The organism is uncultured Modestobacter sp., from assembly GCF_947486615.1.
Classification (GTDB): domain Bacteria; phylum Actinomycetota; class Actinomycetes; order Mycobacteriales; family Geodermatophilaceae; genus Modestobacter.
Map to the genome: position 1 here is coordinate 1 of NZ_CANKUD010000002.1, position 57,671 is coordinate 57,671.

45 protein-coding genes (1 of these 45 running past the window's edge) are annotated in these 57,671 nt (G+C 74.4%); 19 read left to right on the forward strand and 26 right to left on the reverse strand.

The genetic code is table 11. From position 1 onward, the window contains the following. The 11 genes from Q1A09_RS03370 to Q1A09_RS03420 all read right to left on the reverse strand — a co-directional run. A partial coding sequence (locus Q1A09_RS03370; protein ID WP_299952070.1) for a DUF222 domain-containing protein occupies positions 1-413 on the reverse strand: 413 nt, incomplete at its 3' end. Between the two features lie 244 nt (positions 414-657). Continuing rightward, the gene (locus Q1A09_RS03375) at positions 658-1,713 is read right to left on the reverse strand and encodes a methionine synthase (protein ID WP_299952071.1); all 1,056 of its coding nucleotides are present in this window, start codon (positions 1,711-1,713) and stop codon (positions 658-660) included. A gap of 59 nt (positions 1,714-1,772) precedes the next feature. Next, positions 1,773-4,058 carry a bifunctional UDP-sugar hydrolase/5'-nucleotidase gene (locus Q1A09_RS03380; RefSeq protein ID WP_299952072.1) on the reverse strand — a complete coding sequence of 762 codons (2,286 nt, stop codon included), beginning with the start codon at positions 4,056-4,058 and terminating at the stop codon, positions 1,773-1,775. 174 nt (positions 4,059-4,232) lie between these two features. Then, on the reverse strand, positions 4,233-5,306 hold the full coding sequence (mnmA, locus tag Q1A09_RS03385; RefSeq protein WP_299952073.1) for a tRNA 2-thiouridine(34) synthase MnmA: 1,074 nt from the start codon (positions 5,304-5,306) through the stop codon (positions 4,233-4,235). Next, positions 5,303-6,487 (reverse strand): cysteine desulfurase family protein, encoded by a 1,185-nt coding sequence (locus Q1A09_RS03390; RefSeq protein ID WP_299952074.1) that lies wholly within the window; start codon positions 6,485-6,487, stop codon positions 5,303-5,305. Before Q1A09_RS03390 ends, mnmA begins: the two co-directional genes overlap by 4 nt. Positions 6,488-6,660: 173 nt before the next feature. Beyond that, entirely contained in the window at positions 6,661-7,623 is a 963-nt protein-coding gene (locus tag Q1A09_RS03395) for an electron transfer flavoprotein subunit alpha/FixB family protein (RefSeq protein ID WP_299952075.1), read from the reverse strand. 32 nt (positions 7,624-7,655) lie between these two features. After that, positions 7,656-8,435 carry an electron transfer flavoprotein subunit beta/FixA family protein gene (locus Q1A09_RS03400; protein ID WP_299952076.1) on the reverse strand — a complete coding sequence of 260 codons (780 nt, stop codon included), beginning with the start codon at positions 8,433-8,435 and terminating at the stop codon, positions 7,656-7,658. Between the two features lie 115 nt (positions 8,436-8,550). Beyond that, positions 8,551-9,660: a PLP-dependent cysteine synthase family protein gene (locus Q1A09_RS03405; protein WP_299952077.1), complete on the reverse strand. Its 1,110-nt coding sequence runs from the start codon at positions 9,658-9,660 to the stop codon at positions 8,551-8,553. 32 nt (positions 9,661-9,692) lie between these two features. Beyond that, positions 9,693-10,106, reverse strand: a complete 414-nt coding sequence (locus Q1A09_RS03410; protein ID WP_299952078.1) for a VOC family protein — start codon at positions 10,104-10,106, stop codon at positions 9,693-9,695. Beyond that, complete coding sequence (locus Q1A09_RS03415; protein ID WP_299952079.1) at positions 10,103-10,888, reverse strand: enoyl-CoA hydratase/isomerase family protein; 786 nt, start codon at positions 10,886-10,888, stop codon at positions 10,103-10,105. The genes Q1A09_RS03410 and Q1A09_RS03415 overlap by 4 nt, the downstream gene beginning before the upstream one ends. An 82-nt stretch (positions 10,889-10,970) precedes the next feature. After that, positions 10,971-11,771: an ABC transporter ATP-binding protein gene (locus Q1A09_RS03420; RefSeq protein WP_299952080.1), complete on the reverse strand. Its 801-nt coding sequence runs from the start codon at positions 11,769-11,771 to the stop codon at positions 10,971-10,973. Positions 11,772-11,842: 71 nt separating this feature from the next. Between Q1A09_RS03420 and glgX the strand changes: the two genes are divergently transcribed. Then, positions 11,843-13,987 (forward strand): glycogen debranching protein GlgX, encoded by a 2,145-nt coding sequence (gene glgX, locus Q1A09_RS03425; RefSeq protein ID WP_299952593.1) that lies wholly within the window; start codon positions 11,843-11,845, stop codon positions 13,985-13,987. Between the two features lie 54 nt (positions 13,988-14,041). Here the strand turns inward: glgX and Q1A09_RS03430 are convergent, their stop codons facing one another. Beyond that, the gene (locus tag Q1A09_RS03430) at positions 14,042-15,007 is read right to left on the reverse strand and encodes an FHA domain-containing protein (RefSeq protein WP_299952081.1); all 966 of its coding nucleotides are present in this window, start codon (positions 15,005-15,007) and stop codon (positions 14,042-14,044) included. 202 nt (positions 15,008-15,209) lie between these two features. Further along, positions 15,210-17,759 carry an alpha-glucan family phosphorylase gene (gene glgP, locus Q1A09_RS03435; RefSeq protein WP_299952082.1) on the reverse strand — a complete coding sequence of 850 codons (2,550 nt, stop codon included), beginning with the start codon at positions 17,757-17,759 and terminating at the stop codon, positions 15,210-15,212. A 166-nt stretch (positions 17,760-17,925) separates the two neighbouring features. Here glgP and Q1A09_RS03440 point away from each other — a divergent pair, with 166 nt between their 5' ends. The 5 genes from Q1A09_RS03440 (at position 17,926) to Q1A09_RS03460 (ending at position 28,098) form a co-directional block, all read left to right on the forward strand. After that, positions 17,926-19,932: an alpha-1,4-glucan--maltose-1-phosphate maltosyltransferase gene (locus Q1A09_RS03440; RefSeq protein ID WP_299952083.1), complete on the forward strand. Its 2,007-nt coding sequence runs from the start codon at positions 17,926-17,928 to the stop codon at positions 19,930-19,932. 104 nt (positions 19,933-20,036) lie between these two features. Beyond that, the gene (gene treS, locus Q1A09_RS03445) at positions 20,037-21,908 is read left to right on the forward strand and encodes a maltose alpha-D-glucosyltransferase (protein WP_299952084.1); all 1,872 of its coding nucleotides are present in this window, start codon (positions 20,037-20,039) and stop codon (positions 21,906-21,908) included. After that, positions 21,908-23,275 carry a maltokinase N-terminal cap-like domain-containing protein gene (locus Q1A09_RS03450; RefSeq protein WP_299952085.1) on the forward strand — a complete coding sequence of 456 codons (1,368 nt, stop codon included), beginning with the start codon at positions 21,908-21,910 and terminating at the stop codon, positions 23,273-23,275. The genes treS and Q1A09_RS03450 overlap by 1 nt, the downstream gene beginning before the upstream one ends. Positions 23,276-23,371: 96 nt before the next feature. Further along, entirely contained in the window at positions 23,372-26,596 is a 3,225-nt protein-coding gene (gene glgB, locus Q1A09_RS03455) for a 1,4-alpha-glucan branching protein GlgB (protein ID WP_299952086.1), read from the forward strand. 86 nt (positions 26,597-26,682) lie between these two features. Beyond that, complete coding sequence (locus tag Q1A09_RS03460) at positions 26,683-28,098, forward strand: neutral zinc metallopeptidase (protein ID WP_299952087.1); 1,416 nt, start codon at positions 26,683-26,685, stop codon at positions 28,096-28,098. Positions 28,099-28,237: 139 nt separating this feature from the next. On the opposite strand, the gene Q1A09_RS03465 is transcribed toward Q1A09_RS03460, so the two are convergent. The 7 genes from Q1A09_RS03465 to Q1A09_RS03495 form a co-directional block, all read right to left on the reverse strand. Next, complete coding sequence (locus Q1A09_RS03465; protein WP_299952088.1) at positions 28,238-29,212, reverse strand: tetratricopeptide repeat protein; 975 nt, start codon at positions 29,210-29,212, stop codon at positions 28,238-28,240. A 144-nt stretch (positions 29,213-29,356) separates the two neighbouring features. After that, the gene (locus Q1A09_RS03470) at positions 29,357-29,575 is read right to left on the reverse strand and encodes a hypothetical protein (RefSeq protein ID WP_299952089.1); all 219 of its coding nucleotides are present in this window, start codon (positions 29,573-29,575) and stop codon (positions 29,357-29,359) included. Positions 29,576-29,679: 104 nt separating this feature from the next. After that, positions 29,680-31,371, reverse strand: a complete 1,692-nt coding sequence (locus tag Q1A09_RS03475; protein WP_299952090.1) for a methylmalonyl-CoA mutase — start codon at positions 31,369-31,371, stop codon at positions 29,680-29,682. A 47-nt stretch (positions 31,372-31,418) separates the two neighbouring features. Beyond that, a complete protein-coding gene (locus tag Q1A09_RS03480) occupies positions 31,419-31,928 on the reverse strand; it encodes a MarR family winged helix-turn-helix transcriptional regulator (RefSeq protein WP_299952091.1) in 510 nt (169 codons plus the stop codon). A gap of 249 nt (positions 31,929-32,177) precedes the next feature. Next, positions 32,178-33,650, reverse strand: coding sequence for an NAD(P)/FAD-dependent oxidoreductase (locus Q1A09_RS03485; protein WP_299952092.1), 1,473 nt, complete (start codon positions 33,648-33,650; stop codon positions 32,178-32,180). Positions 33,651-33,673: 23 nt separating this feature from the next. Next, positions 33,674-34,678, reverse strand: a complete 1,005-nt coding sequence (gene meaB / locus Q1A09_RS03490) for a methylmalonyl Co-A mutase-associated GTPase MeaB (protein WP_299952093.1) — start codon at positions 34,676-34,678, stop codon at positions 33,674-33,676. Continuing rightward, positions 34,675-35,895: an acetyl-CoA C-acetyltransferase gene (locus tag Q1A09_RS03495; protein ID WP_299952094.1), complete on the reverse strand. Its 1,221-nt coding sequence runs from the start codon at positions 35,893-35,895 to the stop codon at positions 34,675-34,677. The genes meaB and Q1A09_RS03495 overlap by 4 nt, the downstream gene beginning before the upstream one ends. 199 nt (positions 35,896-36,094) lie before the next feature. Between Q1A09_RS03495 and mce the strand changes: the two genes are divergently transcribed. The 6 genes from mce to Q1A09_RS03525 all read left to right on the forward strand — a co-directional run bounded on the left by mce (position 36,095) and on the right by Q1A09_RS03525 (position 43,978). Beyond that, positions 36,095-36,547, forward strand: a complete 453-nt coding sequence (mce, locus tag Q1A09_RS03500) for a methylmalonyl-CoA epimerase (RefSeq protein WP_299952095.1) — start codon at positions 36,095-36,097, stop codon at positions 36,545-36,547. 99 nt (positions 36,548-36,646) lie between these two features. Further along, positions 36,647-37,978, forward strand: coding sequence for a crotonyl-CoA carboxylase/reductase (gene ccrA / locus Q1A09_RS03505; protein ID WP_299952096.1), 1,332 nt, complete (start codon positions 36,647-36,649; stop codon positions 37,976-37,978). Positions 37,979-38,135: 157 nt separating this feature from the next. Next, positions 38,136-39,752 (forward strand): hypothetical protein, encoded by a 1,617-nt coding sequence (locus Q1A09_RS03510; RefSeq protein WP_299952097.1) that lies wholly within the window; start codon positions 38,136-38,138, stop codon positions 39,750-39,752. A gap of 370 nt (positions 39,753-40,122) precedes the next feature. Continuing rightward, positions 40,123-42,360 carry a hypothetical protein gene (locus Q1A09_RS03515; protein ID WP_299952098.1) on the forward strand — a complete coding sequence of 746 codons (2,238 nt, stop codon included), beginning with the start codon at positions 40,123-40,125 and terminating at the stop codon, positions 42,358-42,360. Between the two features lie 62 nt (positions 42,361-42,422). After that, positions 42,423-43,301, forward strand: a complete 879-nt coding sequence (locus Q1A09_RS03520) for a DUF4397 domain-containing protein (protein ID WP_299952099.1) — start codon at positions 42,423-42,425, stop codon at positions 43,299-43,301. Between the two features lie 17 nt (positions 43,302-43,318). Next, positions 43,319-43,978: a class F sortase gene (locus Q1A09_RS03525; protein ID WP_299952100.1), complete on the forward strand. Its 660-nt coding sequence runs from the start codon at positions 43,319-43,321 to the stop codon at positions 43,976-43,978. Positions 43,979-44,065: 87 nt separating this feature from the next. Here the strand turns inward: Q1A09_RS03525 and Q1A09_RS03530 are convergent, their stop codons facing one another. From Q1A09_RS03530 to nucS, 3 genes are all read right to left on the reverse strand, one after another. Further along, positions 44,066-44,371, reverse strand: coding sequence for a hypothetical protein (locus tag Q1A09_RS03530; RefSeq protein WP_299952101.1), 306 nt, complete (start codon positions 44,369-44,371; stop codon positions 44,066-44,068). Between the two features lie 5 nt (positions 44,372-44,376). Then, on the reverse strand, positions 44,377-46,161 hold the full coding sequence (locus Q1A09_RS03535) for a 3-hydroxyacyl-CoA dehydrogenase family protein (protein ID WP_299952102.1): 1,785 nt from the start codon (positions 46,159-46,161) through the stop codon (positions 44,377-44,379). Positions 46,162-46,296: 135 nt separating this feature from the next. Further along, positions 46,297-46,968 (reverse strand): endonuclease NucS, encoded by a 672-nt coding sequence (gene nucS / locus Q1A09_RS03540; protein ID WP_299952103.1) that lies wholly within the window; start codon positions 46,966-46,968, stop codon positions 46,297-46,299. Positions 46,969-47,095: 127 nt separating this feature from the next. Between nucS and Q1A09_RS03545 the strand changes: the two genes are divergently transcribed. Next, a complete protein-coding gene (locus tag Q1A09_RS03545) occupies positions 47,096-48,001 on the forward strand; it encodes a hypothetical protein (RefSeq protein WP_299952104.1) in 906 nt (301 codons plus the stop codon). Positions 48,002-48,044: 43 nt separating this feature from the next. On the opposite strand, the gene Q1A09_RS03550 is transcribed toward Q1A09_RS03545, so the two are convergent. Next, a complete protein-coding gene (locus Q1A09_RS03550) occupies positions 48,045-49,433 on the reverse strand; it encodes a dicarboxylate/amino acid:cation symporter (RefSeq protein WP_299952105.1) in 1,389 nt (462 codons plus the stop codon). A 365-nt stretch (positions 49,434-49,798) separates the two neighbouring features. Here Q1A09_RS03550 and Q1A09_RS03555 point away from each other — a divergent pair, with 365 nt between their 5' ends. The 4 genes from Q1A09_RS03555 (at position 49,799) to Q1A09_RS03570 (ending at position 53,539) form a co-directional block, all read left to right on the forward strand. Next, entirely contained in the window at positions 49,799-50,455 is a 657-nt protein-coding gene (locus Q1A09_RS03555) for a DedA family protein (RefSeq protein ID WP_299952106.1), read from the forward strand. A gap of 4 nt (positions 50,456-50,459) precedes the next feature. Continuing rightward, positions 50,460-51,191: a YqjF family protein gene (locus Q1A09_RS03560; protein ID WP_299952107.1), complete on the forward strand. Its 732-nt coding sequence runs from the start codon at positions 50,460-50,462 to the stop codon at positions 51,189-51,191. 69 nt (positions 51,192-51,260) lie between these two features. Further along, complete coding sequence (locus Q1A09_RS03565) at positions 51,261-52,442, forward strand: EAL domain-containing protein (protein ID WP_299952108.1); 1,182 nt, start codon at positions 51,261-51,263, stop codon at positions 52,440-52,442. Between the two features lie 68 nt (positions 52,443-52,510). Further along, positions 52,511-53,539: a Gfo/Idh/MocA family oxidoreductase gene (locus tag Q1A09_RS03570; protein WP_299952109.1), complete on the forward strand. Its 1,029-nt coding sequence runs from the start codon at positions 52,511-52,513 to the stop codon at positions 53,537-53,539. On the opposite strand, the gene Q1A09_RS03575 is transcribed toward Q1A09_RS03570, so the two are convergent. Then, on the reverse strand, positions 53,536-55,560 hold the full coding sequence (locus Q1A09_RS03575) for a methylmalonyl-CoA mutase family protein (RefSeq protein WP_299952110.1): 2,025 nt from the start codon (positions 55,558-55,560) through the stop codon (positions 53,536-53,538). The genes Q1A09_RS03570 and Q1A09_RS03575 overlap by 4 nt on opposite strands. Before the next feature lie 114 nt (positions 55,561-55,674). Here Q1A09_RS03575 and Q1A09_RS03580 point away from each other — a divergent pair, with 114 nt between their 5' ends. After that, the gene (locus Q1A09_RS03580) at positions 55,675-55,989 is read left to right on the forward strand and encodes a hypothetical protein (protein WP_299952111.1); all 315 of its coding nucleotides are present in this window, start codon (positions 55,675-55,677) and stop codon (positions 55,987-55,989) included. 52 nt (positions 55,990-56,041) lie between these two features. Here Q1A09_RS03580 and murA read toward each other — a convergent pair whose 3' ends face one another. Continuing rightward, positions 56,042-57,337, reverse strand: coding sequence for a UDP-N-acetylglucosamine 1-carboxyvinyltransferase (murA, locus tag Q1A09_RS03585; RefSeq protein WP_299952112.1), 1,296 nt, complete (start codon positions 57,335-57,337; stop codon positions 56,042-56,044). An 88-nt stretch (positions 57,338-57,425) separates the two neighbouring features. Here murA and Q1A09_RS03590 point away from each other — a divergent pair, with 88 nt between their 5' ends. Next, positions 57,426-57,671: the beginning of a cob(I)yrinic acid a,c-diamide adenosyltransferase gene (locus Q1A09_RS03590; protein WP_299952113.1), read on the forward strand. It continues 354 nt past the right edge of the window; the window shows 246 of its 600 coding nt (coding positions 1-246); it begins with the start codon at positions 57,426-57,428; its stop codon lies beyond the right edge, outside the window.

The window sequence follows — 57,671 nt, forward strand, 5'->3', positions numbered from 1 at the left end:
GCCCACACCTGATCGAAGGCACCCAGGTCCACGTCCTGCTCGGCCGCCCGCGCCCGCTCCGGCTCCCCCACCGCAACAGCCACCACGTCCATCTGCGCCGCGGTCACCGCGCCCTCGGCGAACCCGGCCGCCAACGCCGGGAAGTGCTCCACCACCCGACCCGACCGCACGATCCGCGACGCCTCGGCCGCCGACAACCGCACGTGCCCGATCAGCCACGAACGCATCGACTTCAACCCGTCGTGCTCCGGCGCCTGGGTCAGCTCCCCGTGCCGCACCGTGCGGGTCAACTCCGCCGCCACCCGGTTCTGCACCGCCACCAACAACGCCGTCCGGTCCAGCACCGCGCCATCGGACAAGCCGTGCAGGTCATCGGTGGCCAGGGCGTCCAGAGCCGACATCAGTTCGCTCACGACACCTCCCGACCGGTTCGAACGTGTGTACGAAGAATACCGGTCGCGCAACCTCCGGACAACCCGAATCCGCACGTCAGAACCTTGTCCGCAGACCTGCGAGGGCCGTTGACACGAGCCGATCAGCGCTCGAGGCGGGCACCGTGATCCGGTACAGGTGCGCCGCCACCGCGTGGCGGGGGGGGGGCAGTCGAGCCACGACGTCCCGGCCGGCGAGGTCAGCACCTCGGCTGAGCCGGCCGGGTCACTCGGGCAGGAGGTACTTCGCAGCTTCGCGGACGTGCGTCATCGCCGTCCTGGCGTAGCCGGGGCTCGCACCGGCCAGGCCGCAGGCCGGGGTGAGCGTCACGGCCGAGTGCAGCTCCTCGGCCGGGAAGCCCAGCTCACGCCACCAGGCCTGCACCCGGGTTGCGGTGGTCTTCGGCGACGGCAGGGTGGCGTCGGTGCCCGGCACGACCCCGATCAGGAGGTGGGTGCCGGCCTCGACGGCGGTGCCGACCGAGTCCAGGTCCTGCACCATCCCGAGGTCGAAGGACAGCCCCTGCGCACCGGCCGCCCGGAACAGGTCCAGCGGCGCCCGGTTCGCGCAGCAGTGCAGCACCACGGGCGCCGGCAGCCGGCCGACCAGGGCGGTCAGCTCCTCCTCGACGACGGTGCCCTCGACCGCGGCGAGCTTGCCGTACCCGCTCACGGTGGGCAGCCCGCCCTGCAGCACGGCCGGCACCGACGGCTCGTCCAGCTGGACGACGACCGTGGCCCCCGGCACGCGTGCGGAGACGGCCGCCACGTGGGCGGCGACCCCCTCGGCGAGTGACTGGGCCAGGTCACGGCGGGCCCCGGGGTCGACGACCGCCCGGTCGCCGCGCGAGCGTTCCAGCCCGGCGGCCAGCGTCCACGGTCCGGTCACCTGCACCTTGAACGCGCCGGTGTAGCGCTCGGCCACCTCGTGCAGGGCGTCCAGGTCGCGGGCCAGCATCTCCTTGGCCCGCCGCAGGTCGGCCCCCGGGCGCGGGACCAGTCGCCAGCCGGCCGGGGTGAGGTCGACGGCCAGGTCGACCAGCAGCGCCGCCGCGCGGCCGATCATGTCCGCGCCCGCGCCGCGGGCGGGCAGCTCGGGCAGGTGCGGGAGCTCGGGCAGCTCCCCGACGACCAGGCGCATCGCCTCCAGCGGGTCGGTGCCCGGCAGCGACCCGACGCCAGAGGCCGGCCCCCACGGTGTGGGGACCGGCCTCTGGTCGGTGCCGGCGGGGTCGCCGGCCGGGGTGGTGCCGTCGTCGGGGAGGTCGTTCGGCGTGGCCACGGTGTCGACCGTAGCCCGCCGTCCCGACCTCACCGGTGTCGGTCAGGCCCCGTCAGGGCTCACCGGCCGAAGAGCAGCTTCAGCCGCTTGACCAGCTCAAGCCAGTACGGGTCGAGGGTGAACGTGTCGCTCGCCGTCTCCCCCGATGCCCCGGTCAGGGTCACCGTGTGCTCGCCGGCCGGCAGCAGCAGCGGCACCCGCCCGGTGGCGGTGACGTTGCCGTTGCGGTCGGCCTTGACCGTGCCCAGCTTCGCGCCGTTGGACAGCGTGACCGTGACCTTCTCCCCCGGCGTGAACGCGGTGCCGGTGACGGTCACCCGGTCGCCGCGGAAGGGGGTGTCGTCGTTGATCGCCGCGGTGGCGTCGCAGCCCGGACCCACCTGCCCCGGCCCGTTGAGGCCGGAGGTGCCGTCGACGGTGGTCGCCGGGGTCGGCTCGACCGCGCTGCCGCCGAGGCCGGTGGCCGGCTCCGGCGTCGGGAAGGTGGCCGCCTGGCCGTGGTCGGCCGCCGGCGGGACCACCGGGGAGTTCGCCTCGAAGTAGGCGACCGCGGTGTCGACGTCGACCGGGCCGGTGGCCGGGTCGGTGCCGTTGGTGAACGCGGTGAAGGCGTCACCCCCACCGATCAGGAAGGAGTTGGCCACCACGCGGTAGGACGCCGCCGGGTCGACGACCGCGCCGTCCAGGGTGATCGACGCCGGGTCGACCCGCTGCCCGTAGGGCTGGCTCAGGTCGTACCGGTAGGAGAAGCCCTCCGAGGTGCCCAGCCGCAGGTTGTTGCCGCGCGGCCCGCCGTTGGCCTGGAACTGCTGCTCCAGCACCGCCCGGATGTCGGCGCCGGTGAGCGTCACGACGTTCACCGTGTTGCCGAACGGCTGCACGTTGAACAGCTCGGCGTAGGTGGTCTCGCCGGCCAGGATGTCGGTGCGCAGGCCGCCCGGGTTCATGAAGGCCACCACCGGGTCCCCGAAGGAGGGGTCGGCCTGGATCGCGGCCAGCTGCATCTCCGCGACCAGGTTGCCCAGGCTCGACTCGCCGTCCCGGACCGGGACGAAGACACCGTCGGGGCCGACGGTGCCGGCCCGGCGGATGTCGGCCGCGGCCTCGCCGACCACCCGGTCGCCGGCCTCGGCGGCCTGGGCGGTCCAGTAGTCGACGATCCGGTCGATCTCCGGGTCCTCGGCGTCGCGCACGTTCAGCACGTTGCCGGCCCGGTAGTCGGCGCAGAGCCGGTCGATGTCACCGGTCGTCCCGTCCAGGACCAGGCGGATGTCGGTGAACATCCGGCCGTAGTACTCGGCCTGGGTGACCAGCCGCGGCTGACCGTCGGGGTCGGTGAGCATGCAGCTGTAGCCCTGGTGGCTGTGTGCGCTGACGATCAGGTCGACGGCCGAGACGGTCTCGGCGTTGATGTCGACGATCGGGCCGGTGAGCTGGGCGCAGCCGTTGGGGTCGGTGGCGTCCGTGCCCGGGTTCTCCCCGCCCTCGTGCACCAGCGCGACGATGGCCTCGACGCCCTGGGCCTGCAGCTCGGGCACGTAGCGGTTGATCGCCTCCGCCTCGTCGACGAACTCCACGTCGGCGATGCCGGACGGCGAGACGATGGTCGGGGTGGTGTCGGTGACCACGCCGATGAAGCCCAGCTTCTTGCCGCCGCCGACCTCGACCACGGAGTACGCCGGCAGCATGGGCTCACCGGTCTCGCGGGAGACCACGTTCGCCGCCAGGTAGGGGAAGTCGGCGCCGGCGAACGGCTCACCGGTGCTGTCGGTGAAGCAGCCGGTCACCCCGGGCTCCACGCCCTCACAGGCGGTCACGTCGTCGGTCGCGGTGCCGTCGGTGGCGCCGGAGACCCGGCGCAGCTCGTCGGTCCCACGGTCGAACTCGTGGTTGCCGACGACGGAGACGGCCATGTCCAGGGCGTTGGCGACCTCGATGGTCGACTCGTCCCGGAAGACGCTCGACTCGAACGGCGAGGCACCGATGACGTCACCGAGGCCGATCAGCAGGGAGTCGTCCGCGGCGCCGCCGTCGGCCACGAAGTCCGCGGTGGCCTGGTCGATGGTCGCCGCCAGGCTGGCAGCGCCGCCGACCTCGACGACGACGTCGTCCGCGGTGCCGTAGAGGCCGTCGGCGCCGGGCGCGGTGCCCTCGCCGTCGTCGCCGGTCGGCTGGTTGATCCGGCCGTGGAAGTCGTTGACGGTGAGCAGCTGGACCGGGACGTCGGCCGCCGGGGCGGCCGGCTTCGACGGACCGTGCGGGGTGGCGGAGGCCACCGCGGGCAGGCCGACCACGGCGGCGGTCGCCACCGTGAGGGCCGCAACGGAGAGGCGCGTTCGGCGCAAGGAGGGTCCTCCTGGACAGGCGTCACCCGGCCGTCCGCAGAGGAGGCCACCGGCGACACGATCGATCCCGCCCGGGTGGGCGGGGGACGCGGACCGATGGGAACCGATCCGTCACGGCACGCTAGCTCCCCCGTTCGGGTGAGCCAAGAGGCAGCTGTGAAACGTCGGGTGCGGTTAACCCGCGCGACAGACAGCCGCCTGGCCGAGCACCCGGTCACCGCGGACGGCGTCGGGTGCGTACAGCACCGCGGACTGCCCCGGCGCGACCCCGCGCTGCCGCTCGAGCAGCTCGATGCGCAGGCCGCCGTCCTCGGTCGACGAGACCGCGCACGGCACCGGTGAGCCGTGCGCCCGCAGCTGCACCTGGGCGGTGCAGGGCAGGTCGGGCACCGGCCCGGTCCAGCTGGGGATGCCGGTGAGCACCTCGCCGACCTCGGCCTGCTCGGCGGTACCGATGGTCACCGTGCGGCTGACCGGCTCGATGCCCAGCACGTAGCGGGGCCGCTGGTCGCCGGCGCTGACCCCGAGACCGCGCCGCTGGCCGACGGTGAAGCCGTAGGCGCCGGCGTGCGTGCCGACGGTCGCCCCGGTGGCCGCGTCGACGACCGGGCCGGGCTGCTCGCCCAGCCGACGGGTCAGGAAGCCGCGGGTGTCGCCGTCGGAGATGAAGCAGATGTCGTGCGAGTCGGGCTTGGTCGCCACCGCGTAGCCCCGCTCGGCGGCGAGCTCGCGCACCCGCTCCTTGGTCATCGACCCGAGCGGGAAGAGCGCGCCGGCGAGCTGGTCGGCGCGGAGCACCCCCAGCACGTAGGACTGGTCCTTGGCCGCGTCCACCGACCGGCGCAGCTCGCCGTCGGCCAGCCGGGCGTGGTGGCCGGTGACCACGGCGTCGAAGCCCAGCGCCCGGGCCCGGTCCAGCACCGCGGAGAACTTGATCTTCTCGTTGCAGCGCAGGCAGGGGTTCGGCGTCCGGCCGGCGGCGTACTCGGCGACGAAGTCGTCGACGACGTCCTCCCGGAACCGGTCGGCGAGGTCCCAGACGTAGAACGGGATGCCCAGGGAGTCCGCGACCCGGCGGGCATCATGGGCGTCCTCGACGCTGCAGCAGCCCCGGGCGCCGCTGCGCAGCGTCTGCCGGTCGGGCGAGAGCGCCAGGTGCACGCCGGTGACGTCGTGGCCGGCCTCGACGGCCAGCGCGGCGGCGACCGCGGAGTCCACTCCCCCGCTCATCGCGGCGATGACCCTCATCGGGCACCCGCCCGGCGGGCCCGCTCGACGACCGGGCCGATCACCTCGAGCAGGGCGTCGACGTCGGCGTCGGTGGAGGTGTGCCCGAGGCTGAACCGCAGCGAGCTGCGGGCCCGGGCGGCGTCGGCCCCCGCGGCGAGCAGCACGTGGCTCGGCCGCGCCACCCCGGCGCTGCAGGCCGACCCGGTCGAGCACTCGATGCCGCGGGCGTCCAGCAGCATCAGCAGGGCGTCGCCCTCGGCGCCGGGGAAGGACAGGTGCGCGTTGCCCGGTAGTCGGCCGGGGCCACCGGCGACGACGTCATCCAGGGCCGGGCCGTTGAGCTGGGCGTCGGGCACCTGCGCGACCACCCCGGCGACCAGCCGGTCGCGCAGCACGGTCAGCCGGTCGGTGCGCTCGACGCGGTCGGCGACCGCGGTCTGCGCGGCGGTGGCCAGCCCGACGATCGCGGCGACGTCCAGCGTCCCCGAGCGCACGTCGCGCTCCTGACCGCCGCCGTGCAGCAAGGGGGTGCACTCGGCGTCCCGGCGCAGCAGCAGGGCGCCCGCGCCCATCGGCCCGCCCAGCTTGTGGCCGGTCATGGTGAGCGCGTCGACCCCGCTGACGGCGAAGTCCAGCGGCAGCTGACCGACCGCCTGCACCGCGTCGGTGTGCAGCGGCACCCCGACCCGGTGGGCGACCTCGGCCAGCGCGGCGAGGTCGCTGACCGCGCCGATCTCGTTGTTGGCCCACATCACGCTGGCCACGGCGACGTCCCGCCCGTCGCCCAGGGCGTCGGCCAGCGACTCCGGCGTCACCCGGCCGGTCGGCTCGACCCGCAGCCAGGTGACCTCGGCACCGTCGTGCTTCTCCAGCCACTCCACGCTGTCCAGGACGGCGTGGTGCTCGGCGGGGCTGGCCACGATCCGGCGGCGGCGCTGGTCGGAGGTGCGCCGGGCCCAGTAGAGGCCCTTGACCGCGAGGTTGTCGCCCTCGGTGCCACCGGCGGTGAACAGCACCTCCGACGGTCGGGCGCCCAGCGCCGCGGCCAGCTGCTCGCGGGACTGCTCGGCGACCCGGCGGGCCTCCCGGCCGCTGGCGTGCAGCGAGGACGCGTTGCCCACCCGGCCCAGCTGCTCGGCCATCGCCGCCAGCGCGGCCGGGAGCATCGGCGTGGTGGCCGCGTGGTCGAGGTAGGTCATGGCACGGCCAGCGTAGGCGTCGCCCACCGGGGCGTGCCCGGCTGCGTCCGGCTGGTGGAAGTGCGCACGGCCTGTCGTCTCCTCGACCCGGTCGGACGTGCGTCGGGCGCCGACCCGGAGGCCGGCGCCCGACGCGACGTGCTGGGACCACCCTCCCGGGGGAGGGCCTGCTGCTACTTGCGGGCGGTGATCTGCTCGGTGGCCGCCGGGACGACGGTGTTCAGGTCACCGACGACGCCGAAGTCGGCCAGCTCGAAGATCGGCGCCTCGGGGTCCTTGTTGACCGCGACGATCGTCTTCGAGGTCTGCATGCCGGCCCGGTGCTGGATAGCGCCGGAGATGCCGACGGCGATGTAGAGCTGCGGCGACACCGTCTTGCCGGTCTGCCCGACCTGGAAGGAGTGCGGGTAGAAGCCGGAGTCGACCGCGGCCCGGGAGGCGCCGACGGCGGCCCCCAGGGAGTCGGCGAGGCCCTCGATCACGGAGAAGTTCTCCGCGCTGGCCACACCGCGACCACCGGAGACGACGATCGAGGCCTCGGTCAGCTCGGGCCGGTTGGACTTCTGCTCCACCACCCGGTCGAGCACCCGGGTCTGCTTGGCGGCCTCGGAGATCACGACCGGCACGGCCTCCTCGGCCCCGGCGGCCGGCGCCGGCTCCGGGGTGACCGAGTTGCCGCGCAGGGTGTAGATCGGGGTGCCGACGGTGACCTGCGAGTGCACGATCGTCGCCCCGGCGAACGCCACCTGGGTGGCGGTGCCGTCGGCGGCGATCTCGGTGACGTCGGTCAGGAAGCCGCTGCCGGTCTTGATCGCCAGCCGGCCGGCGACCTCCTTGCCCTCCGGGGAGGACGGGATGACCACGGCGGCGGGCTGCTTGTCGGTGACCAGCTGGGCCAGCACCTCGGCCTTGGGCGCGACCAGGTAGGCGTCGACGTCCTCGGACTCGGCGACGTAGACCTTCGCCGCGCCGTACTCGGCCAGCACGTCCTTGATGCCGGCGGCGGTGCCGGGGGCACCGATGACGACGGCTGCGGGCTCACCGAGGGCACGGGCAGCGGTCAGCGCCTCCAGGGTGGTCTTGCGGGGCCCGCCGGCGGCGGGGTTGAGCTCGGCCAGGACCAGGACCTCTGCCATGTCTGTTCTCTCCTCAGCTCTGAGTCGGCCGGTCAGACGATCTTCTGGGCGGCCAGGTAGCCCACCAGCTTCTCGGCGCCGTCGCCCTCGTCGGCCACCTTCACGCCCTCGCCCTTGGGCGGGCGGCCGGCGAACTCCAGGACCTTGCTGGTCGCGGTGGCCAGGCCGACGGTGCCCGGGTCGATGCCCAGGTCGGCCAGCGTCTTGGTCTCCACCGGCTTCTTCTTGGCGGCCATGATCCCCTTGAAGGAGGGGTAGCGCGGCTCGTTGATCGTGTCCCAGGTGGAGACGATCGCCGGCAGCGGCGCCTCGACCTCCCAGTACCCGCCGTCGGTCTGCCGCTCGATCTTTGCCATCGAGCCCTCGATGGTGAGCTTGCGGGCACCGGACAGCTGCGGGATGCCCAGCCGCTCGGACAGCAGCGCCGGCATCACCGACACCTGCCCGTCGGTGGACTCGGCGCCGCAGAGCACCAGGTCGTAGTCCAGCTGCGACAGTGCAGCGGCGATGATCGCGCTGGTCTGCGGCGCGCAGGCGCCGTGGATCGCCGGGTCGGAGACGTGCACGGCCTTGTCCGCGCCCATCGACAGGGCCTTGCGGATGGCGTCGGTGGCGGTGTCGGGGCCGACGGTCAGCACGGTGACCTCACCGCCCTGCGCCTCCTTGACCGTCAGCGCCTCCTCGATGGCGTACTCGTCCATCTCGTTGATCACGTTGTCGGCGGTGGCCCGCGCGACGGTGTTGTCCGACGGGTCCAGCTTCCGCTCGCTGCCGGAGTCGGGGACCTGCTTGACCAGAACGACGATGTTCATCGTCAGACCATCCTCCGTGTCGTCTCGTGGCACGGGCGGTGCCCGCCTCGCTGCCGATCATCGAGGCTACTTGCGGGTAACACCCGGCGGGCAGGGAGGGGGCCGGTGACCCGGGTCACGCGGCGGGCGGCCACTCCCCCGTCCGGGCGAAGTGCTCCAGGACGGCGGTGTGCGGCGCCAGGTCCAGGCCCTGGCTGCGCACCCACTGGTCGTCGTAGTAGGTGCAGGCGTACCGCTCGCCGCCGTCGCACAGCAGGGTGACCACGCTGCCGGTGCGCCCGGCGGCGACCATCTCGGCCACCAGGGAGAACGCCCCCCACAGGTTGGTGCCGGTCGACGCCCCGGCCCGGCGGCCGGTCACCCGCTCCAGGTGCCGCATCGCGGCCAGCGAGGCGGCGTCGGGCACGCAGACCATCCGGTCGACGATGGTCGGCACGAACGACGGCTCCACCCGCGGCCGCCCGATGCCCTCGATCCGCGACCCGCGCCCGGTGGTGGCCGGGTCGGCGTCGCGCCAGCCGGGGAAGAACGCCGAGCCCTCCGGGTCGACGACGGCCAGCCGGGTGGGCAGCCGGCGGTAGCGCACGTAGCGGCCGATGGTGGCGCTGGTGCCGCCGGTGCCGGCGCCGACGACGACCCACTCCGGCACCGGGTGCCGCTCCCGGCCCATCTGCTCGAACACCGACTCGGCGATGTTGTTGTTCCCGCGCCAGTCGGTGGCCCGCTCGGCGTTGGTGAACTGGTCGAGGTAGTGCCCACCGGTCTCGGCGGCGATCCGGCGGGCCTCGTCGTAGACGCTGCCGGCGTCGGCCACCAGGTGGCAGCGGCCGCCGTGGAACTCGATCAGCGCGATCTTCTCCGCGCTCGTCGTCGCCGGCATCACCGCGACGAACGGCAGGCCCAGCATCCGGGCGAAGTAGGCCTCGCTGACCGCCGTCGAACCGCTGGAGGCCTCCACCACGGTGCTGCCCGCGTGCAGCTGCCCCGAGCACAGCGCGTAGAGGAACAGCGAGCGGGCCAGCCGGTGCTTCAGGCTGCCGGTCGGGTGGGTCGACTCGTCCTTGAGGTAGAGGTCGACGCCCCACTCCGGAGGCAGCGGGTAGACCAGCAGGTGGGTGTCGGCGCTGCGGTGCGCGTCGGCCTCGACCAGCGCCACCGCCCGCTCGACCCAGGCGCGGTCGGTCGGGTCGGAGCGGTCGACGTCGGCGGGGCCCGGAGCGGTCACCCCGGCATGATCCCGCACCACCGCCCTCTGGCTCAGTCCCCCAGCAGGCCCGGCAGCCAGGCGAGCTCCCACCGGGTGCCCTCGGGGTCGGCGACGTAGCCGCTGTAGCCGCCCCACTCGCGGGCCACCGGCGGCGACACCGGCGTGGCCCCGGCGGCGAGCGCCGCGGTGAACGCCGCGTCGACCTCGGCGCGGGCGGCCACGTTCACCGCCAGCGTCACCCCGCTCCAGGTGCCCGGCTCCGGCGGGGCTGCGTCGGGGGCTGCCTCGGCGTGCAGTTGGGCCAGCGGGAACAACGCCAGCCGCACCCCACCGACGTCGAACTGGGCGAAGGCGTCGCTGCCGCCGTCCCGCTCGCACCAGCCCCAGGCGGCGTAGAAGGCGCGCAGCCGGCCCACGTCCCGGGCGCCGATCGTGACGAACGACAGCCGCTGCGGAACGGTCACCGGCCGGTGAAGGTGGCCTTGCCGGGGCCCTGCTCCAGGAACGAGCGCATGCCGGTCGCCTGGTCCTCGGTGTCGAACAGCTCGGCGAACAGCCGGCTCTCCAGCGCCAGGCCGGTGTCCAGGTCGCCGTCCAGCCCCTCGTCGATGGCGCGCTTGGCCGCGGCCAGCGCCAGCGGCGGTCCGGCGGCGAACTTGCGGGCCATCGCCACGGCGGTCGGGTAGACCTCCTCGTCCGGGACGACGGCGTCGGCCAGCCCCATCTCCAGTGCCTCCGCAGCCCCCACGTGCCGGCCGGTGAACACCAGGTCCTTGGCCTTGGCCGGGCCGACCAGCCGGGCCAGCCGCTGGGTGCCGCCCGCGCCGGGGATGACGCCCAGCTGGATCTCCGGCTGGCCCACCTTGGCGCTGGACCCGAGCACCCGGAAGTCCGCGCACAGCGCCAGCTCGTAGCCACCGCCCAGCGCATAGCCGGTGACCGCGGCGATCACCGGCTTGGGAATCCGGGCCACCGCGGTGAACGACGCGGTGAGCTCCCGGCCCCAGGCGACCATGCTCGCGCCGGTCAGCTGGGACATCGCCTTGATGTCGGCCCCGGCGGCGAACACCCGCTCGCCCCCGTAGAGGACGACGGCCCGGACGTCGGCCCGCTCACCGGCCTCCAGCGCCGCCCCCCGGACCTCGCGGTGCAACTGCTCGTCGATCGCGTTCATCTTCGGCCGGTCCAGCCGGATCGTGCCGACGCCGTCCTCGACCTGCAGGGTGACGAACTCGGGCGCTGCCATGGGATGCCTCCGGATACGGCGGGACGGCGATGTCCCCCGCACCGTAGTCAGCGCCGCCCAGGCCGCGGTGTGGACCTCGGCGCTAGGCCGCGCGGCGGGCGGAGAAGCGGCCGCCCTCGCGCTTGACGTCCAGGGACAGCCCGAACGCATCCGACAGCAGCGGCGCGGTGAGCACCTCGTCGACCGGGCCGGCCGAGACGACCTCACCGCCGCGCAGCAGCAGCGCGTGGGTGTAGCCGGGCGGGATCTCCTCGACGTGGTGGGTGACCAGCACCTGCGCCGGGGCGTTCGGGTCCTCCGCCAGCGCGGACAGCCGGGCCACCAGGTCCTCCCGGCCGCCCAGGTCCAGCCCCGCGCCGGGCTCGTCGAGCAGCAGCAGCTCCGGGTCGGTCATCAGGGCACGGGCGATCTGGGTGCGCTTGCGCTCCCCCTCCGACAGCGTGCCGAAGGGCCGGTGCGCCATCCGGGCCACGCCCCACTGCTGCATCAGCACCGCGGCGCGGGTCAGGTCGGCGACGTCGTAGCGCTCCCGCCACCGCCCGACGACGGCGTACCCGGCGCTGACCACGATGTCGCCGACCCGCTCGCTCGGGTTGATCCGCTGCGCCAGCGCGGCGCTGGTCAGCCCGATGCGGGGGCGCAGCTCGAAGACGTCGACCGCGCCGAGGATCTCCCCGAGGATGCCGACCTCCCCGCGGGTGGGGTGCAGCTGGGCACCGACCAGCTGCAGCAGCGTGGTCTTCCCCGCCCCGTTGGGGCCCAGCAGGACCCAGCGTTCCTCGGGCCGGACCGTCCAGTCGACCCCGCGCAACAGGTGCGCCTGGCCTCGGACGACGTCCACACCCCGGATCTCGACGACCGGCTCAGTCCACACGCGGCCCATCAGACCATCCCGCCCCGCGTCGCGGGCACCGGGCTCGGGGCGAGTCGGGCACGATGGCCGACGTGACCGATCTGAGCGCGTCGACGGCCGGCCGGCAGGTGGAGGTGTGGCCCGGGGTCCCGGCGCCGCTGGGCGCCCACTGGGACGGCACCGGCACCAACTTCGCGCTCTGGTCCGCCGGCGCCTCGGCGGTCGACCTGTGCCTGTTCGACCCCGACGGCAGCGAGCACCGCCAGCGCCTGCAGGAGACCACCCACCAGGTGTGGCACGGCCGGCTGCCCGGCATCGGGCCGGGCCAGCGGTACGGCTACCGGGTGCACGGCCACCACGACCCGGCGTCCGGCGCCCGGTACAACCCGGCCAAGCTGCTGCTGGACCCCTACGCCCGGGCGGTGGACGGCGAGCTGCGGCTGGACGACGCGCTGTTCGGCTGGGACCGCACCGACCCCACCCGCCCCGACCCGACCGACTCCGCCCCCTTCGTGCCCCGCGGCGTGGTCATCCACGACTCCTTCCCGTGGGAGGGCGACACGGTGCTGCGCACGCCGTGGTCGGACACCGTGGTCTACGAGGTGCACGTCAAGGGCGCGACCATGCGGCACCCCGACGTCCCGCCGGCGCTGCGCGGCACCTACGCCGGCATCGCCCACCCGGCGTTCGTCGAGCACCTGGTCTCCCTCGGGGTGACCGCGGTCGAGCTGCTGCCGGTGCACCACTTCGTCAGCGAGCCGCACCTGCTGCGCCGCGACCTCACCAACTACTGGGGCTACAACACCCTGGGCTACTTCGCCCCGCACGCCGCCTACAGCTCGGTGGGCTCGGGCGGGGCGCAGGTGACCGAGTTCAAGGCGATGGTCAAGGCGCTGCACGCCGCGGGCATCGAGGTGATCCTGGACGTCGTCTACAACCACACCGCCGAGGGCGACCACACCGGCCCGACGCTGTCCTTCCGCGGCATCGACAACGGCGGGTACTACCGGCTCGGCGGTGAGGACCCATCCCGCTACACCGACTACACCGGCTGCGGGAACACCCTCGACGTACGCCGTCCCCCGGTGCTGGCACTGCTGATGGACTCGCTGCGCTACTGGGTCACCGAGATGCACGTCGACGGCTTCCGCTTCGACCTCGCCTCCGCACTCGCCCGCTCGATGCACGACGTCGACCGGCTGTCGGCGTTCTTCGACGTCGTCCACCAGGACCCGGTGGTGAGCACGGTGAAGCTGATCGCCGAGCCCTGGGACGTCGGCGAGGGCGGCTACCAGGTGGGCAACTTCCCGCCGCCGTGGACGGAGTGGAACGGCAAGTACCGGGACACCGTGCGCGACGTGTGGTCCGGCGCCAAGGTGGGGGTCCGCGACCTGGCCTACCGGCTCACCGGCTCCTCCGACCTCTACCGCTCCGACGGTCGGCGGCCGTTCGCCTCGGTCAACTTCGTCACCGCGCACGACGGCTTCGCCATGGCCGACCTGGTGACCTACGAGCACAAGCGCAACGAGGCCAACGGCGAGGACAACCGGGACGGCGAGAGTCACAACCGGAACTGGAACTGCGGCGTCGAGGGCCCCACCGACGACCCGGCGGTCACCGAGCTGCGGGCCCGTCAGGTGCGCAACCACCTGGCCACGCTGCTGCTGTCCACCGGCGTGCCGATGCTGACCGCCGGCGACGAGCTGGGCCGCACCCAGGGCGGCAACAACAACGCCTACTGCCAGGACAACGAGGTCTCCTGGCTGGACTGGGGCGCGATCGACGCCGACCTGTGGAGCTTCGTCTCGCACGCGGTCGCGCTGCGCCGGAGCTCCCCGGTGCTGCGCCAGGAGGCGTTCTTCGAGGGCAGCGAGGTGCCCGGCACCGGCGGCACCCGCGACCTGGCCTGGTTCGCCCCGGGCGGTGAGCAGCTGACCAGCAGCGACTGGTTCGACACCGGCCTGCAGACCATCGGCATGTACCTCGACGGCCGCGGGCTGCGGCTGCGCGACCAGCGCGGCCGCCCGGTCATCGACGACTCCTGGCTGATCTGGCTGCACGCCGGCCCCGACCCGGTGGACGTCGTGCTGCCCGGCGCCCCGTGGGGCGACGGCTACGAGCTGGCGCTGGCCACCGAGTACCCCACCGGCACCCCGCCGCAGCCGACCGCGCTGCCACCGGGACGCACGCAGCTGCCCGGCCGGTCGGTGTGGGCACTGCGCGTGCTGCGCACACCGCGCCCCTGACGCACGACGGCCCCGTTCCCGGGAGGGAACGGGGCCGTCTCTGCGTGGGACCGGCTACTCGGCGGCCTGCTCGAAGGTGATGACGGTCCAGCCGAGCAGCAGCCGGTCGCCGTCGGCGAGGGGGTGCGGCACACCCGGCTCGAGCTGGGTCCACTCGGTGGCCTCCGGGCCGGCGACGTGGGTGCCGTTCAGCGAGCCGAGGTCGGTCAGCGAGACCTCCCGGCCGGACCGCTGGATCGCGGCGTGGGCCGAGGACAGCACGTTCTGGGTGTCGGCGATCGGGACCGGGCGGGCGGTGCCGCCGGTCACCAGGTCGTGCCCGTCGGGACGGCGACCGAGCACCAGGTCCTCGTCGACGGTGACGACCAGGCCGTCGTCGAAGCGCAGCACCGGCGCGGCCGGCGGCTCGGGCCGCCAGAACGCCGTCTGCTCCCCGCCCTGACCGGTGGGCTGGCTGGGGATCCGGCCGGAGCTGCCGAAGCCGGCGTCGGAGCCGGCGGTGAAGGACTCCCCGCTGGGCAGCGAGGTGGCCGGCGGGACGACGGAGGACGACGCCGCGGCGGCCAGCTGCAGCAGCGCACCGGAGCCGGGGACGGTGCCCTCGACCAGGTCGAGGGCGACGCCCGGCGGCATGGCGGCGGCCGGCTGACCGGGGCCGACGTAGAGGGTCTGGCCGAGGGAGAAGCCGGCGGCAAGGGTGCAGCCGTCGACCGCGGAGCCGGACACCGGGACGCCGTCCACGGCCGGCTGGCCCTTGCCCGACCACAGCGCGACACCGGTGCCGCTGCCGCCGGTGCTGTCGGCGAGCACCAGGGCGAAGGAGGCCGGGCCGTCGGCCAGCCGGGTCACCTGCCCGGCCACCGCCGCCAGCACCCGGTCGGCGCCGGGACCGGCGACCCCCAGGCAGGCGTGCAGCGCCGCTACCAGTGCCGGCGACCCGGGGGCGTCGACCCACAGCAGGCCACCGCCACGTCGGGCGACGACAGAGTCTCCGGGGAGCACCTCACAGCGGTCGGGCATGACGGCCAGCCTAATGACCGGGTGGGGATCCGGTGACCGCACGGCGGCGTGGCACGCCGTGTCATCTGCCCGTTGTGCACGACCAGTACCAGCGGTCACACCCGTCCCAGCACGGTGGACACCGACCGGGGTCAGGTGACCACCCAACGTGTCCTCCGCGTGCCCGTGGGACGACGCCCCGGTGACGTCCAGAGTCCCTGCCTCAGGCGTTGACCACGAGCCCCAGCTCGGCCGGCACCACGAGCGCGGCCGAGTGCGGCAGCACCCGCACCGTGTAGCCGAAGGCGCCGGTCCGGGTCAGCGGCACCGTGCCGGTGAACCAGTGCCGCGACCCGTCGGTGTGCTCGTGGCGCAGCGGCACCGTGGTCACCGAGTGCAGCCGGTCGGCGTCGTCCACCCGGCCGTAGGCCGCCTCGACCAGGACGTCGGAGGGGGCGAGCCCGGGCAGCTCGACCTCGGCCCGCAGGTCGATGCCGCCGCCGATCTCCGGGGTCTCCCCCACCCCGGTGGCCTCCACGTGCGCCACCCGGACGCCGGGCCAGTTCTCCAGCAGGTGTGCCCGCCAGACCGCCTCGGCGCGGGCCGGCTCGTACCCGTCCTGGGCCATCGCCCGGGCGGACCCGGCCGCGGGCACGTACAGCCGCTGCACGTAGTCCCGCACCATCCGGGTGGCCAGCACCTTCGGGCCGGTCTCCCGGAGGGTGTCGCGCACCATCTCCACCCAGCGGGTCGGCACACCGTCGCCGTCCACCTCGTAGAAGCGCGGCAGCACCTGCCGGTCCAGCAGCTCGTAGATGGCCTGGGCCTCCACCTCGTCCCGCCGGTCGGGGTCCTCGACGCCGTCGGCGGTCGGGATCGCCCAGCCGTTCTGGCCGTCGAACCACTCGTCCCACCACCCGTCGCGGATGGAGAGGTTGAGGCCGCCGTTGAGCGCGGACTTCATCCCCGAGGTGCCGCAGGCCTCCAGCGGCCGCAGCGGGTTGTTCAGCCAGACGTCGCAGCCCCAGTACAGGTAGCGGGCCATGCCGATGTCGTAGTTGGGCAGGAAGGCGATCCGGTGCCGGATCTCCGGGTCGTCGGCGAACTTCACCATCTGCTGGATCAGCTGCTTGCCGCCGTCGTCGGCCGGGTGGCTCTTGCCGGCGATGACCAGCTGGATAGGCCGCTCGTCGTCCAGCAGCAGGGCCTTGAGCCGCGCCGGGTCGCGGAGCATCAGCGTCAGCCGCTTGTACGAGGGCACCCGCCGGGCGAAGCCGACGGTGAGCACGTCGGGGTCGAAGGCGGTCTCGGTCCAGCCCAGCTCGGCCTCCGCCGCGCCGCGGGACAGCGCGGTCGCCCGGACCCGGCGCCGCACCTCCGCCACCAGCCGGCCGCGCAGCAGCCGCCGGGTGGCCCACAGCTCCCCGGAGGAGATCCGGTCGACCCCGTCGAAGTGCACGTCGCCGTCGACGTCCAGCGGGTCGCCCTGGCTGGTGGTCTGGGTGCCCAGCTCCACCAGCTCCCGCGCCGTCCAGGTCGGGGCGTGCACGCCGTTGGTGATCGACCCGATCGGGACGTCGTCGGGATCGAAGCCCGGCCACAGCGCACCGAACATGTCCCGGCTGACGTGCCCGTGCAGCTGGCTGACGCCGTTGGCCCGCTGCCCCAGCCGCAGGCCCATGTGCGCCATGTTGAACTTGCTGGGGTCCTCCTCGGCGCCCAGCGGCAGCAGCTGGTCGACCGGGACGCCGAACCCGGCGAAGTACCGCTCGATCAACGCCCGCGGGAAGCGGTCGATGCCGGCGGGGACCGGCGTGTGCGTGGTGAACACCGTGCCCCCGCGCACCGCCTGCAGCGCCTCGGCGAAGGACAGCCCGTGGGACTCGGTGAGCTCGCGGATCCGCTCGACGCCCTGGAAGCCGGCGTGGCCCTCGTTGGCGTGGAACACCTCCGGCTGCGGGGTGCCGGTCAGCGAGCAGAAGGCGCGCAGCGCCCGGACGCCGCCGATGCCCAGCAGCATCTCCTGGCGGAGCCGGTGGTCCTCACCGCCGCCGTAGAGCCGGTCGGTGACCCCGCGCTCGGCCGGGGCGTTGTCCTCGATGTCGCTGTCCAGCAGCAGCAGCGAGACCCGGCCGACCTGCGCCCGGTACACGTGGGCGTGCAGCACCCGCCCCTCCGGCAGCGGGACGGTGATCAGCACCGCGTTGCGGTCGGCGTCGCGCAGCAGCTTCAGCGGCAGGCCGTGCGGGTCGAGCGCCGGGTAGTGCTCCAGCTGCCAGCCGTCGGCGGACAGCCCCTGGGAGAAGTAGCCCGACCGGTAGAGCAGCCCCACCCCGATCAGCGGGACGCCGAGGTCGGAGGCGGCCTTGAGGTGGTCACCGGCGAGGATGCCCAGCCCGCCGGAGTACTGCGGGAGCACCTCGGTGATGCCGAACTCCGCGGAGAAGTAGGCGATCGAGGCGGGGGCCTCGGGGCCGATGGACTGGTACCAGTGCGGCGCCTGCAGGTAGTCGCGCAGGTCGTCGGCGACGGTCTGCAACCGGCCGAGGAACTCGCGGTCGTCGGCCAGCGCCGCCAGCCGCTCGGCGGACACCTCGCCGAGCACCCGGACCGGGTCGCCGCCGCAGCTGCCCCACAGCTCGGGGTCCAGCGCCTCGAACAGGTCCCGGGTCTCCGGGTGCCACGACCAGCGCAGGTTCGTGACCAGCTGGGACAGCGGCAGGAGCGCCTCGGGGAGAGAGGCGCGGACGGTCAGTCTGCGGAGGGCTCGCACCCGGCCGACCCTAGCCGCCGGAGACGTCCGCCACCGGCTCGGGAGCGACCTGGGTCACATCTGCCGGCGCCGGTGGTGTCAGCGCCGTCCTCCCGTCTCCCCCTCCCGGCTGACAGCGCAGGCCGCCGAGGTGCCCACTGGCTTCGATCTAGATAGCGTGGCGGCGATGACTGGCCGCGCTGACCTCCGCCTCGGCATCTCCGATGTCGCCCCCGTCGTGTCCTGCGGGTCGTTCTCGACCCGTGCCGTGGTCGGTGAGCACCTGCCGATCACCGCCACCGTCTTCCGCGAGGGCCATGACGCCGTCGCCGCCGACGTCGTCCTCACTGCCCCGGACGGGGACGCCGCGGCGTCCCCGCGGGTGCGGATGGCGAAGTTCGGGCCCGAGCCCGACCGGTGGGTCGCCACCGTGGTCCCCGACCGCGAGGGCCTGTGGACCTACCACGTCGAGGCGTGGGACGACCCGCTGAGCACCTGGCACCACGACGTCGAGGTGAAGGTCGAGGCCGGCCAGGGACCCGACGAGCTGGCCAACGACCTGGAGTGCGGCGCCCAGCTGCTCGAGGAGGTGGCCGCCCACGCCCCCGCCGAGCACCGCGACGCCCTGCTCGGCGCGGCCGCCGCGCTGCGCGACGGGTCGCTGGAACTCACCGCCCGGATCTCCCCGGCGCTCTCCCCCGCGCTGCAGCGCGTGCTGCACGACCACCCGGTGCGCCGGCTGGTCACCTCCTCCCAGCGGATCGAGCTGTGGGTCGACCGTCCGCGCGCGCTCTACGGCTCCTGGTACGAGTTCTTCCCCCGCTCGGAGGGCCCCGTCGTGGGCGGCACCCCGACCCACGGCACCTTCGCCCAGGCCGCCGAGCGGCTCCCGGCGATCGCCGAGATGGCGTTCGACGTCGTCTACCTGCCGCCGATCCACCCGATCGGGAAGGTCAACCGCAAGGGCAGGAACAACACCCTGGTGACCGAGCCGGGCGACGTCGGCTCACCGTGGGCGATCGGCAGCGACGAGGGCGGGCACGACGCCGTCCACCCGGAGCTGGGCACCCTGGACGACTTCAAGGCCTTCGTCGCCCGCACCCGCGAGCTGGGCATGGAGGTCGCACTGGACCTCGCGCTGCAGGCCGCCCCGGACCACCCCTGGGTGACCTCGCACCCCGAGTGGTTCACCACCAAGCCCGACGGCACGATCGCCTACGCGGAGAACCCGCCGAAGAAGTACCAGGACATCTACCCGATCAACTTCGACAACGACCCCGACGGCATCTACGCCGAGGTGCTGCGGGTCGTGCGGCACTGGATGGACGCCGGCGTCCGGGTGTTCCGGGTCGACAACCCGCACACCAAGCCGCTGAACTTCTGGCACTGGCTGATCTGGGAGGTCAAGAAGACCGACCCGGACGTGCTCTTCCTGGCCGAGGCCTTCACCCGGCCGGCGATGATGCACCAGCTCGCCCGGGTCGGCTTCACCCAGAGCTACACCTACTTCACCTGGCGCACCGAGCGCTGGGAGCTGGAGGAGTACGGCCGGGAGCTGGCCGCCAACGCGCACTACATGCGGCCGAACTTCTTCGTGAACACCCCGGACATCCTGCACGAGACGCTGCAGGTCGGCGGCCCGCCGATGTTCAAGATCCGCGCCGCGCTGGCCTCGATGATGAGCCCGACCTGGGGCGTCTACTCCGGGTACGAGCTCTTCGAGCACGTCGGCCTGCGGCCGGGCAGCGAGGAGTACCTGGACACCGAGAAGTTCCAGCTGCGCCCGCGGGACTGGGCCGCCGCCGAGGCCTCGGGCCGCACCCTGGCGCCGTACCTGCGCCGGCTCAACGAGATCCGCCGGGCACACCCGGCGCTGCAGCAGCTGCGCACGCTGCGCTTCCACGCGGTCGACAACGAGAACATCATCTGCTTCTCCAAGACCGACCCGGGCTCGGACGACGCGGTGCTGGTGGTGGTGTCGCTGAACAGCAGCTACACCCAGATCGGCACCACGGCCCTGGACATGCCCACCCTCGGGCTCGACTGGTCGGACCGGTTCGCCGTCACCGACGAGATCACCGGCGCCCGCTACGACTGGGGGCAGGCCAACTACGTCGAACTCGACCCGTACCGCGAGCCGGCCCACGTCTTCACCGTGCACCGCAGCCTGCCCACCACCATCCAGCCGCAATAGCCTCCTGACCCGTCCTCACCTGCCGTCGTGGCGCCGGCCGAGCCGCCGGCCGGCGCCCTCGTCGCCCAGATCCACCTCCCCAGCAACGAACGAGGACCGAGTTCATGACCCTCCCCGTCCCCGCACAGTCGACCCCCGGCGCGGGCGAGCAGTCGACCGAGCCAGGACTGCCCCCGGCCGGCAGCGACCCCGAGTGGTTCAAGCGCGCCGTCTTCTACGAGGTGCTCGTCCGCGGCTTCGCCGACAGCAACGCCGACGGCGTCGGTGACCTGCGCGGCATGCTCGGCAAGCTCGACTACCTGCAGTGGCTCGGCGTCGACTGCCTGTGGCTGCCGCCCTTCTTCGCCTCCCCGCTGCGCGACGGCGGCTACGACGTCAGCGACTACACCGCGGTGCTGCCGGAGTTCGGCGACATCGAGGACTTCAAGGAGCTGATCGAGGCCGCCCACTCCCGTGGCATGCGGATGATCATCGACTTCGTCATGAACCACACCTCGGACCAGCACCCCTGGTTCCAGGCCAGCCGCAGCGACCCCGATGGCCCCTACGGCGACTTCTACGTGTGGGCCGACGACGACACCGGCTACGCCGACGCCCGGATCATCTTCGTGGACACCGAGAGCTCGAACTGGACGTTCGACCCGGTCCGCAAGCAGTACTTCTGGCACCGGTTCTTCAGCCACCAGCCCGACCTGAACTTCGAGAACCCGAAGGTGCAGGAGGCGATCCTGGACGCCCTGCGCTTCTGGCTGGACCTGGGCATCGACGGCTTCCGGCTCGACGCCGTCCCCTACCTGTTCGAGGAGGAGGGGACCAACTGCGAGAACCTCCCGAAGACCCACGCGTTCCTCAAGGAGGTGCGCAAGGTCGTCGACGCCGAGTACCCCGACCGGGTGCTGCTCTGCGAGGCGAACCAGTGGCCGGCCGACGTCGTCGAGTACTTCGGCGAGGACGGCGACGAGTGCCAGATGGCCTTCCACTTCCCGGTCATGCCGCGCCTGTTCATGGCCGTGCGCCGGGAACAGCGCTTCCCGATCTCGGAGATCATGGCGCAGACGCCGGCCATCCCGGAGAACTGCCAGTGGGGCGTCTTCCTCCGCAACCACGACGAGCTGACCCTGGAGATGGTCACCGACGAGGAGCGGGACTACATGTGGGGGGAGTACGCCAAGGACCCCCGGATGAAGGCCAACATCGGCATCCGCCGGCGGCTGGCCCCGCTGCTGGACAACGACCTGGACACCCTCGAGCTGTTCACCGCCCTGCTGCTGTCGCTGCCCGGCTCGCCGGTCATGTACTACGGCGACGAGATCGGCATGGGCGACAACATCTGGCTCGGTGACCGGGACGGCGTCCGCACCCCGATGCAGTGGACGCCGGACCGCAACGGCGGCTTCTCCACCGCCGACCCGCAGCGCATGCACCTGCCGCTGATCGCCGACCCGGTCTACGGGTTCCAGGTGACCAACGTGGAGGCGCAGCTGCGGAACTCGAACTCGCTGCTGCACTGGACCCGCACGATGATCTCCGTCCGCAAGCAGCACCCGACGTTCGGCGTCGGCAGCTTCACCGAGATCGGCTCCCGCAACCCCACGGTGCTGTCGTTCGTGCGCGAGTTCGGCGACGACATCGTGCTGTGCGTGAACAACCTGTCGCGCTTCCCGCAGCCGGTGGAGCTCGACCTGCGCCGCTTCGAGGGCTACACCCCGGTCGAGCTGACCGGGCGCGTGCAGTTCCCGCAGATCGGCGTGCTGCCCTACATGCTCACCCTCGGTGGCCACGGCTTCTACTGGTTCGAGCTCTCCAAGCCCGCCGCACCCGCGGCCGAGGAGGAGGAGAGCTGGGAGACCACCGTGAGCAGCAGCGTGGCGCAGTCCCTGCTCGACGCCGGTGTCGTCGGCGCGACCGACGCCCCGGCCGGAAGCGGTGGCCTCGGTGCCGAGGCCCCCACCACCACGACCCACGGAGAAGCCTGATGAGCGCTCTGACCGACATGCTCGCGGACTGGATGCCCGGGCAGCGCTGGTTCGGCGGCAAGGGCCGGGAGTGGGCCGGGGTGGCCGAGGAGGGGTTCTTCCTCGACCAGTCCGACCCGGCGCTGTCGGTGCACCGGGTCCGGGTCACCTACACCGACGGCGCGGCGGAGACCTACCTGGTCCCGCTGTCCTGGCGGAACGCCCCCGCCGAGGAGCTGGCAGGAGCGTTCGTCGGCGCGGTGCCCGGCTCGCAGGGTGAGAACTACGCCTACGACGCGATGCGCGACCGGGACGCCACCGTCCCGTGGCTGACCCACCTGGTGGCCGCCTCGACCGTCGGCCCGATGCGCTTCCACCCGGCCGGGGTGTCCTACATCCCCGAGGGCGTGCCCGGCGACGTCATCTCCACCGAGCAGAGCAACACCTCGCTGGTCTACGGCGAGAGCGCGATCCTCAAGCTGTTCCGCCGACTGGAGCCGGGGCTGAACCCGGACGTGGAGATCCACGACGCGCTCCGCCAGGCCGACAACGAGCACATCGCTCCCCTGCTCGGGTACATCGAGGTCGACGACCCCAACGGCCTGGAGCCGGCGACGGTCGCGATGCTGCAGACCTTCGTGCCCAACGCCAGCGACGGCTGGCGGCTGGCCACCTCCAGCGTGCGCGACCTCTACGCCGAGGCCGACCTGCACGCCGACGAGGTGGGCGGGGACTTCGCCGGGGAGAGCGAGCGGCTGGGTGAGGCCACCGCCTCCGTGCACGCCGACCTCGCCCGGGTGCTGCCCTCCGAGCCCGCCGACCGCGCCTGGTACGCCACCGTCGCCGAGCAGATGACCGCCCGGCTGGAGGCGGCGCTGGCCGTCGTCCCCGACCTGGCCGAGCACGGGGACGCCCTGCGCGCGCTGTACGCGGCCGTGGCCGGGACCGACGAGCCGGTGGTCCGCCAGCGGGTGCACGGCGACCTGCACCTGGGCCAGGTCCTCCGGACGACGACCGGCTGGATCGTGCTGGACTTCGAGGGTGAGCCGGCGCGGCCACTGGCCTCCCGCCGCGAGCTGGACACCCCGCTGCGTGACGTCGCCGGGATGCTCCGCTCCTTCGACTACGCCGCCCGGCACATGCTCGTCGAGCAGCCGGATGACCCGCAGCGGGCCTACCGCGCGCAGGAGTGGGCCGAGCGCAACCGCGCGGCCTTCTGCGCCGGCTACTCCGCCGGTGGCGGTGTCCCCCTTTCCGACGACTCGGCGCTGCTGCGTGCTTTCGAGGCCGACAAGGCGGTGTACGAGTGCGTCTACGAGGCGCGCAACCGCCCGCACTGGTTGATGATCCCGCTCAGCTCGCTGTCCCGGTTGACCTCCGGCGACTGATGGAGGACCCCTCTGCCCCCCACCACTCGCAAGCTCGCGGCGGGCCCCTGCAGAGGGGCCTGACCGCCCGGACGACCCAGAAGACGTGAGGACCCCATGACGATCGACGACACGCAGCCTCCCGGGCGCGACACCCCCGAGCAGCCCGCCGACAAGGCCGAGCTCACGCGCCGGGTCGAGGAGAAGACCGCGGCCCTGCAGGCCGCGGCGGACGGCGAGCCGGCCCCGGCCAAGAAGGCCACCCGCAAGGCCGCCGCCAAGAAGGCGCCGGCCAAGAAGGCCGCCCCGGCCGACGGCGGGGACACCCCTGCGGCGCCGGCCAAGCGCACCCGCAAGGCCGCCGCGCCGACCACGTCCGCCGCCGAGCAGGCCGCGACGACCGCGGACACCGTGCCGGTCGGCGACGACGCGCCTGCCGCACCGGCCAAGCGCACCCGCAAGGCCACCGCCAAGAAGGCCGCCCCGGCCGCCGCCGGGTCCGACACGGCCGAGTCCGGTGCCGAGGCCCCGGCTGCACCGGCGAAGCGGACCCGCAAGACCGCGGCGAAGAAGGTCACCGCCGCCCCGGTCATCGCCCCCGCACCGATCGCCGAGCCGGGCAACCCGTCGGCGCCCTCCGCGCCGCAGCCGGAAGCGCCGAGCCCCGACCCGGCCGAGCCGAGCACCCCGCAGGCGCCGGAGTCCGGTGAGGACGCCGGCACCGGCGGCAGCTCGCCGGCCGAGACGGCGTCCGAGCCCGGCGACGAGCTCGCCCCCGACACGGTGCCGGCGGAGTCCGGGACGGACTCACCGGCGACGGCGGGCGCCGACGGGCCCACCCCCGCCGAGCCCCCCGTCGACGGCGGTGGCGCGGACCTGACCACCGCCGACCTGACCACCAGCGAGGTCACCGACCTCCCGCCGGCGCCGGACGAGGCCCCCGAGCCCGCCGCCGCGCAGCTGGTCGAGGCTCTCCCCGAGGGCGAGGCCCCGGTCAGCACCTCGGTGCCGGCCGACGCCGTCCCCGCCGGGCGCGAGGTGAGCCAGGAGCAGCTGGCCGCGATCGTCGACGGCTGGTCCTTCGACCCGCACGGCGTGCTCGGCGCCCACCGGGTCACCGACGGCTGGGCCGTGCGCACCCTGCGCCCGGACGCCGTGGCCGTCGCCGTGGTCGACCAGGACGGCACCCGCTACGAGGCCCGCCAGGTGTTCCGCGGCGGGGTCTTCGAGGCGCAGCTCCCCCAGCAGCCCGGTGACTACCGGATCGAGGTCGTCTACCCGAACGGGCAGGGCGGCACCGACACCTTCACCGTCGACGACCCCTACCGCTGGCTGCCCACCCTCGGCCAGCTGGACCAGCACCTGCTCCGCGAGGGTCGGCACGAGGAGCTGTGGACCGTCCTGGGCGCGCACGTGCGCAGCTACGAGACCCCCGGCGGGGTCGTCGAGGGCGTGTCGTTCGCCGTCTGGGCACCCAACGCGCGCGGCGTGAAGGTCACCGGCGACTTCGACTACTGGGAGGCCCGCGCCTACCCGATGCGGTCGCTGGGCTCCTCCGGCGTCTGGGAGATCTTCGTCCCCGGCGCCCAGGTGGGCACCCGCTACCGCTACCACGTGCTCGGCGCGGACGGTCAGTGGCGGGTGAAGAGCGACCCGATGGCCTTCGCCACCGAGGTGCCGCCGGCCAATGCCTCGGTGGTCACCGCCACCGCCCACGAGTGGGGCGACGGCGAGTGGCTCGCCAGCCGCGCCGAGGGCAAGTGGCACGAGCGGCCGATGAGCGTCTACGAGGTGCACGCCGCCTCGTGGCGGCAGGGACTGTCCTACCGCGAGATGGCCGACGAGCTGGTCGCCTACGTCAAGGACGCCGGGTTCACCCACCTGGAGTTCATGCCGCTGGCCGAGCACCCCTTCGGCGGCTCGTGGGGCTACCAGGTCACCTCCTACTACGCGCCGACCTCACGGTTCGGCAGCCCGGACGACCTGCGCTACCTGATCGACGCCGCGCACCAGGCCGGCATCGGCGTCATCGTCGACTGGGTGCCCGCGCACTTCCCCAAGGACGAGTGGGCGCTGGCCCGCTTCGACGGCACCCCCCTCTACGAGCACGCCGACCCGCGCCGCGGCGAGCAGCCGGACTGGGGCACCTACGTCTTCGACTTCGGCCGGCCCGAGGTGCGCAACTTCCTGGTCGCCAACGCGCTGTTCTGGGCCAAGGAGTTCCACGTCGACGGCATCCGGGTCGACGCGGTCGCCTCGATGCTCTACCTGGACTACTCGCGCAACGACGGTGAGTGGACGCCGAACCAGTACGGCGGCCGGGAGAACCTGGACGCGGTGGCGTTCCTGCAGGAGATGAACGCGACGGTGTACCGCGAGGTGCCGGGCGTGGTCACGATCGCCGAGGAGTCGACCGCCTGGCCGGGCGTCACCCGCCCGACCCACCTGGGCGGCCTGGGCTTCGGCTTCAAGTGGAACATGGGCTGGATGCACGACTCGCTGGGCTACATGGCCAACGCGCCGGTGTACCGCAGCTACCACCACGGCCAGCTCACGTTCTCCCTGGTCTACGCGTTCTCGGAGAACTACACCCTGCCGATCAGCCACGACGAGGTCGTCTACGGCAAGGGCTCGCTGATCCGGAAGATGCCGGGTGACCGGTGGCAGCAGCTGGCCAACCTGCGCGCCTACCTCGGCTACATGTGGGCCCACCCGGGCAAGCAGCTGCTGTTCATGGGCTCGGAGTTCGGCCAGCTGTCGGAGTGGGCGGAGAGCCGCTCGCTGGACTGGTGGCACCTCGACGACCCGGCGCACCGTGGCGTGCTCGACCTGGTCCGCGACCTCAACACCGTCTACAAGCACACCGAGGCGCTGTGGTCGCAGGACGTCGACCCGGCCGGCTTCCAGTGGATCGACGCCAACGACGCCGGTGGCAACACCCTGACCTTCCTGCGCTACGGCAAGGACGGCCAGGTGCTCGCCTGCGTCGCCAACTTCTCCGGGTCGCCGCACCACGACTACCGGGTCGGGCTGCCGCGCGGCGGTCGCTGGCGTGAGCTGATCAACACCGACTCGGAGGGCTACGGCGGCTCCGGGGTCGGCAACCTGGGCGGCGTCGACGCCGTGGCCGAGGCGTGGCACGGGCAGCCCTGGTCGGCGACGCTGACCGTGCCCCCGCTGGGCACCGTCTGGTTCGTGCACGAGGGCCCCGAGCCCGAGCTGCCCGACGACGGCTCGCCGGCCGACCCCGCCCAGATCGCCGCCGCCGAGGCGTCGGGCGTGGCCGAGGCCGCCGGTGAGGTCGCCGCCCCGGACAGCGAGCCGGTCCCCGACCGCAGCTGAGCCACCGGCGCGTGTCCGGGTACGGCCGCTGCAGCACGACGACCACCTGACTGCCGGCTCCGGCAGCACCGATCGATCGGGAGCCCATGTCCTCCTCGCCCCGCCGGGTGCGCACCGGGGTCGTGCTGGGTGCCCTGCTGGCCTGCACCGCGCTCACCGGCTGCTCGGTGACGCTGATCGAGGGCACCGGGACGCCGCTGTCCGGGGCAGCCGGGGACGCCACCCCCGAGGAGTTCCCGATCATCGGGGCGACCGACGGTGAGATCGACCGGATCGCCCGCAACGCGCTCAGCGACCTCAACCTCTACTGGTCCGAGGAGTTCCCGCCCACGTTCGGCCAGGACCTCACCCCGCTGACCGGCGGCTACTACTCGGTCGACCCGGGTGCCGTCGACCCCGCGGCGTACCCCGGCGGCCAGATCGGCTGCGGCGAGCCACCGGATGCGGTCGAGGACAACGCCTTCTACTGCGGCCCGGGCGGTGAGTACCCCAACGGCGATGCCATCCAGTACGACCGGGCCTTCCTCGAGGAGCTCGCCGGCGGGTACGGCCGGTTCATCCCCGCGCTGGTCATGGCGCACGAGTTCGGGCACGCCGTCCAGGGCCGGGTCGGGTACCCGTTCCAGGCGTCCATCGCGATCGAGACCCAGGCCGACTGCTTCGCCGGCGCCTGGACGGCGTGGGTCGCCGAGGGCAGCGCCCCGCACAGCTCGATCCGGCCCGCCGAGCTGGACGACGTGCTGCGCGGCTACCTGCTGCTCCGCGACCCGGTGGGCACCGGCCTGGACGAGAGCGCGGCGCACGGCTCCTACTTCGACCGGGTGTCGGCCTTCCAGGAGGGCTTCGACGACGGCCCGACGGCCTGCCGCGACGACTTCGGCGCCGAGCGGCAGTACACCCAGGGCGAGTTCCAGACCGACCAGGACCTCGCGACCGGCGGCGACGCCCCCTTCGAGACGACGGTGGAGACGTTCGCGCCCGAGGGGCTCGCCGAGTTCTGGGAGGCGGCGTTCGCCGACCGCGGTGCCGACTTCAGCCCACCGGCCATCGAGCCGTTCACCCGCCGCACCGACTGCGACGGGGCCGACGCCGACGTCGACCTGCTGTACTGCCCCGACGACGAGACCGTGCGGTACGACCGGGTCGACCTGGCCGAGCCGCTCTACACCGCCGAGCAGGGCGGGGACTACGCGGTGCTGACCGCGCTGGCGATCCCCTACTCACTCGCCGCCCTCGACCAGCTGGGCGAACCGGCCGAGGGGCAGGACGCGCTGCGCACCGCCGTCTGCTCGGCCGGCGCGTTCACCGCCTCGGTGCTGAGCGGGGAGAGCACGGTGCTGAGCATCTCCCCCGGCGACGCCGACGAGAGCGTGTCGTTCCTGCTGGAGTACGCCACCGACCCCACCGTGCTGCCGGATGCGGAGCTCACCGGCTTCCAGCTGGTCGACGTCTTCCGCGGCGGGGTGCTCGAGGGCCTGGACGCCTGCGACCTCGGCTCCTGACGGAGGCACCTCGTCCCCCTTGCACGCCTGGTGAGGCCTCCGCACGGTGCCCGGCCCCCTGTGCGGGGGCCGAGCAGCGTGCGAGCGGTGGTCGGCCCCCGCCCCTCGCCCGCCCGGAGCGAGGCTCCGGTCGGGGCCGTCAGAAGAGGGCGGTCATGAGGGCGCGGCGGGCGGGGCCGACCCGCGGGTCCTCGTCGCCGACGATGCCGAACAGCTCGACCAGGTGGGTGCGCGCCAGGTCGCGGTCCTCCCCGGTGGTGCGCCGAACGACGTCCAGCAGCCGGGCGAAGGCGCCGTCCACGTCGCCGGTGCCCAGCAGGAGGTCCGCGGCCCGGGTCTGTGCGGCGACGTCGTCGGGGGCGGCGTCGGCGGCCGCGACCGCGTCGGGGCCGGCCTCCTCCGCGCGGCGGAAGAGCGTGACCTGGCGCAATGCAAGCCCGGCGACCGGGTGGTCGGGCTCGGCGTCCAGGATCGCCCGGTAGGCCGCCTCGGCACCGGCCAGGTCACCGGCGTCCAGCGCCGCCTCGGCCTGGTCGAGGCGCGGGTCCTCCACCTCGGCGGGCTCCTCGCCCTCCGCGGCGCCCGGCACGGCCCCGCCGCTGGTGGCGGCGACCAGCTCGGTGACGAACTGCCGGGCCTGCTCCTCGGGGATGGCGCCGGTGAACTCGGCGACCAGCTGCCCCTGCCAGACGGCCTTGACCGCCGGGATGCCCTGCACGCGCAGCCCCTGGGCCAGCGCCGGGTTGGCGTCGACGTCGACCTTGGCCAGTACCCACGAGCCCGCGCCCTCGGCGGCCAGCCGCTCCAGCACCGGGGAGAGCTGCTTGCACGGGCCGCACCACTCGGCCCACAGGTCCAGCACGACGGGGACCTGGAAGGACCGGTCGAGCACCTCGGACTGGAACGTCGCCTCGGTGACGTCGACGACGGCGCTGCCCGGTGCGCCGGCCGGCGCCGCGGCACTCGGCGGCGGGGCGGCGGCGGCACGGGCGGCCGCCTCGTTGCGCGCCTGGACGGCGGCCAGGTCGACCGCACCGGCCAGGGAGGCGGCCATCTGCGCCTGCTGGGCGGCGGCGCGGGGATCGCGCGGGGCGGCGGGGCGGTTCGGCTGCATGCCCCGATCATCCCACCGCCCCGTCCGGCGTGTCGCGGCCCCCGTGCCGCTCCGCCACCGGCGAACGCCGTCGGCGGGGCGCCACCGCCCGACCGTCGCGTGGACCGGCTCGTCGCAGGAGCCGTCGGGCGCCCGGCCTGGGCCTCACTCGCCCGAACGGTCGTCCCGCCACCCCTGGATCAGCAGGCCCACGCCGATGACGGCGAAGGCGTAGCCGGCCAGCGGGATGAGCCCACCCCCGATGTCGGCAGGAGCTCCGATCTTCCCGATCTCGGCTGTGCGCAGGACGAGGTACAGGACGTGCAGGCCGATGCCCAGCACGAGGAGCCCGATCCCCCGCCGCACCCGTGGTCCAGCCGGCACGACGGACTCCGTTCCCGAAGGCGTCCGGGAGGCCTGTCCTCCTCGGACCGTCACGCGCGCCGGCGCCCGGCCGCGGTGGCGCACGGTAGCGCCACCGGGGTGACTCAGAACCTGGCGGGCTCGGTGTAGGTGCCCCACTCGGCGCGCAGCGCGTCACAGATCTCGCCCAGCGTCGCCTCGGCCCGGGCGGCGTCCAGCATGGCCGGCACCATGTTGGCGTCGGTACGGGAGACCTCGACCATCCGGGCCACCGCGGCCCGGGCGGCCTCGTCGTCCCGGGCCTGGCGGCGGGCGGACAGCTCGGCGCGCTGGTCGGTCTCCACCTGGTGGCTCACCCGGAGGATCTCCAGCTGGTCGTCCCCGGCCACCGACCCGGTCAGCGTGTTCACCCCGACGACCTTCTTCTCCCCCTTCTCCAGCGCCCGCTGGTAGGTGAACGCCGCCTCGGCGATCTCGCCGGTGAACCAGCCGTCCTCGATGCCGCGCAGGATGCCGGCGGTCATCGTGCCGTCGCTGCCCATCTCCCGGATCCGGGTGAAGACCTCTTCCGCCTGTCGTTCCAGCTCGTCGGTCAGCGCCTCCACGTACCAGGAGCCACCGAGCGGGTCGGCCACGTTGAGCACCCCGGTCTCCTCGGCGATCACCTGCTGGGTGCGCAGCGCGATCTGCGCGGCCTTGGCACTGGGCAGGGCGAGCACCTCGTCCAGGGCGTTGGTGTGCAGCGAGTTGGTGCCGCCGAGCACCGCGGCCAGCGCCTCCACCGCCGTCCGGACGACGTTGTTGTCCGGCTGCTGGGCGGTCAGCGACACCCCGGCGGTCTGGGTGTGGAAGCGCAGCTGCTGGGCCTTCTCGGTGTGCGCCCCGTAGACGTCGCGCAGCCAGCGGGCCCAGATCCGGCGGGCGGCGCGGAACTTGGCGATCTCCTCGAAGAAGTCGATGTGCGCGTCGAAGAAGAAGCTCAGGCCCGGGGCGAACACGTCGACGTCCAGGCCCCGGGACAGACCCAGCTCGACGTAGGCGAAGCCGTCGGCCAGCGTGTAGGCGAGCTCCTGCGCGGCGGTCGAGCCGGCCTCGCGGATGTGGTAGCCGGAGACCGAGATCGGTTTGTAGGCCGGGATCTCGGCGGCACAGTGCTCCATCAGGTCGCCGATCAGCCGCAGGTGCGGCTCGGGGGCGAACAGCCACTCCTTCTGCGCGATGTACTCCTTGAAGATGTCGGTCTGCAGGGTGCCGTTGAGCTTCGAGGTGTCCGCACCCTGCCGCTCGGCGGCCACCAGGTACATGCAGAACACCGGGACGGCGGGGCCGCTGATCGTCATCGACGTCGTCGTCTGCTCCAGCGGGATGCCGTCGAAGAGCACGTCCATGTCAGCGGCGGAGTCGATCGCCACCCCGCAGTGCCCGACCTCGCCGAGCGCCCGGCCGTCGTCGGAGTCCCGACCCATCAGCGTCGGCATGTCGAAGGCGACCGACAGGCCTCCCCCGCCCTCGGCCAGCAGCGACCGGAACCGCTCGTTGGTCTGCCGGGCATTGCCGAAGCCGGCGAACTGGCGGATGGTCCAGGCCCGGCCGCGGTAGCCGGTGGCGTGCAGCCCGCGGGTGAACGGGAACTCCCCCGGCCAGCCGATCCGCTCGAAGCCGGGCACCGCGGATTCGTCGGCCGGCCCGTAGGCGGGGTCGACCTCCAGCCCGGACAGGGTGGTGAAGTCCGCGTCCCGCACCCGCCCGGCGGCCAGCGCCGCGTCGTAGCGCTGCTGCCACCGGCTGCGGGCCTCGTTGCCCGGCTGCTCCGTCATGCCCAGATGCTAGGACGTCCAACTAGTTTGCGGCCACCCCACGCGGGTCAGTCGCCGGCGACGTCCCCCGCCCCCAGCCGGACCTTCTTCAGCACGTCGAACAGCACGTCCAGCTCCGCCTCGGGCAGGTCGGCCAGCCCGAAGTCCTGGCCGGTCAGCGCCTGCGTCGCCGCCGGGACGACGTCCCGGCCGGCGTCGGTGATCGCGGCGAGCACCCCGCGGCCGTCGGCCGGGTTGGGCCGCCGCTCGACGTAGCCGGCCGCCACCAGCCGCTCGATCGCGTTGGTGACGCTGGTCGGGTGCACCATCAGCCGGCTGCCGATCACCTTCAGCGGCAGCTGGCCGGTGCGGGAGAAGGTGAGCAGCACCAGCACCTCGTACCGGGCGAAGGTGAGCCGGTGCGGTTTCAGCGCCTCGTCGAAGCGGGCCAGCAGGATCTGCTGCACCCGGAACACGCTGGTCGCCGCCCGCATCGAGGCGGCCGGGCCGAAGCGCTGCTCCCAGCTCTGCGCGGCGCGCTCGATCGGGTCGAACGGCAGGCCCAGCGGTCGCACCATGGCCCCAGAGGCTAGTTCTCCCGCCGCGCGGGCCCGCGCCTGCCGCCGGGTGCGGAGCTGTCGACGCCGTCGGTGCGGTGACATGTCGACAACTCGACACTCGACGCCGTCCAGCCCGGGCCTGGGGACGACGAGAGCGGCCCGATCAGCTGATCGCCCGGATCAGCGCCGAGTTCGCTCGCTGGGTGTCGACGTGTCGACCCCTCCGGCCGGGGCGGCACGTCGACGACTCGGCACTCGGTGAGCGGCTCAGACCGGTGGCGCGGGGCGCAGCGCCGGCGCCTGCCGGATGCCGAACACGTCGCGCAGCGCCACCCGGGCGGCGTTGTCGCCGCACATGCCGTGCACCGCGGGACCGGGCGGCGTCGCGGCCGAGGCGAGGTACCGGCCGGTCACCGGGGTCCGGTAGGTGTTCCACCGGGGCACGGGCCGGGCCAGCATCTGCCACAGCGAGGGGTCACCGTTGGCGATGTTGCCGCCGACGTTGTTGAGGTCGTGCGCCTCCACCTCGGCGGAGTTCATCGTGTGCCGGGCGATGATCGTGTCCCGGAAGCCCGGGGCGAAGCGCTCGATCTGCCGTTCGACCACCTCAGTCATGTCGACCGTGGAGCCGTGCGGCACGTGCACGTAGGCCCAGAACACGTGCCCGCCCGCCGGCGCGCGCGTCGGGTCGACGACGGTGGGCTGGACGGCGAGCACGTAGGGCTTGTCGGGCACCCGCCCGGCGCCGGCGGCCGCCTCACCCTCGACCGTCTCGGCGAACGACCCGGCCACGTGCACCGTGCCGGCCCGGCGGACGTCCGGGTTGGTCCACGGGACCGGCTCGGACAGCGCCCAGTCGATCTTGAAGATCCCCGCTCCGTGCCGGTACCGCTGCACCCACCGCCGGTAGCCGGCCGGCACCGCGTTGCCGGCCATCGCCACGAAGGCCCCCGGCGTGGTGTCCAGCAGGACGGCGGGGACCCCGTCGAACTCGCGCAGGTCGGTGACCAGGTGGTCGGTGACCACCTCGCCCCCCTGCTGCTCCAGCGCGGTGACCATGGCGTCGGCCAGCGCCTGCGAACCACCCTCGATCAGCGGCCAGCCCCGGTCGTGCACGGCCATGCCGAGGATCAGCCCGAGCCCCGCGGTCACGGGCCGGGTCAGCTCCAGCATCCCGTGCGCGGCGGCACCGGCCAGCAGCGCCCGGGCCTCGTCGGACTCGAAGTAGCGGCGGGTCAACCAGCCGACGCTCGGCAGCGCCTGCAGCCCGAACGCGGCCACGCTGGGCACCGCCCGGGTGGGGAGCCGGCGGAACGCGGAGCGGAAGAAGTAGTCGATGATCTCGTCCGACCGCTTCAGCAGCGGACCGAACAGCCGCCGGTACCCGGCGCCGTCGGGGCCCAGCCGGTCGGCGGTCTCGGTCAGCGAGGGCAGCGCCAGCGCTGCCCGGCCGCCGTCGAAGGGGTGCGCGTAGGCGACCTCCGGGTGCAGCAACCGCACGCCGCGGGTGGCCAGGTCGAACTCACGGAAGAACGGCGACGCCGCTCCCATCGGGTGCACCGTCGAGCAGACGTCGTGCCGGTACCCCGGGAGCGTGAGCTCCTCGGTGCGCATGCCGCCGCCGACGCGGGACGCCGCCTCCACCACCCGCACGGACAGGCCGGCCGCGGCCAGGCGCAGGGCGGCGGCCAGACCGTTCGGGCCGGCTCCGACGACGACGGCATCCGGGGTCCCGTTCACGCCGCCATCCTGCCCGCCGGGTCCTAGAGCTGCGCGATCAGCTGGTCCGCGGCCCGGTACGGGTCGGTCTCCCCTGCCACCACCCGCTCCGCCAGCGCCGGCAGCGCGGCCGATCCGCCGATGTCGCCCATCCTCTCCCGGAGCCCGGCCAGCGCGATCGCCTCGACCTCCCGGGCGGCCCGCTCGACCCGGCGGCGGCGCCCCTCTCCGGAAGAGGCCAGCCACTCACCGTGCTCGGCGATCCGGGCGACGACGTCGTCGACCCCGTTGTCGGTGTCGCGGGAGGCGACGGTCTTCACGATCGGTGGCCGCCAGGCGCCGGCGTCGGTGTGCCGGCCGCCCAGGGAGAGCATCGCCCGCAGGTCGCGCACGGTCTGGTCGGCGCCGTCCCGGTCGGCCTTGTTGACCACGAACACGTCGGCGACCTCGAGGATGCCGGCCTTGGCGGCCTGGATGCCGTCGCCCATGCCCGGGGCGAGCAGCACCAGCGTGGTGTCGGCCAGCGAGGCGACCTCCAGCTCGGACTGCCCCACCCCGACCGTCTCGACCAGGACGACGTCGCAGCCGGCCGCGTCGAGCACCCGCAGCGCCTGCGGGGTGGCCCAGGCCAGCCCACCCAGGTGGCCGCGGGAGGCCATCGAGCGGATGTAGACGCCGCCGTCCCCGGCGTGGTCCTGCATCCGCACCCGGTCACCGAGCAGCGCACCACCGGAGAACGGCGACGAGGGGTCGACCGCGAGCACGCCGACCCGCTGCCCGGCCTGCCGGAACGCGCGCACCAGCGCGGTGGTGGTCGTGGACTTCCCGACCCCGGGCGGGCCGGTCAGGCCCAGCACCCGGGCCCGCCCGGTGTGCGGGGCCAGCGCGGCGGCGACGTCGCGCAGCAGCGGGCTGGCGTCCTCGACCAGCGAGATCAGCCGGGCGACCGCGCGGGCCTCCCCCGCGCGGGCGCCCGCGACCAGCGCGGGGACGTCGGCCGTCCGCCGGCCCCGTCGTCCGGGGGGCGACGACGGGACCGCGGACGTCACGCCTGGGCGGACAGCGGCCGGGCGGGCACGTGCAGGAGCAGCGCGTCGCCCTGCCCACCGCCACCGCACAGCGCCGCGGCACCCACGCCGCCGCCGCGGCGGCCCAGCTCGAGCACCAGGTCCAGCACGATCCGGGCGCCGCTCATCCCGACCGGGTGGCCCAGCGCGATGGCCCCGCCGTTGGGGTTGACCTTCGCCGGGTCGATGCCCAGCTCACGGGTGGAGACGATGGCCACGGCGGCGAAGGCCTCGTTGAGCTCGACCAGGTCCAGGTCCTTCGGGTCGATCCCCTCCCGCTCGCACGCCTTCTGGACCGCGCGGGACGGCTGGGTCTGCAGGGTGGCGTCCGGGCCGGCGACGACGCCGTGCGCACCGATCTCGGCGAGCACGGTCAGCCCCAGCTCCTCGGCCTTCGCCGCGGACATCACCACGACCGCGCAGGCGCCGTCGGAGATCTGCGAGGCCGACGCCGCGGTGATCGTGCCGTCCGTCGCGAAGGCGGGCTTGAGCCTGGCCAGGCTCTCCGCGGTGGTGTCGGGGCGGATGCCCTCGTCCTCGCGGAACTCAATCGGGTCGCCCTTGCGCTGCGGGATGAGCACCGGGGTGATCTCGGTGTCGAAGATGCCGTCCTTGGCCGCCCGCGCTGCCCGCTGGTGACTCTCCGCGGCGTAGGCGTCCTGCTCCTCGCGGGTCAGCCCGTAGCGGCTGTTCGACTCCTCGGTCAGCTTGCCCATCGCGACCTGGTCGAAGGTGTCGGTGAGGCCGTCGTGGGCCATGGCGTCGACCAGCGTCGCGTCGCCGAACTTGGTGCCGGTGCGTGAGCCCTTCAGCAGGTGCGGGGCCTGGGTCATCGACTCCATGCCGCCGGCGACGACGACGTCGAACTCGCCCGCGCGGATGAGCTGGTCGGCCAGCGCGATGGCGTCCAGGCCGGAGAGGCAGACCTTGTTCAGGGTGAACGAGGGCACCGACATCGGGATGCCGCCGGCGACGGCGGCCGGGCGGGCGGGGTTCTGCCCGGCGCCGGCCTGGATGACGTGGCCCATGATCACGTAGTCGACCTGGTCGCCGGTGATCCCGGCGCGCTCGAGGGCCGCCTTGATCGCGATGCCGCCGAGGTCGGCCGCGGAGAAGTCCTTCAGCGAGCCGAGCAGGCGGCCCATCGGCGTCCGGGCGCCGCCGACGATGACGGAACGGGTGGGTGCGGGCTTGCTCATCGAGGCTCCAGTGGCTCCCGGTCACCGCCGTTGGCGACCGTCTCGGCAGGGCAGCGCGCAGGCCTCTCGGGGCACCACGGGCTGCCGTCAGGATAGGGCGCGGGCCGAACCCGGGAGCCCGGGCGGTGACCGACGTCACCATCCGGTCACCGCCGGCCGGGGCTCCCCGTCGCGCGCGGGCGGCGGCAGGATGCGGGAGGTGACCGACGACGCGCACCCCGGCCTGACCGGCGACCTGTTCACCACCATCGACCACGTCGGCATCGCCGTCCCGGACCTGGACGAGGCGATCGCCTTCTACGCGGCGACCTTCGGCATCTCCTCGGTGCACGAGGAGACCAACGAGGAGCAGGGCGTCCGCGAGGCGATGCTCACCGTGGGGTCGGGCGAGACGCGGGTGCAGCTGCTCGCGCCACTGACGCCGGAGTCGACGATCGCCAAGTTCATCGGCCGCTCCGGCCCGGGGCTGCAGCAGCTGGCCTTCCGGGTCACCGACGTGGAGGCGGTCAGCGCCACGTTGCGCGAGCGCGGGATGCGACTGCTCTACGACGCCCCCCGCCGCGGCACGTCGGGCAGTCGGGTCAACTTCGTGCACCCCAAGGACGCCGGTGGCGTGCTCGTGGAGCTGGTGGAGCCCGCCGCGCAGGGTTGAGTTGCCTGCGTCACACGACCTGGCCAGCCGGAGCTACCCGCCAGTAGCCTCCGCGCACCGCACTGCCCCTCGAGCCAACGACGACCCGGGAGCGCACGCATGGACCAGATCAGGGACGCCATCCTCGCCGACGACCTCGACGCGATCGGAGGGCTCCCGACACCGGGGTCCTACCGCGCGGTGCTGGTCCGCAAGGACGAGCAGGAGGTGTTCGAGGGCCTGGAGACGAAGGACAAGGACCCCCGCCGCTCCCTGCACGTGGAGGAGGTGCCGACACCCGAGCTCGGCCCGGGCGAGGCGCTGGTGGCGGTGATGGCCTCCTCGGTCAACTACAACACCGTCTGGACGTCGATCTTCGAGCCGGTGTCGACCTTCGGCTTCCTCGCCCGCTACGGCCGGCTCAACGACCTGACGAAGAAGCACGACCTGCCCTACCACGTGGTCGGCTCCGACCTGGCCGGCGTCGTCGTCCGGGTCGGCCCCGGGGTGAACCGGTGGGCGCCAGGTGACGAGGTGGTCGCGCACTGCCTGTCGGTCGAGCTGGAGGACCCGGCCGGCCACGACGACACGATGATGGACCCGCAGCAGCGGATCTGGGGCTTCGAGACCAACTTCGGCGGCCTGGCCGAGCTGTCCCTGGTCAAGAGCAACCAGCTGATGCCCAAGCCGGCCCACCTCACCTGGGAGGAGGCCGCCTGCCCCGGGCTGGTCAACTCCACCGCCTACCGGCAGCTGGTCAGCCGCAACGGCGCGGCGATGAAGCAGGGCGACGTCGTGCTGATCTGGGGTGCCTCCGGTGGGCTGGGCTCCTACGCCACCCAGATGGCGCTGGGCGGCGGCGCGATCCCGGTGTGCGTGGTCGGCAGCCCGGAGAAGGCCGAGATCGTGCGCTCGATGGGCGCCGAGCTGGTGATCGACCGGTCGGCCGAGCAGTACCGGTTCTGGTCCGACGAGGAGACCCAGGACCCCGACGAGTGGAAGCGGCTGGGCGCCCGGATCCGCGAGCTGACCGGCGGGGACGACGCCGACATCGTCTTCGAGCACCCCGGCCGGGAGACCTTCGGCGCCAGCGTCTACGTCGCCCGCCGGGGCGGCACGATCGTCACCTGCGCCTCGACCAGCGGCTTCCTGCACTCCTACGACAACCGGTACCTCTGGATGAACCTCAAGCGGATCGTCGGCTCGCACTTCGCCAACTACCGCGAGGCCTGGGAGGCCAACCGGCTGATCCAGCGGGGGCTCATCCACCCGACGCTGTCCAAGACCTACGCCATGGCGGACGTCGGCCAGGCCACCTACGACGTCCACCGCAACCTGCACCAGGGCAAGGTCGGGGTGCTCACCCTCGCCCCCGAGGAGGGCCTCGGCGTGCGGGACACCGCCCTGCGCGAGCAGCACCTCACCGCGATCAACCGGTTCCGGGACCAGTAGCCCAGGTGTGCCCGGCCGACCGCGCACGGCCCCGCGGCGGGCCCGTGCACAGCGCCCTGCCGGTCCTCGCGAGGACCGGCAGGGCGGGGTCTGGCAGTTCGCTGGGAGCGGTCCACGACACGCTGACCGCACCCGCGATCAATGCGAGGATGACCGCATGAGCGACCCCCGCGACGAACTGATCGACTACCGCGACGGCGGGCCGACCTTCGACGTCGTCCGCAAGGGGTACGACCGGGAACAGGTCGCCGAGACCCTCGCCGGCCTGGACGCCGACATGCGTGTTGCGCTCGCCGACCGCGACGCCGCCGTCGCCCGCTCCGCCGACCTGGCCCGCCAGCTGCAGGCGCTGCACGGCGAGGTCGAGTCGCTGCGCCGCCGCGCGGCGACCGCCAGCGCCCCCACGTTCGAGAACATGGGCGAGCGCATCTCCAACATGCTGCGGCTGGCCGAGGAGGAGGCGGCGGAGATCCGCCGCGCGGCCGAGGAGCAGGCCGCCCAGCTGCAGGGCGCGGTGGCCGCCGAGGCGGAGGCGATCCGCGAGCGGGTGGCCGGCGAGGAGCGCGCGCTGGGCGAGCGGTCCGCGGCCAGCCGGGCCGAGGCCGAGCGTCTGGTCGTCGAGGCCCGCCAGCACGCCGAGCAGATCGCCGCCGTCGCGCAGGCCCGCGCCGACGACCTGGTCACCAAGGCCCAGGAGCGGGTGGCCCGGCTCGACGCCGACTCGCAGGCCCGCCGCGCCAAGGCCGAGCAGGACTTCGAGATCGCCCAGCGCGCCCGCCGCACCGAGGCGGCCCGGCTGGAGGAGGAGCGCGAGCGCACCTCGATCGCCACCGCGCAGCAGCGGGTCGCCGAGGCCGACGAGCGCGCCCGCCGCACCGTCGCCGAGGCGGAGGCGGCCGCCGCCGCGATCCGCGCTGTCCGCGACGAGCTGGTCGGCCGGCTGACCGACGTCCGCTCGCTGCTCGGCCAGCTGCCGGACCTCTCGGACCGCCCGCAGCAGGGCAGCGACGCCCCGGCCCAGGGGGCCGCCCCGCAGCAGCCTGCCCCGTCCGAGGCTCCGCAGGGCCGCGGCCAGCAAGCGACCGAGGCACCCACCGCCCAGGCACCGCAGCGCGAGCAGGCGGCCCAGCGCGAGCAGGCAGCACAGCGCGAGCAGGCAGCAGAGCGCGAGCAGACAGCACAGCGCGAGCAGACAGCACAGCGCGAGCAGACAGCACAGCGCGAGCAGGCGCCCCGGGGCGAGCAGGCACCGGCAGCGCAGGCTGCAAGCCGACCGGCTCCGGTCCAGCAGGCTCCGGCTCAGCAGGCACCGGCCCAGCAGGCACCCGCGCAGCCGGTACCGGCCCAGCAGGCCCCGTCCGGCAGCTCGGCTGCGGGGACCCGGCCGGCTGCGGCCGTACCGGCGCGGGCGGCAGAGACCCAGGAGGTGCGGCTGCCCGCACCGGCCGGGTCGGGCGCGGCAGCGGCACCCGAGCCGGCCGGGGGCCAGCGCCAGGGCGTCCGGACGCCGCCCCCCGCCCACCCGACGCAGCAGGTGGCGGCCCAGCGGCCCGAGGCGGCAGCGGCGCAGCCCACCGGTGACGCGGACGACGCGACGCAGCCCGGCACCGCCGAGCAGCCGGCCGTGGAGCGCCCGGCGGCCCAGCAGCGGCCCCAGCCGACGCCGCGGCAGACGCCGCCGGTCCCGGCCCGTGGCCCGGCCACCCGGGTGCAGCCGAACCCCGCGGTGACCGCCGGTCAGGGGGGCGGTCCGGCCACTCCCGGCCGGAGCTGACCTCCGCACCTCCCCCGACGGACCCGCCGGCGCTGCGCGCGCCGGCGGGTCCGTCGTCGTCTCCCCCGCTGGCCGCCCGGCGGGGGCCGTGTCAGGGTCGGGCACGGTCGGCTGCTGAGCCGGCGGTCCCGAGCGTCCACCGGCGGTGCGGCACGGGCGGGCGGCGGTGCGGCACAGGCGGGGCACTGCCCGCGAGGGCACGATGAGACCTGGACCGGTCCTCGACCACCCCGGGGACCGGAGCGAGCGCGGGGGGAGGACGACGGCCGTGGCCGAGTCGACGACACGGCCGGACGGCACCCCGACGTCCGGCACCGGCGGCGCACCCCGACTGCACGCGACGGGCCGCCACCACCCGCACGACCGGTCGGTGGGACGGACCGAGCCGGCCGGTGAGCCGGGAGCCGGCACCCCGGCTGCCCCTCCGGCGGAGCAGGCGGCGGCCGCCGGCGAGACGCCCGACACCGGCCCGGTCCGTGACGCCCAGCCCGACACCGGCCCGGCGCACGCCGCCCGGCCCGACCCGGCCCACCCAGCACAGCCCGACACCGGGCCCGCCGACCCCGCACAGCCCGGCACCGCCCACGCCGCCCATCCCTCCCACGCCGCCCATCCCTCCCACGCCGCGCAGCCCTCCCACGCCGCGCAGCCCGACCTCGGCCGCATCGCGCAGGCCGCCACCGCCCACGCCGCGCAGCCCGACATCGGTCGGGCCCCCACGACCGGTACCGGCACCGGTCGTGGTCCCGACGGGGGCGCCCCTGCCGGCCGGGGCACCAGCGGCGTGCCGCGTCGGGCCCAGCACCGGGCCGCCCGACCGCCACTGCTGGCCCGTGCCCGGGCCGGCCTGCTCTGGCCCCTGGCGGCGCTGGTCGTGGTGGGCCTGGTCGCCGGGCGCACGCTGCGCGGCGGGCCGCTGCCCGGCGACAGCGCCCTCATGGGGCCGGCCTTCCTGCTCGGTCGCGGCGAGGGCTCGCTGGCCCCGCTCTCCCCCGAGGGGCTGGGCGCCGCGCACGCGGCCGTCTACGCGACGGTGACCCGGGCCGTGGAACGGCACGCCACCCTCGCCGGTGCCGAGCGGGAGCTGCTGCTGGTCGTGCTCCTGGTCAGCGCCGTGCTGCTCTGGCGCACCGCCCGGCGGATCGGGGTCCCGGACGCCGCCTGCGCGCTGAGCGTGCTGGCGCTGGGTGCCGTGCCCGCGCTGGCGCCGCTGCACGCCGTCGCCACCCCGGCCGCGTTCGCCGGCGCCTGGTCGCTGCTGGCGGCGTGGCTGCTCGCCGGGCTGCTCACCGGCGACCGCGCCCCCGGCAGCCGCCCGCCGGTCGCCGCCGCGGTGCTCGCCGGGGTCGCGGTCGTGCTGGCCGTGCTGCTGGCGCCGGACCTGCTGCTGCTGATCGTCGCCGGAGCCGCCGCCGCGGGTGCGCTGACCGGCGCGGTGCGGCGGCGCGCACTGGCCGCCGGGGTGGGCTTGCTGCTGCTCGCCGGCACCCGGGTGCTGGTCGCCCGCTGGGACCCCGACTCCGGTGACCCGGCCCGCTGGGGCGGTGACCGGGTCGACCTCTGGCTGATCGGCGCGGCGCTCGTGGTCATCGGCCTGCTCGCCGCCTGGTCGCTCCCCGGCCTGCGCGCCCTCGGCACCGCCCTGGTCGCCGTCACCGTGGTCGCCGTCGCCCCGCCGGTGGCCCGGCTGCCCGCGCTGGTGCTCGCCCTGCCGCCGGCCGCGCTGCTGCTGGGTGCGGTGGCCACCGTGGCGGCGTCCCTGGCCGCCCGCCCGGTGCTCGCCCGGCGGCCGAGGGCCCTGCTGGCTGCCGGGCTGGTCGCCGCCGTCGTCCTGGCCGGGACCGGCGTCGCCGCCGCCGCGGGACTGGCCGGCACGCCGCGGCGGGACCTCGGTGCGGACGCCTACGACCAGCTGGCCGACTGGGCAGCCGACCAGCTGCGGGACGACGCCGTGCTGGTCGCCGGACCGCGGACGACGGCCGAGCTCCTGCACGCCGGCGTCGCCGAGGCGCGTCTGGTCCGTGGCGCGGACGTGCCGGTGCCGGCGTCGGCACCCGCGGCGGGCGACCTGGCCCTGCGGGTGACCACCGGCCGGCCGGCCGAGGACAGCGAGACCCTCGCCCGCTTCGGGAACGCGACCGACGGCCCGGTGCTCACCGTGGCCGACCCCCGAGCGGTCGCGCCGACCGAGGAGCAGCTGGCCGCCCGGCGCGACCTGGCCGCCGCCCTGCTGGCGAACCCGACGACCGACGTGCCGCCCGACGACGCCGCGGTGCTGGCCGCCGGCCGGGTCGACCCGCGGCTGCTGTCCCTGCTGGCCGGCCTGGGCGCGCGGTACGGGGTGGGGGTCGGCGCGCTGCTCCCGGTCGCCGGCGAGCCGGCGGAGGCGCCGGTCCGCCAGGCGGTGATCAGCAGCCTGGGCGGCACCCCGCTCGCCGGGGACGACGCCGCGGCCCGGGCCGCGGCCGACCGGCTGCGCACCCTGCTGGACGCCCAGCGCCAGCCGTACGCGCCGGGCCTGGTCACCGAGGTCGAGGGCGGGCTGCTGGTCGGTTACCCGCTGGTGCGGGACCCCGACGCGCTGGTCACCATCAGCGGGGGACGATGAGCGTGCACGGCGGCACCGTGGGTAGTGACGCACCGGACCACCACCGACGACGAGGAGACTCCATGCCCCGGCCGACCCGCGCACCACTGCTCGCCCTGCTCTGCGCCGGGCTGCTCGCCCTGGGCGTGCCCGTCGCCACAGGGGCCGCGGCAGCGCCGGCCGTGTCCGGCACGGAGGGGCTGGTGCGGATGATGCACCTGTCCCCCGACACCCCGTCGGTGGACGCCTACATCGACTCGGTGTCCGATCCCGACGTCGGCGTGGTCCTCCCCGCGGTGACCTACGGGGACGTCTCCCCCTACCAGGTCGTGCCGGCCGGCACCTACACGGTGAGCGCCCGCGCCGCCGGCGCCGACCCGGCCAGCCCGCCGGTGCTGGCCAGCACCGTCACGGTGGCCCCCGGGACCGCCACCACGATCGCCGGTGTCGGCTACTTCGCCGACCTGGGCTTCGCCGTGCTGTCCGACGACCTGACCCTGCCGCCCGCCGGGCAGGCACGCGCCCGGGTGGTCAACGCCGCCAGCACCGGCGCCCCGCTGGACCTGACGCTGGCCGGCGGCACGTCGCTCGCCACCGACCTCCCCTTCGCCGAGAGCACCGACTACGTCGACGTGCCCGGCGGCGCCGGCACCCTGACGCTCACCGGCAGCACCGGTGAGCCGACCGAGCTGCCCGTCGACCTGGCCGCCGGGTCGGTCTACACCGTGCTGGTGCTCGACCGCGACGGTGGCGGGCTGACCGTGACCAGCGTGCTGGACGCCGCCAGCCCGGGCGTCGTCCCGGTCGGCGGGGTCGAGGCCGGTGCCGGTGGCACCGCGGTGGACGAGGGCCTGCCGGTCGGCCGGTCCGCTCTCGCCGTCCTCGCGCTGACCGCGCTGGCGCTGGCCGTGGGCGTGCGCCTGCCCCGCCGCGGGCGCACGCCGCGGCACCTGGCCTCCTGACCAGTCCGGCGGAGGTGGTGACCCGGACGAGCAGCCAGGCGCGGTCCGGCCGGCACCGCCGGCCGGACCGCCACCGGCTCACCGCGGTGCGCGCCGGGTTGCTCGCCGTGGCCGTCGTGGCCGGCACCATCGCGCTGGTCGACCGCCCGGACGACGCCGCGCGGGCCGTGCCGGTGGCCACCCCGCCCGCGCCGGTGGTGCTCGGCTCCCCCACTGCGGTGCCCGCCGCCCGCACCGTCGCCACTCCGGCCGGGCTGCGGATCGAGGCCATCGGCCTGGACACCGATCTCACCCGGATCGGCGTGGACGCCGCCGGTGCCCTCGTGCCCCCGGCGGACTTCGAGCAGGCCGGCTGGTTCGCGGCGGGCCCGGCACCGGGCGAGGTCGGGCCTGCGGTGCTGGCCGGCCACGTCGACGACCGGCGCGGCCCCGGGGTGTTCTTCCGGCTGGAGGAGCTCGCACCCGGTGACCGGGTGGAGGTCACCCGCGGCGACGGCGAGGTCCTCGACTTCGCGGTCACCCGGGTGGCCGCCTACCTCAAGGACGACTTCGCCACCGAGGAGGTCTACGGGCCGACGACCGGTGCGGAGCTCCGGCTGATCACCTGCGGCGGCACCTTCGACCGCACCCGCCGCAGCTACACCGACAACGTCGTCGTCTACGCCCAGCTCACCTGACGGCCGCCCGGCCCCGGCCCCGGCCCCGGCCACCCTTCAGGGTCCCGCCCTGAGCTTGCGAAGGGTGGGGGGAAGGGTGGTCCTTTCTCAGCGACGACGGTCGCGGGCCCGCCAGCAGGCGGTGTGCCAGTGCCGGCGCCAGTCCGCGGCGGACTCGGTGTCCCAGGGCTCCAGGTCGGAGTCGCGGGCGTAGGCCGGCCAGGTGACCACGTGCGGGGTGCGCGGCCGGATCTCCTGGTCGCACCCCGGGCAGCGGTAGGTCTTGTCGCTGCCCGCCCCGGTCAGCGGGCGGACCACCCAGTCCCCGTCGCCGGCCTCCTCGATCGGCTGGGCCGGCCGGCGGTCCGGGGGCGGTCCGGTCCGCCCCCGCCGGTTGCCGCCGTGGCGCCCCACGGCGGCTACCGGTCCGAGTGGTCGCGGAAACCGCGGCCGGCCTTGCGGCCCAGGTAGCCGGCGGTGACCAGGTGCTCGAGCAGCGGCGCCGGGGCGAAGCCGGGCTCGCGGAACTCGGTGTACAGCTCGCGCTCGATGGCCAGGGCGACGTCCAGGCCGACGACGTCCAGCAGCTCGAAGGGGCCCATCGGGTAGCCGCACCCCACCTTCATGGCGGCGTCGATGTCGTCGGCGGTGGCGTAGTGCGCCTCCAGCATCCGGACCGCGTCGTTGAGGTAGGGGAACAGCAGCGCGTTGACGATGAACCCGGCCCGGTCGGTGCAGGAGACGGCGTGCTTGCCCAGCTGCGCGCAGAGGGCCCGCGCGGTCGCCGCCACGTCGGGGTCGGTGGCGATCGTGGAGACCACCTCGACCAGCTTCATCGCCGCGGCCGGGTTGAAGAAGTGCAGGCCGACCACGTCGCCGGGGCGCTCGCTGGCCTTCGCGCACTCGATCACCGGCAGGCTGGAGGTCGTCGTGGCCAGCACCGCGCCGGGCTTGACGATCTCGCCCAGTGCGGCGAACAGCGCCTGCTTGGTGGCCAGGTGCTCGACGACGGCCTCGATGACCAGGTCGGCGTCGGCGAGGTCGTTCAGCTGGGCGCTGCCGGTGACCCGGGCCAGGGCGGCGTCCCGGTCGGCCTGCTCCAGCCGGCCGCGCACGACCTGCTTGTCCAGCGCCCGGGTCAGCCCGGCCTGCACCGCCTCGACCTTGTCCGGCGTCCGGGCGACGAAGGTGACGTCGTAGCCGGCCGCAGCCACCACCTCGACGATCCCGGTGGCCATCGTCCCGGACCCCACGACCCCGATCCGGCGCAGCGGGCGGGCCTCGGCGGCGGCCGCGTCGTCGGCGGGCGGGGTCTGGGCGTCCGGCACGACCTCGGCGGAGTCGCGGCCGGCGTAGGTGTAGAAGCCGCGGCCGGTCTTCCGGCCGAGCAGGCCGGCGGTCATCATCTGCTTGATCACCGGGGACGGGGCGTGCAGCCGGTTGCGCGACTGCTGGTACATCGTCACGAGGATCTCGTAGGCGGTGTCGATGCCGATCAGGTCCATCAGCGCGAGCGGGCCCATCGGCAGGCCGCAGCCCAGCCGCATGGCGGCGTCGATGTCCTCCCGGCTGGCGTAGCGGTTCTCGAACATCTCGACGGCGTGGTTGAGGTAGCCGAACAGCAGCGCGTTGGCGATGAAGCCGGCCTTGTCGCCGATGGTGACGTCGATCTTCCCGAGCCGGGCGGCGAGCGCCTCGACGTCCTCGACCACCGAGGGCTCGGTGACGACGGTGCGCACCACCTCGACCAGCTTCATCACCGGTGCCGGGTTGAAGAAGTGCATCCCGATGACCTTGCCCGGGCGGCCGGTGGTCACCGACAGCTCGGTGACCGAGAGGCTGGAGGTGTTCGTCGCCAGGATCGTGTCCGGCGGGCAGATGCCGTCCAGCCGGGCGAACAGCTGGGCCTTGAGCTCCATCCGCTCCGGGATCGCCTCGACCACCAGCTCGGCGACGGCGAGGTCCTCCATCACGGTGGTGAACCGGATCCGGGACAGGATCGCGTCGCGCGCCTCGGGCTCGAGCTTCCCGCGGGCGACGGCCTTGCCGGTGGACTGCTCGACGTGCGTGCGGCCGCGCGCCAGCGCCTCGTCGGTCACCTCGACCGCCGTCACCGACAGCCCGGCCCGGGCCAGCACCTCGGCGATGCCGGCGCCCATGGTGCCCAGCCCCACCACGCCGACCTCGGTCAGTTCTCTGGCCACGCTGCCGCCCCTCCGCCGTCCGGTGATCGTCGGCAGTCTCCCACCTCCGACCGTGGAGCTACCCGCCGGTAGTTCCGGCCCCGTCGCAGGGGCCCACCGCGCGCGGAGCGTGTGGTGGGGGGCGACGGGGTCCTTTCAGAACAGTCGCTGGGACGGGTCGTCCGTGCCCTTGAGGACGGCGTAGTCGACGGTCAGGCAGTCGATGCCGCGGTCGGCGGCGAGCACCCGGGCCTGCGGCTTGATCTCCTGGGCGGCGAAGACGCCCTTCACCGGGGCCAGCCGCGGGTCGCGGTTGAGCAGCTCCAGGTAGCGGGTCAGCTGCTCCACGCCGTCGATCTCCCCGCGGCGCTTGATCTCCACCGCCACGGTCGTGCCACCGGCGTCCCGGCAGAGCAGGTCGACCGGGCCGATCGCGGTCGGGTACTCCCGGCGGACCAGCGACCAGCCCGCGCCGAAGGTCTCCACGTGCAGCGCCAGCAGCCGCTGCAGGTCGGCCTCGACGCCGTCCTTCTGCAGGCCGGGGTCGACGCCCAGCTCGTGCCGGGAGTCGTGCTCGACCGACTCGATGGTGATGATCAGCTGCTCGCCGGCCTTGTTGGTGACCGTCCAGGTGCCGGTGCCGTCGGTGAGCTCCTCCCGCAGCGAGCACGGCGGGCTCATCCAGTTCAGCGGCTTGTAGGCCCGGTCGTCGGCGTGGATGGACACCGAGCCGTCGGCCTTGACCAGCAGCAGCCGGGTCGCGGGCGGGAGGTGGGCGGTGAGCCGCCCGATGTAGTCCACGGAGCAGCGGGCAATGACCAGGCGCACGGACGGCGACGCTACCGGCTGCCGGCAGGTCCCCCGCCACCGGCGCGACGCCAGTGACGGGTGGGACCCCGCCGGCGCGCCCGCCGCGACCGCGGAACCCCAGGACGGCGGCGGCCGTGTACTCCCTGTGCGCCCTGTCACCGTTCTGCGTCCCGCCGGCCTCACGCTGGCCCTGCTGCTGCTGACCGCCTGCGCCGAGAGCGGGGGCACCGGTACGGCACCGGCACCCGTGCCCGAGGCCGAGTCCGGGTCCGGGTCCGGGGCCGGGGCCGTCGTGCTGCCCGAGGCCGAGGACGCGCTGGTGCTGCAGGTGGAGCAGACCGGCGGGTTCGTGACCCCGGAGATGCTGGCCGGCCGGCTGCCGATCGTGAGCGTCTACGGCGACGGCCGGGTGATCACCCAGGGGCCGGTCATCGCGATCTACCCGGCCCCCGCGTGGCCGAACGTGCAGGTGCAGCAGGCCGACCGGTCGACCGTGCAGGAGCTCGCCGAGCGGGCGCTGGCCGCGGGCATCGACCAGACCGCCGACCTCGGCTCGCCGCCGCTCGCCGACGCCCCCTCCACCCGGTTCACGCTCGTGACCGACGACGGCCCGATCACCCGGGAGGTCTACGCGCTGCAGGAGGCCGAGGGTGCCGGCGGGCTCACCGCGGAGCAGGAGGCCGCCCGGGCGCAGCTGCGCGACCTCCTCGCCGACCTGACCGACCTGACCGCCACCCTCGGCGACGACGACGCCGCGCCGGCGCCGTACGAGCCCGCCGCGGTGGCCGCCCTGGCCCGCCCGTGGTCCGCCCCGGCCGACGATACGGAACAGCCGGAGCTGACCTGGCCCGGGCCGGAGCTGCCCGGTGAGCCGATCGCGCCCGGGGTGACCTGCGTGACCGCCACCGGCGAGGAGGCCCGGGCCCTGGCCGAGGCCGCCCGTGGCGCGACGACGCTCACCCCGTGGGTGGGCGCCGACGGGGCCCGGTGGTCGATCACCTTCCGCCCGCTGCTGCCGGAGGAGTCCGGCTGCGCCGACCTGACCGGCTGACCGCCGTGCTCCCCGGGTCCACGACCCGGGGAGCACCAGCACGTCAGGCCTGTGCGGCCACCGGCGGCTGCGGGCTGCGCAGGTCGCCGTCCACGCCGCCCTCCTGCTCCACCGGCGCGAGCGGGTCGGCGGTGCGGGTGGCGTTGTACCGGGCCAGGTCCAGCAGGCCCTCCCGCTTGGCGACGATCGTGGGCACCAGCGCCTGGCCGGTGACGTTCGTGGCGGTGCGCCCCATGTCCAGGATCGGGTCGACCGCCAGCAGCAGGCCGACGCCCGCCAGCGGCAGACCCAGGGTGGACAGCGTCAGCGTGAGCATCACGACCGCGCCGGTGACCCCGGCGGTCGCCGCCGAGCCGACCACCGACACCAGCGCGATGAGCAGGTAGTCGGTGATCGAGAGCGGGACGTCGAAGAACTCGGCGACGAAGATCGCCGCCAGCGCCGGGTAGATCGCGGCGCAGCCGTCCATCTTGGTGGTGGCGCCCAGCGGCACGGCGAACGAGGCGTAACTGCGCGGGACGCCGAGGTCGGCCTCGGTCACCCGCTGGGTCACCGGCAGGGTGCCGATCGAGCTGCGCGAGACGAACGCCAGCTGGATCGCCGGCCACGCACCGGCGTAGAAGCGCAGCGGCGAGAGGCCGTGCAGCTTGAGCAGCACCGGGTAGACGACCACCAGCACGATCGCCAGGCCCGCGTAGACCGCGCCGACGAAGACGCCGAGCGAGCCGAGGGACTCCCAGCCGTAGCTGGCCACCGCCTTGCCGATCAGGCCGACGGTGCCGATCGGGGCGAGCAGGATGACCCACCACAGCACCTTCTGCACGATCGCCAGCACCGAGCGGGTGACCGACAGGAACGGGTCGGCGGCCGAGCCCACCTTGAGTGCGGCGATGCCGATGGCCACCGAGACCACGATCAGCTGCAGGATGTTGAAGCTGACGCCGTCCGCGTCGCCCTCCAGGCCGAGGAAGTTGGCCGGGACGAGACCGGTGAGGAAGTCCCACCACCCGCCGGACGTGCCCTCGTAGGTGGCCAGGCCGGCGTCCACCGAGCTGCGGTCGCCGGGCCGGGTCAGCAGGCCCAGTCCGATGCCGATCGAGACGGCGATCAGCGAGGTGATGGCGAACCACAGCAGCGTCTGGCCGGCCAGCCGTGCAGCGTTGGAGACCTGCTTGAGGTTGGCGATGCTGACGATGATCGCGGTGACGATCAGCGGGACGACGATCGCCCGCAGCAGCCCGACGAAGGTGTTGCCGATCGTGGTCAGGGTGCTGGTCAGCCAGTTGGCGTCGGTGCCGGGCACCAGGGCGCCGTCGACGAAGGAGCCGGAGACCGGGCCCATCGCGCGGGCCAGCAGGCCCAGGGCCACGCCGACGACCAGGCCGAGCAGGACCTGGACGGCGAAGGGGACGGAACGGAGACGAGCGAGCACGGGGTGGTGCCTCTCAGAGCAGGGTGAGGGTGGGGGTGGGCCGGGAGCGGGAGCCCGGACAGCGCTCGGTCGTCACCCGTCCGTGGTCGACGACGCGGCGGCGCGTCAGCCCCCAGAGATCACTCACGCCGAGCAGGAAGGCACCGGTGGCGGCCGGGCATTCCCGCGGGTGACCGGGATCATGATCGCCGACCGTCGGCGGGCACCGGGACCGTCGGCGGGCACCGGGCCGGAGGACGCGCCGACGTCGTCCGGGAGTCGCAGCCGGGTGGTCCTCCCGGTGGAGGGCGACCCCGACCTGAGGTGGATGTGCCCGCAGTCCGGGCCGAGCAGGCTCGGGGCATGCCGTGCCCGGGGAGCCGATCGTGACCGACGCCGTGCTCAGCTGGGTGCAGGACCTGATGGCCTCGCCGTGGGTGCTGGTCGTCCTCTTCGCGCTGTCCGCCGTCGACGGCTTCCTGCCGGTGGTGCCCAGCGAGAGCGTGGTGATCACCGCGGGGGTGTTCGCCGCGACCGGGCAGCCGGACCTGCCCGCGGTGATCGCGGTGGCCGCGCTGGGCGCTTTCGCCGGTGACCACGTCTCCTACCTGCTCGGCTCGCTGGTGGGTCTGCGGCTGCGGGCCCGGGCGCGGCCGGGCAGCCGCCGGCACGCCGCGTTCACCCGGGCCGAGCGGCTGCTCGCCCGGCGCGGCGGCATGCTGCTGGTGACCGCACGCTACGTGCCCGGCCTGCGGACGACGGTGACGCTCACCGCCGGCGCCGTCGGCTGGCCGCTGCGCCGGTTCACCCCGTTCGCCACGCTGGCCGCGCTCACCTGGGCCGGCTGGTCGGCCGGGATCGGCTACGTCGGCGGGCTGGCCTTCGAGCGGGACCCGCTGCGCGGCCTGCTGCTGGGGCTGGGCCTGGCGCTGGGCCTGGCCGCGCTGGGTGAGCTGGTGCGGGCCCTGCTGCACCGTCGTCGCCGCGCCGTCCTCGGCCGGGAGACCCCGGCCGACGTCCCGGTGGAGGTGCGGGCAGGCTGAGGCGGTGAGCTCCCCGGAACCCGTGAGCCGGACGGCCCCGCGGCCGGTGCGCACGACCGTCTTCACCCAGGGCTGGCGCGACGTCACCTTCCTGCACTGGGCGGTCGACCCGGGCCTGGTCGCCCCGCTGCTGCCGGCCGGCACCGTGCCCGACGAGCTGGACGGCGTCACCCACGTCGGGCTCATCCCGTTCCGGATGCGGCGGATCGGCCTGCTCCGCGCACCCGGCCTGCCGTACCTCGGGTCCTTCGCGGAGACCAACGTGCGGCTGTACTCGGTCGACGCCCGGGGACGCCGCGGCGTCGTCTTCCGCTCGCTGGAGGCCGACCGGCTGCTGCCGGTGCTCGCGGCCCGGTGGGTGGCCCGGCTGCCCTACCAGTGGTCCCGGATGCGCATCGAGCGCGACGGCGACCGGTTCACCTACCGCTGTGCCCGCCGCTGGCCGGGGCCCCGCGGTGCGGGCGGCACGATCGCCGTCCGGGTGGGTGCGGAGCTGCCCGAGCCGAGCCCACTGGCGGAGTTCCTCACCGGCCGCTGGGGGCTGCACCAGGTCACCGCCGGGCGGCTGGCGTACTGGCCCAACGAGCACCCGGCCTGGCCGCTGCACGCCGCGGAGCTGCTCTCCCTGGACGACGACCTGGTCGCCACCGCCGGCCTGCCCGGGGTCGGCGGCGCCCCGGACAGCGTGCTGTTCTCCCCCGGCGTCGACGTCCGGTTCGGCCCGCGGCTGCGCTGACGCGACCGTCCCGCCGACGAATCGAGACGAGGCGTTCCGTCGAGGCGGGAGCTGGGTCACACTGCGGGGGTGAACGGGAGCCCACCGTCGCCGTCCTCGCCGGCCGTCGCCCTGTCCCCCGCCTGGCTGCACCGGGTCCTGGACTCGGCCCGCACCCGGCTGGGGATGGAGGTCGCCTGGATGTCGACGTTCACCGAGAGCGCCCAGCAGATCCGCGCCGCCACCGGCGCCCTGGACGAGATGCACGTCCACGAGGGCATGGAGCCCTCGCTGGAGGGCTCGTTCTGCGTGCGGGTGCTGAGCGGGCAGCTGCCCCCGGTGGTCACCGGGGCCCGCCGCCACCCCGGCACCCGCGACCTGGCGGTCACCGCCGACCTCGGCATCGGGTCCTACGTCGGCGCCCCGGTGCGCAGCCCGGACGGCCGCCCGGTCGGGATGCTCTGCTGCGTGAGCCGGGACGACGGAGCGCACCTGGACGGGGCGGCGGTCCGCACCCTGGAGCTGCTGGCCGACGTCATCGCCGACCGGCTGGCCGAACCGCTGCCCGTTCCGCCGGCCGACCCCGCCGGCCAGGTCCGCGAGGTCCTCGCCGAGGGCGCGGTGGTCACCCACGTCCAGCCGATCGTCGATCTGGAGACCTGCGGGACGGTCGCCTACGAGGCGCTGGCCAGGTTCCCCGACGTGGACGGCGGCCCCGCGCGGCTGTTCAGCGCCGCGGCGGCCGCCGGGCTCGGGGTCGAGCTGGAGGAGCTGGCCGCCCGCGCCGCGCTGGCCGTCGCCCCGCGGCTGCCGGCCGGACGTCCGCTGGGCGTCAACCTCTCCCCGCAGGCACTGCTGTCCCCCTCGGTGACCGGCCTGCTGCTGGACCACCGGCACCTCGACGTCTCGGTCGAGGTCACCGAGCACCGGCCGGTGGACGACTACGACGCGCTGGAGAGGTCCCTGCGCTGCCTGCGGGAGGCGGGCATCGGGCTGACCGTCGACGACGCCGGCGCCGGGTACGCCAGCCTGCGGCACGTGCTGCGGCTGCGCCCGGACGTGATCAAGCTCGACATCGCACTGGTCACCGGACTGCACGCCGACCCGGCCAAGCGCGCGATGGTCACCGCGATGGTCAGCTTCGCCACCGCGACCGGCGCCCGGCTGGTGGCGGAGGGGGTCGAGGAGGACCTCGAGGCGGCGACGCTGCGGTCGCTGGGCGTCGAGCAGGGCCAGGGCCACCTGTTCGGCCGCCCGGCTCCCCTGCTCTGAGGCGCCCGGCGGCCCCGCCGACCGGCAGGGGATGATCCGCAGCACGCGTCGTCGAGGTGGGGAGCACCGTGGTGGAGCCCGTTCGGTTCGGACTGGTGGGGTACGGCTTCGGCGGGCGGTGGTTCCACGCCCCGCTGCTGGCCGCCGCGGCGGAGTGCGACCTGGTGGCGGTGGTGACCTCCTCGACCGAGCGCCGCGAGCTGATCGGCCAGGAGCACCCCGGCGTGGCCGCGGTCGGCTCGCTGGCCGAGCTGGCCGCGGCCGGCGTCGAGGCGGTGGCCGTCTCCACCCCGGCCGGCACCCACTCCGCGCTCACCGACGAGGCGCTCGACCTCGGGCTGGCGGTGGTCTGCGACAAGCCGTTCGCCCTCGACGCCGCCGCCGCACGGTCCAGCGTCGAGCGGGCCGAGCGGCTCGGCCTGCCGCTGGCGCCCTACCAGAACCGCCGCTGGGACTCCGACTTCCGCACCGTCCGGGCGCTGGCCGAGGCCGGCACGCTCGGCACGATCACCCGGTTCGAGTCCCGGTTCGAGCGGTTCACCCCCGACCCCGGGCCGGCGCCCTCCGGCGGCGGCACGCTGCTGGACTTCGGCAGCCACCTGGTCGACCAGGCGCTGGTGCTGCTCGGCCCGGTCACCTCGGTGTACGCCGAGTGGCGGGTGCGGGAGAGCGGCCTGGACGACGACGTCTTCGTCGCCCTCACCCACGCCTCCGGCGCCCGCTCGCACCTGGCCGGCAGCTGGAGCGAGGGCGCCCCGGGCAACCGGTTCCGGGTCACCGGCACCGCCGGCAGCTACGTCGTCGGCGGCCCGATGGACGGCCAGGAGGACGCCCTGATCGCCGGGGAGACACCGGCGACGCTGGGCGCGGACTGGGGCGCCGAGCCGGAGTCCCGCTGGGGCCGGGTGCGCCGCGGCGAGCACGAGGACCGGGTGCCCACGCTGCCCGGCGCCTGGGACACCTTCTACCCCGCGTTCGCCGCCGCGGTGCGCGGCCAGGGCCTGGTGCCGGTCGACCCCCGGGACGCCGTCGCCTCGCTGACCGTGCTCGACGCCGCCCGCCGCAGCGCCACCGAGGGCGTCGTCGTCCGGCTCTAGCCCGGCAGGACGGCCGCCCGGCGGTCCGGGTCGAGGTGGTTGGCCGCGCGGACGACGGCCACCACCTCGGCCATGATGTCGGTGATCCCGAAGTCCTTGGGGGTGAACACCCGGGCCACCCCCAGCTCGCGCAGCCGGCGGGCGTCGCCGTCGGGGACGATCCCGCCGACCACCACCGGGACGTCGTCCAGCCCGGCCGCCCGCAGGCCGTCGAGCACCGCCGGGACGACCTGCAGGTGCGACCCGGAGAGCACCGACAGGCCGACGACGTGCACGTCCTCCTCGACCGCGGCGGAGACGATCTGCGCCGGGGTCAGCCGGATGCCCTGGTAGACGACCTCGAAGCCCGCGTCCCGGGCCCGGACGGCGATCTGCTCGGCACCGTTGCTGTGCCCGTCCAGGCCCGGCTTGCCGACCAGGAAGCGCAGCCGGCCCCCCAGCTCCTCCCCCGTCGTGCACACCCGCTCGCGCACCTCGGCCAGCGTGGTGTCGCCCTCGCCGGCGCCCGCGGCACCGATCCCGGTCGGCGCCCGGTACTCACCGAACACCTCGCGCAGCACGCCGGCCCACTCCCCCGTGGTCACGCCGGCCCGGGCGCAGCGCAGGGTCGCCGGCATCAGGTTCCCGGTGCCTGCGGCCGCGGCGCGCAGCGCGGCCAGGGCCTCGGCCACCGGGCCGGGCTCCCGAGCGGCCCGCCACTGCCGCACCGCACGCTGGGCGGCCGCCTCCACCGCCGGGTCGACGGTCTGCACCGCCGTCTCCAGGTCGGCCAGCAGCGGGTTGGGCTCGGTCGTCTCGAACCGGTTGACCCCGACGACGACGTCGGCGCCGCTCTCCATCCGGCGGCGGCGCTCCGACAGCGAGGCGACCAGCTGGCCCTTCATGTAGCCCGACTCGACGGCGGCCACCGCCCCGCCCAGCTCCTGCACCCGCGCCATCTCGGCCCGGGCACCCTCGACCAGCTCGGCGACCTTGGTCTCCACGACCACCGACCCGGTGAACAGGTCGTCGTACTCCAGCAGGTCGGTCTCGAGGGCGAGAACCTGCTGCAGCCGCAGCGACCACTGCTGGTCCCACGGCCGCGGCAGGCCCAGCGCCTCGTTCCAGGCGGGCAGCTGGACGGCGCGGGCCCGGGCGTCCCGGGAGAGGGTCACCCCGAGCATCTCCAGCACGATCCGCTGCACGTTGTTCTCCGGCTGCGCCTCGGTGAGACCCAGCGAGTTGACCTGCACCCCGTACCGGAATCTCCGCTGCCCGGCGTCCTGCACCCCGTAGCGCTCCCGGGTCAGCTCGTCCCACAGCTGCCCGAAGGCGCGCATCTTGCACATCTCCTCGACGAACCGGACCCCGGCGTTGACGAAGAAGGAGATCCGGGCGACGACGTCCCCGAACCGCTCGGCCGGCACCTGGCCGGAGTCGCGGACCGAGTCGAGCACGGCGATCGCGGTGCTCATCGCGTAGGCGATCTCCTGCACCGGCGTCGCCCCGGCCTCCTGCAGGTGGTAGCTGCAGATGTTGACCGGGTTCCAGCGCGGCATCGCCGTCACCGTGTAGGCGACCACGTCGGTGATCAGCCGCATGCTCTGCGCCGGCGGGAAGACGTACGTCCCCCGGGACAGGTACTCCTTGATGATGTCGTTCTGCGTCGTGCCGGCGAGCCGGGCGACGTCGTGCCCGTGCTCCTCGGCGACCGCCTGGTAGAGCGCCAGCAGCCACATCGCCGGGGCGTTGATCGTCATCGACGTGTTCATCTCGTCCAGCGGGATGCCGTCGAAGAGCGCCCGCATGTCACCCAGGTGGCTCACCGGGACGCCGACCTTGCCCACCTCCCCCACGGCCAGCTCGTGGTCGGGGTCGTAGCCGGTCTGGGTGGGCAGGTCGAAGGCCACCGACAGCCCGGTCTGCCCCTTGGCCAGGTTGCGGCGGTACAAGGCGTTGGACTCGGCGGGTGAGGAGTGGCCGGCGTAGGTGCGCATCACCCAGGGGCGGTCGCGGTCCTTCGGCGCTGAAGGAAACGGCATGCCCGCGGAGTGTAGGGCGGTTACCCGCCAGTAGCCACGGGTCGCCCACACCGGTGGCACACTCGGCGGCGGGCCTGTGACCGACCGGTCGCACCCGCTCCCCGGGGGGTCAGCGTGCCGATCGACGCGGGCAGTCTGCACTTCCTGGTCGGCCCGGGCATCGCGCTGGTGATCGGCCTGCTGGTGCTGTTCCTCCGGTGGGCCTTCGCGTCCGAGGGCTCGGGGAAGCCGGTGCGGCGCGAGGAGCTGCTCACGCCGGTGGCCACGCTCACCCGCCGGGAGTCCGCGCTGGCGCTGCGCGCGGTGCTCTCCGACGCCGGCATCCGGTCGACGATCCGCGAGCCGGCCGCCCACCGCGCCGACGTCCTGGTCTTCCCCGAGGACCTCGACCGGGCCCGGGCGCTGGCCCTCTCCTTCGGCGGCCGCTGACGGAGGACCCCCCGCTCGGCTCGGCCCGGCCCCCGGTGCGGGGGCCGATCCGTCAGCTGGGGCGCTGGGTCCGCTCGATCTGCACGCCGACGGCGCGCAACTGCTCGGTGAAGTCGGGGTAGCCGCGGTCGACGTGGTGCACGTCCTGCACCTCGGTGACCCCGTCGGTGAGCAGCCCGGCCAGCACCAGACCGGCGCCGGCCCGGATGTCGGTCGCCAGCACCGGGGCGCTGGACAGCCGCTCCCGACCGCGGACGACGGCGTGGTGGCCGTCGATGCGCACGTCGGCACCGAGCCGGACCAGCTCGTTGACGAACATGAAGCGGCCCTCGAACACGTTCTCGGTGATCAGCGCGGTACCCGTCGACACGGCGGCCAGCGCCACCGCCATCGGCTGCAGGTCGGTCGGGAACCCGGGGAAGGGCAGCGTGACGACGTCCACACCCTTCGGCCGGTCGTCCATCGCCACCCGGACGCCGTCCGGCCGGGGCTCCACGGTGGCCCCGGCGCTCACCAGCTTGTCCAGCGGCACGGTGAGGTGCTCGGCGACCGCCCGCTCGATCACCAGGTCGCCGCGGGTCATCACCGCACCGATGGCCCAGGTGCCGGCGACGATCCGGTCCGGCACCACCGAGCAGGACACCGGCGCCAGCCCGTCCACGCCCTCCACGGTGATCGTGGAGGTGCCCGCGCCCTCGATCCGGGCGCCCATCGCGACCAGCATCGAGCACAGGTCGACGATCTCCGGCTCGCGCGCGGCGTTGTCGACGATGGTCGTGCCCTCGGCGAGGACGGCGGCCATCACCAGGTTCTCCGTCGCACCGACCGAAGGGAAGTCCAGCCAGATCGAGGTGCCCACCAGCTTGGGTGCGGTGGCGATGAGGAAGCCGTGCTCGCTCACGATGCTGGCGCCCAGCCGCTCCAGACCGGCGATGTGCATGTCCAGCCCGCGGGAGCCGATCGCGTCACCGCCGGGCAGGGCGACCTTGGCGGTGCCCAGCCGGGCGACCAGCGGCCCGAGCACGCTGATCGAGGCGCGCATCCGCCGGACCAGGTCGTAGTCGGTCTCGCTGGAGGGCCGCTCCGGGACGTCGATCAGCACCCGGCCCCCGCCGCTCGGGCTGCCACCGGGCTCCAGCGGGTAGCGCTCGAAGACCACGCCGCAGCCCAGGCGCCGCAGCACCTCGCTCATGATCGTGACGTCGAGGATGTCGGGCACCTCCTCCAGCGTCGTCCGCCCCGGGGCCAGCAACGCGGCCGCCATCAGCTTCAGGGCGCTGTTCTTGGCACCGGTGACACGGACCCGGCCGCGCAGCGACGCCCCGCCCGCCACCTCGAAGCACTCCACGCGGTCACCCTACGGCCCTGCTGCAGGGGCCCGTCCCGAGCTCGCGAGGGATGGGGGGCAGCAGGGTCCTTTAACTAGGCTCGGCGGCATGACCGTCCGGCTGACCCGCATCTACACCCGCACCGGCGACGCCGGGCAGACCCACCTGGGCGACATGTCCCGGGTCAGCAAGACCGACCCGCGGCTGGTCGCCTACGCCGACGTCGACGAGGCCAACAGCTCCATCGGCGTCGCGATCGCACTGGGCGCCCCCTCGACGGAGCTGACCGAGCTGCTGCGCAGCATCCAGAACGACCTGTTCGACGTCGGCGCGGACCTGTCCACCCCGGTGCAC

Excerpts from the sequence above, each read along its gene's own strand:
- mnmA (WP_299952073.1), bottom strand. The coding sequence starts at position 5,306 with ATGAGGGTCATCGCCGCGATGAGCGGGGGAGTGGACTCCGCGGTCGCC.
- Q1A09_RS03390 (WP_299952074.1), bottom strand. The coding sequence starts at position 6,487 with ATGACCTACCTCGACCACGCGGCCACCACGCCGATGCTCCCGGCCGCG.
- Q1A09_RS03395 (WP_299952075.1), bottom strand. The coding sequence starts at position 7,623 with ATGGCAGAGGTCCTGGTCCTGGCCGAGCTCAACCCCGCCGCCGGCGGG.
- Q1A09_RS03400 (WP_299952076.1), bottom strand. The coding sequence starts at position 8,435 with ATGAACATCGTCGTTCTGGTCAAGCAGGTCCCCGACTCCGGCAGCGAG.
- Q1A09_RS03415 (WP_299952079.1), bottom strand. The coding sequence starts at position 10,888 with ATGGCAGCGCCCGAGTTCGTCACCCTGCAGGTCGAGGACGGCGTCGGC.
- Q1A09_RS03420 (WP_299952080.1), bottom strand. The coding sequence starts at position 11,771 with ATGGGCCGCGTGTGGACTGAGCCGGTCGTCGAGATCCGGGGTGTGGAC.
- Q1A09_RS03430 (WP_299952081.1), bottom strand. The coding sequence starts at position 15,007 with ATGCCCGACCGCTGTGAGGTGCTCCCCGGAGACTCTGTCGTCGCCCGA.
- Q1A09_RS03440 (WP_299952083.1), top strand. The coding sequence starts at position 17,926 with ATGACTGGCCGCGCTGACCTCCGCCTCGGCATCTCCGATGTCGCCCCC.
- treS (WP_299952084.1), top strand. The coding sequence starts at position 20,037 with ATGACCCTCCCCGTCCCCGCACAGTCGACCCCCGGCGCGGGCGAGCAG.
- Q1A09_RS03450 (WP_299952085.1), top strand. The coding sequence starts at position 21,908 with ATGAGCGCTCTGACCGACATGCTCGCGGACTGGATGCCCGGGCAGCGC.
- glgB (WP_299952086.1), top strand. The coding sequence starts at position 23,372 with ATGACGATCGACGACACGCAGCCTCCCGGGCGCGACACCCCCGAGCAG.
- Q1A09_RS03460 (WP_299952087.1), top strand. The coding sequence starts at position 26,683 with ATGTCCTCCTCGCCCCGCCGGGTGCGCACCGGGGTCGTGCTGGGTGCC.
- Q1A09_RS03465 (WP_299952088.1), bottom strand. The coding sequence starts at position 29,212 with ATGCAGCCGAACCGCCCCGCCGCCCCGCGCGATCCCCGCGCCGCCGCC.
- Q1A09_RS03475 (WP_299952090.1), bottom strand. The coding sequence starts at position 31,371 with ATGACGGAGCAGCCGGGCAACGAGGCCCGCAGCCGGTGGCAGCAGCGC.
- Q1A09_RS03480 (WP_299952091.1), bottom strand. The coding sequence starts at position 31,928 with ATGGTGCGACCGCTGGGCCTGCCGTTCGACCCGATCGAGCGCGCCGCG.
- Q1A09_RS03495 (WP_299952094.1), bottom strand. The coding sequence starts at position 35,895 with ATGAGCAAGCCCGCACCCACCCGTTCCGTCATCGTCGGCGGCGCCCGG.
- ccrA (WP_299952096.1), top strand. The coding sequence starts at position 36,647 with ATGGACCAGATCAGGGACGCCATCCTCGCCGACGACCTCGACGCGATC.
- Q1A09_RS03510 (WP_299952097.1), top strand. The coding sequence starts at position 38,136 with ATGAGCGACCCCCGCGACGAACTGATCGACTACCGCGACGGCGGGCCG.
- Q1A09_RS03520 (WP_299952099.1), top strand. The coding sequence starts at position 42,423 with ATGCCCCGGCCGACCCGCGCACCACTGCTCGCCCTGCTCTGCGCCGGG.
- Q1A09_RS03575 (WP_299952110.1), bottom strand. The coding sequence starts at position 55,560 with ATGCCGTTTCCTTCAGCGCCGAAGGACCGCGACCGCCCCTGGGTGATG.